This is a genomic window from Vibrio sp. R10-SG3-ISO10 (assembly GCF_059834185.1).
Genome location: NZ_JCBDHG010000025.1, coordinates 173015 through 229558, shown reverse-complemented (window position 1 = coordinate 229558; position 56544 = coordinate 173015). Strand labels below are relative to the sequence as shown.

General features: G+C 46.0%; 64 protein-coding genes (1 of these 64 running past the window's edge). 19 read left to right on the top strand and 45 right to left on the bottom strand.

The window, feature by feature from the left end; translation table 11 throughout:
* Window positions 1-47: 47 nt before the first annotated feature.
* From cpdB to AC6R16_RS22015, 4 genes are all read left to right on the top strand, one after another.
* Window positions 48-2009, top strand: a complete 1962-nt coding sequence (cpdB, locus tag AC6R16_RS22030; RefSeq protein WP_500675727.1) for a 2',3'-cyclic-nucleotide 2'-phosphodiesterase — start codon at window positions 48-50, stop codon at window positions 2007-2009.
* 106 nt (window positions 2010-2115) lie between these two features.
* Window positions 2116-2679: a Crp/Fnr family transcriptional regulator gene (locus AC6R16_RS22025; RefSeq protein WP_500675742.1), complete on the top strand. Its 564-nt coding sequence runs from the start codon at window positions 2116-2118 to the stop codon at window positions 2677-2679.
* Between the two features lie 70 nt (window positions 2680-2749).
* Window positions 2750-3202, top strand: coding sequence for a GNAT family N-acetyltransferase (locus tag AC6R16_RS22020; RefSeq protein ID WP_500675726.1), 453 nt, complete (start codon window positions 2750-2752; stop codon window positions 3200-3202).
* A 2-nt stretch (window positions 3203-3204) separates the two neighbouring features.
* Entirely contained in the window at window positions 3205-4113 is a 909-nt protein-coding gene (locus AC6R16_RS22015; protein WP_500675725.1) for a DMT family transporter, read from the top strand.
* Here the strand turns inward: AC6R16_RS22015 and AC6R16_RS22010 are convergent.
* Entirely contained in the window at window positions 4059-4631 is a 573-nt protein-coding gene (locus tag AC6R16_RS22010) for a LysM-like peptidoglycan-binding domain-containing protein (protein WP_500640660.1), read from the bottom strand. The two genes, AC6R16_RS22015 and AC6R16_RS22010, sit on opposite strands and share 55 nt — an antisense overlap.
* A gap of 228 nt (window positions 4632-4859) precedes the next feature.
* Between AC6R16_RS22010 and bamJ the strand changes: the two genes are divergently transcribed.
* Window positions 4860-5480 (top strand): BamJ family beta-barrel-assembly machinery protein, encoded by a 621-nt coding sequence (gene bamJ / locus AC6R16_RS22005; RefSeq protein ID WP_004748314.1) that lies wholly within the window; start codon window positions 4860-4862, stop codon window positions 5478-5480.
* A 108-nt stretch (window positions 5481-5588) separates the two neighbouring features.
* Window positions 5589-6086 carry a DUF2780 domain-containing protein gene (locus AC6R16_RS22000; RefSeq protein ID WP_500675724.1) on the top strand — a complete coding sequence of 166 codons (498 nt, stop codon included), beginning with the start codon at window positions 5589-5591 and terminating at the stop codon, window positions 6084-6086.
* Window positions 6087-6385: 299 nt separating this feature from the next.
* Here AC6R16_RS22000 and rplQ read toward each other — a convergent pair whose 3' ends face one another.
* From rplQ to rnr, 30 genes are all read right to left on the bottom strand, one after another.
* A complete protein-coding gene (gene rplQ / locus AC6R16_RS21995) occupies window positions 6386-6766 on the bottom strand; it encodes a 50S ribosomal protein L17 (protein WP_004410405.1) in 381 nt (126 codons plus the stop codon).
* Between the two features lie 25 nt (window positions 6767-6791).
* Window positions 6792-7784, bottom strand: a complete 993-nt coding sequence (locus AC6R16_RS21990; RefSeq protein WP_004410407.1) for a DNA-directed RNA polymerase subunit alpha — start codon at window positions 7782-7784, stop codon at window positions 6792-6794.
* Window positions 7785-7808: 24 nt separating this feature from the next.
* Window positions 7809-8429, bottom strand: coding sequence for a 30S ribosomal protein S4 (gene rpsD / locus AC6R16_RS21985; RefSeq protein WP_006878395.1), 621 nt, complete (start codon window positions 8427-8429; stop codon window positions 7809-7811).
* 27 nt (window positions 8430-8456) lie between these two features.
* On the bottom strand, window positions 8457-8846 hold the full coding sequence (gene rpsK, locus AC6R16_RS21980) for a 30S ribosomal protein S11 (protein ID WP_001118870.1): 390 nt from the start codon (window positions 8844-8846) through the stop codon (window positions 8457-8459).
* Between the two features lie 18 nt (window positions 8847-8864).
* Window positions 8865-9221, bottom strand: coding sequence for a 30S ribosomal protein S13 (gene rpsM, locus AC6R16_RS21975; protein WP_004410414.1), 357 nt, complete (start codon window positions 9219-9221; stop codon window positions 8865-8867).
* Between the two features lie 147 nt (window positions 9222-9368).
* The gene (gene rpmJ / locus AC6R16_RS21970) at window positions 9369-9482 is read right to left on the bottom strand and encodes a 50S ribosomal protein L36 (protein ID WP_000868186.1); all 114 of its coding nucleotides are present in this window, start codon (window positions 9480-9482) and stop codon (window positions 9369-9371) included.
* A 39-nt stretch (window positions 9483-9521) separates the two neighbouring features.
* A complete protein-coding gene (gene secY, locus AC6R16_RS21965) occupies window positions 9522-10856 on the bottom strand; it encodes a preprotein translocase subunit SecY (protein WP_171323656.1) in 1335 nt (444 codons plus the stop codon).
* Window positions 10857-10876: 20 nt separating this feature from the next.
* Window positions 10877-11311, bottom strand: coding sequence for a 50S ribosomal protein L15 (rplO, locus tag AC6R16_RS21960; RefSeq protein WP_004745896.1), 435 nt, complete (start codon window positions 11309-11311; stop codon window positions 10877-10879).
* 5 nt (window positions 11312-11316) lie between these two features.
* Window positions 11317-11493 carry a 50S ribosomal protein L30 gene (gene rpmD, locus AC6R16_RS21955; protein ID WP_004410429.1) on the bottom strand — a complete coding sequence of 59 codons (177 nt, stop codon included), beginning with the start codon at window positions 11491-11493 and terminating at the stop codon, window positions 11317-11319.
* Between the two features lie 7 nt (window positions 11494-11500).
* Window positions 11501-12004 carry a 30S ribosomal protein S5 gene (gene rpsE / locus AC6R16_RS21950; RefSeq protein ID WP_004745894.1) on the bottom strand — a complete coding sequence of 168 codons (504 nt, stop codon included), beginning with the start codon at window positions 12002-12004 and terminating at the stop codon, window positions 11501-11503.
* 14 nt (window positions 12005-12018) lie between these two features.
* Window positions 12019-12372, bottom strand: a complete 354-nt coding sequence (rplR, locus tag AC6R16_RS21945; protein ID WP_004745893.1) for a 50S ribosomal protein L18 — start codon at window positions 12370-12372, stop codon at window positions 12019-12021.
* A 9-nt stretch (window positions 12373-12381) separates the two neighbouring features.
* The gene (rplF, locus tag AC6R16_RS21940; protein ID WP_004745892.1) at window positions 12382-12915 is read right to left on the bottom strand and encodes a 50S ribosomal protein L6; all 534 of its coding nucleotides are present in this window, start codon (window positions 12913-12915) and stop codon (window positions 12382-12384) included.
* Window positions 12916-12927: 12 nt separating this feature from the next.
* On the bottom strand, window positions 12928-13320 hold the full coding sequence (rpsH, locus tag AC6R16_RS21935) for a 30S ribosomal protein S8 (RefSeq protein ID WP_004745890.1): 393 nt from the start codon (window positions 13318-13320) through the stop codon (window positions 12928-12930).
* Window positions 13321-13349: 29 nt separating this feature from the next.
* Window positions 13350-13655: a 30S ribosomal protein S14 gene (gene rpsN, locus AC6R16_RS21930; protein WP_004745888.1), complete on the bottom strand. Its 306-nt coding sequence runs from the start codon at window positions 13653-13655 to the stop codon at window positions 13350-13352.
* 17 nt (window positions 13656-13672) lie between these two features.
* Window positions 13673-14212: a 50S ribosomal protein L5 gene (rplE, locus tag AC6R16_RS21925; RefSeq protein WP_004745887.1), complete on the bottom strand. Its 540-nt coding sequence runs from the start codon at window positions 14210-14212 to the stop codon at window positions 13673-13675.
* A gap of 23 nt (window positions 14213-14235) precedes the next feature.
* Window positions 14236-14553 (bottom strand): 50S ribosomal protein L24, encoded by a 318-nt coding sequence (rplX, locus tag AC6R16_RS21920; RefSeq protein WP_004745885.1) that lies wholly within the window; start codon window positions 14551-14553, stop codon window positions 14236-14238.
* 13 nt (window positions 14554-14566) lie between these two features.
* Window positions 14567-14938, bottom strand: a complete 372-nt coding sequence (gene rplN, locus AC6R16_RS21915) for a 50S ribosomal protein L14 (protein ID WP_004745883.1) — start codon at window positions 14936-14938, stop codon at window positions 14567-14569.
* Window positions 14939-15103: 165 nt separating this feature from the next.
* The gene (gene rpsQ, locus AC6R16_RS21910; protein ID WP_004745881.1) at window positions 15104-15358 is read right to left on the bottom strand and encodes a 30S ribosomal protein S17; all 255 of its coding nucleotides are present in this window, start codon (window positions 15356-15358) and stop codon (window positions 15104-15106) included.
* Complete coding sequence (rpmC, locus tag AC6R16_RS21905; protein WP_004410456.1) at window positions 15358-15549, bottom strand: 50S ribosomal protein L29; 192 nt, start codon at window positions 15547-15549, stop codon at window positions 15358-15360. The genes rpsQ and rpmC overlap by 1 nt, the downstream gene beginning before the upstream one ends.
* Window positions 15549-15959, bottom strand: a complete 411-nt coding sequence (gene rplP, locus AC6R16_RS21900) for a 50S ribosomal protein L16 (protein WP_004410459.1) — start codon at window positions 15957-15959, stop codon at window positions 15549-15551. Before rplP ends, rpmC begins: the two co-directional genes overlap by 1 nt.
* An 11-nt stretch (window positions 15960-15970) precedes the next feature.
* Window positions 15971-16669 carry a 30S ribosomal protein S3 gene (gene rpsC / locus AC6R16_RS21895; protein ID WP_004745879.1) on the bottom strand — a complete coding sequence of 233 codons (699 nt, stop codon included), beginning with the start codon at window positions 16667-16669 and terminating at the stop codon, window positions 15971-15973.
* Window positions 16670-16688: 19 nt separating this feature from the next.
* Window positions 16689-17021, bottom strand: coding sequence for a 50S ribosomal protein L22 (gene rplV / locus AC6R16_RS21890; protein ID WP_004745877.1), 333 nt, complete (start codon window positions 17019-17021; stop codon window positions 16689-16691).
* A gap of 10 nt (window positions 17022-17031) precedes the next feature.
* On the bottom strand, window positions 17032-17310 hold the full coding sequence (gene rpsS, locus AC6R16_RS21885; protein ID WP_004745876.1) for a 30S ribosomal protein S19: 279 nt from the start codon (window positions 17308-17310) through the stop codon (window positions 17032-17034).
* Window positions 17311-17331: 21 nt separating this feature from the next.
* Entirely contained in the window at window positions 17332-18156 is an 825-nt protein-coding gene (gene rplB, locus AC6R16_RS21880) for a 50S ribosomal protein L2 (RefSeq protein ID WP_004410474.1), read from the bottom strand.
* 15 nt (window positions 18157-18171) lie between these two features.
* A complete protein-coding gene (gene rplW, locus AC6R16_RS21875) occupies window positions 18172-18474 on the bottom strand; it encodes a 50S ribosomal protein L23 (protein WP_053410099.1) in 303 nt (100 codons plus the stop codon).
* The gene (gene rplD / locus AC6R16_RS21870; RefSeq protein ID WP_004745875.1) at window positions 18471-19073 is read right to left on the bottom strand and encodes a 50S ribosomal protein L4; all 603 of its coding nucleotides are present in this window, start codon (window positions 19071-19073) and stop codon (window positions 18471-18473) included. The genes rplW and rplD overlap by 4 nt, the downstream gene beginning before the upstream one ends.
* 17 nt (window positions 19074-19090) lie before the next feature.
* A complete protein-coding gene (gene rplC / locus AC6R16_RS21865; RefSeq protein ID WP_004745874.1) occupies window positions 19091-19720 on the bottom strand; it encodes a 50S ribosomal protein L3 in 630 nt (209 codons plus the stop codon).
* Between the two features lie 14 nt (window positions 19721-19734).
* Window positions 19735-20046 carry a 30S ribosomal protein S10 gene (gene rpsJ, locus AC6R16_RS21860; RefSeq protein ID WP_004410492.1) on the bottom strand — a complete coding sequence of 104 codons (312 nt, stop codon included), beginning with the start codon at window positions 20044-20046 and terminating at the stop codon, window positions 19735-19737.
* Between the two features lie 542 nt (window positions 20047-20588).
* Entirely contained in the window at window positions 20589-21326 is a 738-nt protein-coding gene (gene rlmB / locus AC6R16_RS21855; protein ID WP_500675723.1) for a 23S rRNA (guanosine(2251)-2'-O)-methyltransferase RlmB, read from the bottom strand.
* 24 nt (window positions 21327-21350) lie between these two features.
* Window positions 21351-23813: a ribonuclease R gene (rnr, locus tag AC6R16_RS21850; RefSeq protein WP_425666271.1), complete on the bottom strand. Its 2463-nt coding sequence runs from the start codon at window positions 23811-23813 to the stop codon at window positions 21351-21353.
* A gap of 254 nt (window positions 23814-24067) precedes the next feature.
* On the opposite strand from rnr, the gene AC6R16_RS21845 reads away from it, so the two are divergent.
* Window positions 24068-25477, top strand: coding sequence for an amidohydrolase (locus AC6R16_RS21845; protein WP_500675722.1), 1410 nt, complete (start codon window positions 24068-24070; stop codon window positions 25475-25477).
* A gap of 101 nt (window positions 25478-25578) precedes the next feature.
* On the opposite strand, the gene motX is transcribed toward AC6R16_RS21845, so the two are convergent.
* The 7 genes from motX to kefG form a co-directional block, all read right to left on the bottom strand.
* Window positions 25579-26217, bottom strand: coding sequence for a flagellar protein MotX (gene motX / locus AC6R16_RS21840; RefSeq protein ID WP_004745868.1), 639 nt, complete (start codon window positions 26215-26217; stop codon window positions 25579-25581).
* Window positions 26218-26441: 224 nt separating this feature from the next.
* Complete coding sequence (locus AC6R16_RS21835; RefSeq protein ID WP_004745865.1) at window positions 26442-27758, bottom strand: adenylosuccinate synthase; 1317 nt, start codon at window positions 27756-27758, stop codon at window positions 26442-26444.
* Between the two features lie 172 nt (window positions 27759-27930).
* Complete coding sequence (locus tag AC6R16_RS21830; protein ID WP_500675721.1) at window positions 27931-28872, bottom strand: isoaspartyl peptidase/L-asparaginase family protein; 942 nt, start codon at window positions 28870-28872, stop codon at window positions 27931-27933.
* 103 nt (window positions 28873-28975) lie between these two features.
* Complete coding sequence (gene slyD, locus AC6R16_RS21825) at window positions 28976-29557, bottom strand: peptidylprolyl isomerase (protein ID WP_004745860.1); 582 nt, start codon at window positions 29555-29557, stop codon at window positions 28976-28978.
* A 92-nt stretch (window positions 29558-29649) separates the two neighbouring features.
* Complete coding sequence (locus AC6R16_RS21820) at window positions 29650-29844, bottom strand: YheV family putative zinc ribbon protein (RefSeq protein WP_004745859.1); 195 nt, start codon at window positions 29842-29844, stop codon at window positions 29650-29652.
* A gap of 35 nt (window positions 29845-29879) precedes the next feature.
* A complete protein-coding gene (kefB, locus tag AC6R16_RS21815) occupies window positions 29880-31676 on the bottom strand; it encodes a glutathione-regulated potassium-efflux system protein KefB (RefSeq protein ID WP_500675720.1) in 1797 nt (598 codons plus the stop codon).
* Complete coding sequence (gene kefG, locus AC6R16_RS21810) at window positions 31666-32253, bottom strand: glutathione-regulated potassium-efflux system ancillary protein KefG (protein ID WP_004745857.1); 588 nt, start codon at window positions 32251-32253, stop codon at window positions 31666-31668. Before kefG ends, kefB begins: the two co-directional genes overlap by 11 nt.
* A 171-nt stretch (window positions 32254-32424) precedes the next feature.
* Here kefG and AC6R16_RS21805 point away from each other — a divergent pair, with 171 nt between their 5' ends.
* The 6 genes from AC6R16_RS21805 (at window position 32425) to crp (ending at window position 37908) form a co-directional block, all read left to right on the top strand.
* Window positions 32425-34347: an ABC transporter ATP-binding protein gene (locus tag AC6R16_RS21805; RefSeq protein WP_500675719.1), complete on the top strand. Its 1923-nt coding sequence runs from the start codon at window positions 32425-32427 to the stop codon at window positions 34345-34347.
* Entirely contained in the window at window positions 34344-34823 is a 480-nt protein-coding gene (locus AC6R16_RS21800; protein ID WP_004745855.1) for a TIGR02444 family protein, read from the top strand. Before AC6R16_RS21805 ends, AC6R16_RS21800 begins: the two co-directional genes overlap by 4 nt.
* 21 nt (window positions 34824-34844) lie before the next feature.
* The gene (locus AC6R16_RS21795) at window positions 34845-35822 is read left to right on the top strand and encodes a hydrolase (RefSeq protein ID WP_500675718.1); all 978 of its coding nucleotides are present in this window, start codon (window positions 34845-34847) and stop codon (window positions 35820-35822) included.
* Window positions 35823-35862: 40 nt separating this feature from the next.
* Entirely contained in the window at window positions 35863-36075 is a 213-nt protein-coding gene (locus tag AC6R16_RS21790; RefSeq protein WP_239852084.1) for a YheU family protein, read from the top strand.
* 88 nt (window positions 36076-36163) lie between these two features.
* On the top strand, window positions 36164-37033 hold the full coding sequence (locus tag AC6R16_RS21785) for a phosphoribulokinase (protein WP_004745852.1): 870 nt from the start codon (window positions 36164-36166) through the stop codon (window positions 37031-37033).
* Between the two features lie 242 nt (window positions 37034-37275).
* Window positions 37276-37908: a cAMP-activated global transcriptional regulator CRP gene (gene crp, locus AC6R16_RS21780; protein WP_004410522.1), complete on the top strand. Its 633-nt coding sequence runs from the start codon at window positions 37276-37278 to the stop codon at window positions 37906-37908.
* A 297-nt stretch (window positions 37909-38205) separates the two neighbouring features.
* On the opposite strand, the gene AC6R16_RS21775 is transcribed toward crp, so the two are convergent.
* The 7 genes from AC6R16_RS21775 to AC6R16_RS21745 all read right to left on the bottom strand — a co-directional run bounded on the left by AC6R16_RS21775 (window position 38206) and on the right by AC6R16_RS21745 (window position 47724).
* A complete protein-coding gene (locus tag AC6R16_RS21775) occupies window positions 38206-38997 on the bottom strand; it encodes a DUF1338 domain-containing protein (RefSeq protein ID WP_500675717.1) in 792 nt (263 codons plus the stop codon).
* A gap of 183 nt (window positions 38998-39180) precedes the next feature.
* A complete protein-coding gene (astD, locus tag AC6R16_RS21770; protein WP_494505682.1) occupies window positions 39181-40638 on the bottom strand; it encodes a succinylglutamate-semialdehyde dehydrogenase in 1458 nt (485 codons plus the stop codon).
* Between the two features lie 35 nt (window positions 40639-40673).
* Window positions 40674-41693 carry an arginine N-succinyltransferase gene (gene astA / locus AC6R16_RS21765; RefSeq protein WP_500675741.1) on the bottom strand — a complete coding sequence of 340 codons (1020 nt, stop codon included), beginning with the start codon at window positions 41691-41693 and terminating at the stop codon, window positions 40674-40676.
* A gap of 224 nt (window positions 41694-41917) precedes the next feature.
* Window positions 41918-43132: an aspartate aminotransferase family protein gene (locus AC6R16_RS21760; RefSeq protein ID WP_004745848.1), complete on the bottom strand. Its 1215-nt coding sequence runs from the start codon at window positions 43130-43132 to the stop codon at window positions 41918-41920.
* 402 nt (window positions 43133-43534) lie between these two features.
* A complete protein-coding gene (locus AC6R16_RS21755; RefSeq protein WP_500675716.1) occupies window positions 43535-44122 on the bottom strand; it encodes an aminodeoxychorismate/anthranilate synthase component II in 588 nt (195 codons plus the stop codon).
* 138 nt (window positions 44123-44260) lie between these two features.
* Window positions 44261-46858 (bottom strand): ExeM/NucH family extracellular endonuclease, encoded by a 2598-nt coding sequence (locus tag AC6R16_RS21750; RefSeq protein ID WP_500675715.1) that lies wholly within the window; start codon window positions 46856-46858, stop codon window positions 44261-44263.
* Window positions 46859-47208: 350 nt separating this feature from the next.
* A complete protein-coding gene (locus tag AC6R16_RS21745) occupies window positions 47209-47724 on the bottom strand; it encodes an FxsA family protein (RefSeq protein WP_004749081.1) in 516 nt (171 codons plus the stop codon).
* Between the two features lie 317 nt (window positions 47725-48041).
* Between AC6R16_RS21745 and aspA the strand changes: the two genes are divergently transcribed.
* The 6 genes from aspA to AC6R16_RS21715 form a co-directional block, all read left to right on the top strand.
* On the top strand, window positions 48042-49493 hold the full coding sequence (gene aspA / locus AC6R16_RS21740; RefSeq protein WP_004742783.1) for an aspartate ammonia-lyase: 1452 nt from the start codon (window positions 48042-48044) through the stop codon (window positions 49491-49493).
* A 154-nt stretch (window positions 49494-49647) separates the two neighbouring features.
* Complete coding sequence (locus tag AC6R16_RS21735; RefSeq protein WP_004742782.1) at window positions 49648-50955, top strand: anaerobic C4-dicarboxylate transporter; 1308 nt, start codon at window positions 49648-49650, stop codon at window positions 50953-50955.
* Between the two features lie 480 nt (window positions 50956-51435).
* Window positions 51436-52884 (top strand): YfcC family protein, encoded by a 1449-nt coding sequence (locus AC6R16_RS21730; RefSeq protein WP_500640636.1) that lies wholly within the window; start codon window positions 51436-51438, stop codon window positions 52882-52884.
* An 815-nt stretch (window positions 52885-53699) separates the two neighbouring features.
* Entirely contained in the window at window positions 53700-54923 is a 1224-nt protein-coding gene (gene arcA / locus AC6R16_RS21725; RefSeq protein ID WP_171323699.1) for an arginine deiminase, read from the top strand.
* Window positions 54924-54981: 58 nt separating this feature from the next.
* Window positions 54982-55893 carry a carbamate kinase gene (gene arcC, locus AC6R16_RS21720; protein WP_004742779.1) on the top strand — a complete coding sequence of 304 codons (912 nt, stop codon included), beginning with the start codon at window positions 54982-54984 and terminating at the stop codon, window positions 55891-55893.
* Window positions 55894-56075: 182 nt separating this feature from the next.
* Window positions 56076-56544, top strand: partial view of an ornithine carbamoyltransferase gene (locus AC6R16_RS21715; protein ID WP_004742778.1) — the beginning only. 542 nt of this gene lie beyond the right edge of the window; the window shows 469 of its 1011 coding nt (coding positions 1-469); the start codon lies at window positions 56076-56078; its stop codon lies off the right edge, out of view.

Here is a 56544-nt window from a genome sequence, read left to right as displayed (position 1 = left end):
TGTTACATTATGCAGCGTCTTACTAAACGCTATCGGAGCATCAAAAAATGAAAGTAGCAGTGAAACCCCTATCTCTTGCTGTACTGGGTGGCATGTTAACCATGGCAGGCCCAGCAATGGCAAATACGATCAAACTTCGTATTGTCGAAACAACTGATATTCACACTAACGTCATGGATTATGACTACTACAAAGATAAGCCATCGCAAAAGATTGGTCTGACTCGTGCTGCTACTTTAGTAAAACAGGCTCGCGCTGAAGTTGAGAACAGTGTCTTGGTTGATAACGGTGACTTAATCCAAGGTAGCCCTATGGGTGACTACATGGCAGCTAAAGGCATCAAAGTTGGTGAAGTACACCCTGTGTACAAAGCGATGAATCAACTAGACTACGATGTGGGCAACATTGGTAACCATGAATTCAACTACGGCCTTGAGTTCCTAGCTGAAACCATCAACGATGCAGACTTCCCTTACATCAGCGCTAACGTATTTGATCAAAAAACCGGTGAGCACTACTTTAAGCCATACATCATTAAGTCTCACAAATTCAAAGACGTTGACGGTGTTGAGCATGAAATAAAAGTAGGTTACATCGGATTTGTTCCACCACAGATCATGGTTTGGGATAAGAAGAACCTAGAAGGTAAGGTGTTCGCTAAAGACATCAAAGAAACAGCAGAAGAGCTTGTTCCACAGATGAAAAAAGAGGGTGCCGACGTTATCGTTGCGATTCCTCACTCAGGTGTAGCAGCAGACCCATACAAACATGGCGCTGAAAACTCAACATACTACTTAGCTGAAGTTGAAGGTATTGACGCAATTGCATTTGGTCACTCGCATGCGGTATTCCCAGGTAAAGGCTTCGACAATATTCAAGGCGTTGATAACCAAAAAGGGACGATCAATGGCGTAGCCTCAGTAATGCCTGGCCGCTGGGGTAGCCATGTTGGTGTTATCGATCTAGAACTTAAAGAGAAAGATGGCAAGTGGGTTGTGGTTAATGGCCAATCAGAAGCACGCCCAATCTTCGACAAAGTAAACAAGAAGTCACTGGCTGAAGCAGATAAAGAGATGGTCAAAGTGCTTGAAGCTGACCACAAAGGTACTCGCGATTTCGTTAACCAACCGATTGGTAAAGCGAATGACGTCATGTACAGCTTCTTAGCTCTCGTTCAGGATGATCCAACGGTTCAAATCGTCAACCTAGCGCAAAAAGATTATGTTGAGCGCTTCATTCAGGGCGACCCAGATCTCTCTGATATTCCAGTACTTTCTGCAGCTGCGCCATTTAAAGCGGGTGGTCGTAAAAATGATCCTGCAAACTTTACAGAAGTGGAGTCTGGTCAGCTAACCTTCCGTAACGCAGCAGACCTATACCTGTACCCGAACACGCTAGTAGCGATGAAGGTCACCGGTAAAGAAGTCAAAGAGTGGCTAGAGTGTACTGCTGGACAGTTTAAGCAAATCGACGTCAACAGCACTGCACCACAGCAACTTATCGACTGGGACGGCTTCCGTACTTACAACTTCGATGTTATCGACGGTGTAAACTACCAAATCGACGTTACTCAACCAGCGAAATACGATGGTAACTGTAAAGTCGTTAACCAAGGTGCCGAGCGTATTGTTGGCCTAACTTACCAAGGTAAGCCAATCGATATGAAGCAAGACTTCATCATCGCAACCAACAACTACCGTGCATACAGCAACAAGTTCCCAGGAACAGGCGCAGAGTTTGTCGCATTTGATTCACCAGATGAAAACCGCTCAGTTATCGCAGCCTACATCACTCGTGTAAGCCAAGAGAAAGGTGAAGTAACACCAAGCGCTGACAACAACTGGTCATTCGCTCCAATCAAGTCAAACAACAAACTTGATATCCGCTTTGAAACGTCACCAAGTGAAAAAGCAGCGAAATTCATTGAAGCAAAAGGTCAGTACCCAATGAAACGTGTCGCAACGGATGATGTTGGCTTTGGTGTGTACCAAATCGACCTACAGAAGTAACACTTCATTAGACTAACTGAAAGCCGCAATAAAAATTGCGGCTTTTTTATTGGTTAACGTTTATCTTAAAATGACCGCTCTTCATCTACGTAAGATTTTTGCCACTATGTTTGACGCTTTCCATCAGCAACTGTCACAAAACGGATTCACGCAATCTGAAATAGAACAACTCACCCAATCAGCGCAATTGATTGAACTGCCTACACGCCATATTCTGTTGCATCAAGGGGAAGTCGCTGAAGAGATTTTCTTTTTGTTAGATGGAATGTGCCACTCGGCGTATCTAACCGATAAAGGCAAAGAGTTCAGTAAAGAGTTCTATTGGGAGAATGACTGGATCATCGGTTTTGAAAGCTTGGTTAACCAACAACCCTCCCCTTACTTGCTTGAGTCATTGACCCAGTGCACTTTGCTCTCTCTACCTATTGAGACCTTAAGGGTATGGCGCGAGCAAAAATACGGTATTTACCTCAAGCTGCTTGAAACTCAGCTGATGTATAAAGAAAACAAAGAACGCTTTATGTTGCTCTACAGCCCGGAAGAGCGCTATGAACTTTTCTGTCAGCATTACCCAAACTTACTTGAACGCCTCAATGATTATCAAATCGCAGCGTATCTTGGGATTACTCCAATTAGCCTAAGCCGAATCAAAAAGCGTAGCCAAAGTTAACAATTGTTAATGCCCATCGGAAACTGTCTTGCTACATTGGCGATATCAACAACAGCAAGACAGATAAACAATGATTACTTGGCAGCTTAAACCTTTTTCCGACCTCACCACAGAGCAACTGTATTCACTGCTTAAACTTCGAGTCGACGTCTTCGTCGTCGAGCAAACTTGTCCTTACCCAGAGCTGGATGATAAAGACCACCAATTGGGCGTTTTCCACCTACTCGGTTATCAAGATGATGAGCTAATAGCTTGCGCACGTTTGTTACCTAAAGGAATCAGTTATCCATCAGTGAGTATTGGTCGTGTTGCCACTAAGGAAAGTCATAGAGGTGGTGGTTTAGGTCATAAACTACTGCAACAAGCCTTGGCAGATTGTGAATCATTATGGCCCAGTGAGTCGATTGAAATTGGCGCACAAGAACACTTAGCCTCGTTTTATCAACAACACGGTTTTGTTCAAACATCCGCTATGTACTTAGAAGATGACATCCCACATATTGATATGAAATTGGAAAAGTAGCCTTGGCTCTCTCTGCAACCTACGTCGCTATCCTACTGCTAGTGATTGGCAACTTCGCAGCTTCTCTTTCCGATGTCGCTGTGAAGCTGCTTGATGGTGAGGTATCAACCTTTCAGTACATCTTCATTCGCCAATTGCTTTCCGCTGTGGTTATTTTCCCTTTATGGTGGAAACAATCCCAGCCACAAAGAAAGATGTACAGCCCCAAGTTAAATTTGCTCAGAGCGCATCTGATCTTAATTGGTAGTGGATGCATGGTTGTCGCTATCACCCACTTAACCTTGGCGACGGCCAATGCAGTCTTCTATGCCGCCCCCCTACTCATGTTGCCGCTAGCGATTGTGTTACTTGGAGAGAAACCAACACTTCAACGTAGTGCAGCAACCATTTTTGGCTTTGCTGGAGTAATGGTGGTGCTAAGACCATCAGAGTTTCACTGGGCAGCGCTATTTGCGCTCGGAACAACCTTCACCCTTGCCCTGTTTAACATAAGCGCACGAAAGTTACCCAGCCAACAAACCGTCGTCAGCACCCTATTTTGGACATCAGTCCTGTCACTGCCGGTATCCAGTATACTAGCGCTACTTTACTGGCAGCCGATATCGAATAACCACTTACTGCTAATCTTAGCCAGTGCCGCCTTGATTCTGATCTACAATGGTCTTGCGGTGATGGCCTACCAACGCTCACCAGCCAGCTCGATCGCAGTGGCAGAAAATTCTGGGTTAGTGTTTGTCGCGCTGTTTGGTGTGATGTGGTTTGATGAAGTGCCAGATTGGCTAACAGCATTAGGGATAGTGATGATTATCCTCCCCCTAATGCCATGGAAAGCGGTGTTGAAACTATTTAGAGTCAATTACTTACTGCGACCAAATCCGCCATCGGACAGTCGGAAGAACATCACTGACTGATTGCTTTTTTCAAGCTGTAAGATATCAAGCTGGCCGTTTTCGGCTAGTTTAAATCGCACTAGCTGACCTTTTTTAATTCTGCTCAAAGGCTTATCCGAACCCTCAACCTTTACCAAGGCGTTAAGGTCAGCCATAGCCAAACCGTTACTACGAAAGACTTGAGCTAAAGTATCACCACTTTTAACCTCATACTCATTCCAAGCTTTGGAGACCAGAGAATCCTGCTCTGCGCTTTTTTGCTCACTCAGGCTACGGGTATTGATATCCACTTCGACACGTTGAGTGTTAGGAGAAACTGCCGGCTCTGTTTCGGTTTGAGCTTCAGGGATTGGGATCACAAGTAACACCAATAACAAAGGAGTAATCACCATAAGTGCACGTTGATGCAGCCTAGGTAACAAGTTCCATTTATCTAGAATACTCTGTTTAATCTGCTGCCAATCAATCTGGTTGAGCTTGGCTTTCGCCAGTTCAACATAATCCACCTGCTGCTGTTTCTTTTTCTTTCTGCGATTCATCGCACTTTGTCTCCAAACGGCCTTCGCTACAAGTATAAAAACCAAGCGCTCATGAGTATAGGATTTTTAAGCTTTGAAGGTAATAGCCCAGTTAAATTTCGACAAAATGTCACTAAAAGTCGATCTTAATCGCACAACGTGGCGAAAGACTATCTAGGCTCGACCGTTTCATAACAAAGCTATAACTGGTATCCTTTACCCTTTATACACCATATAAAGAGAGACAACATGTCTGAAGTTAAATTTGAGACTGTAGAGCAAAAAGCTAGCTACGGTATCGGTCTACAAATGGGTCAGCAACTTGCTGGTTCTGGTCTTGAAGGTCTAAACGTTGACGCTATCGCTGCTGGTATCGCAACTGCACTAGTTGGTGAGCAACCAGCTATCGAAATCGACGAGATCAACAACGCACTACAAGAGCTACACACTCGCGTTGAAGCAGCACGTCAAGAAGCAGCTAAAGTAGCAGCTGCTGACGGTGAAGCGTTCCTAAAAGACAACGCTCTACGTCCAGAAGTAACTGTTCTTGAGTCTGGCCTACAGTACGAAATCATCACTGAAGGTACTGGCGAAATCCCAACTTCTGACAAGCAAGTTCGTGTTCACTACCACGGTGAGCTAACTGACGGCACTGTTTTCGACAGCTCTGTATCTCGCGGTCAACCTGCTGAGTTCCCAGTAACTGGCGTAATCAAAGGTTGGGTTGAAGCACTTCAACTAATGCCTGTTGGTTCTAAGTGGAAACTATACATCCCACAAGACCTAGCATACGGCGAGCGTGGCGCAGGTGCTGCTATCCCTCCATTTGCTGCTCTAGTATTTGAAGTAGAACTTCTAGACATCCTTTAATTTCTTAAGAAATTTAAGCATGTACAACGGCGACCATTGTGTCGCCGTTTTTTATGTATGATACTAATCAAACAACGCGTATAGGTACTATTGAAACAAGGAGAGACAATGTACAAGAATTTAGCGCTAGCAACTTTAGCAAGTCTTGCTTTAGTAGGATGCCAAAGTACTTCGAGTGATGGCCAGGCAAGTGCGACAGAAAGCAATTATGGCACAATCGCCAATGCAGCTTTAATGGGAGCGGTTCAGGCTTGGTCTTCGCAAGGTGCAGCAGATACAGATTTAGTTTCAGCCCTGCAAAACAATGCCAATGTTTCTTCTGAACAAGCGATAGGCGGACTCGGTTCGATGTTAGCCTTAGCGCAAAACTCGTTAAGTAGCAGCGAAACCAGTGAGATGGCGAGCCTTATTCCAGGGTTTGACTCGCTGCAATCAAGCGGTTTAAGCACCATGATTGCGAACAACGAATCCGTTAAGAGCGCTTTTTCTGCATTAGGAATGGACCCGTCTCTAATCTCAACCTTCACTCCTATCATCCTAAGTGCATTACAAAGCCAAGGTGCAAGCAGCGGTCTGTTGGGTAGCTTAGGTACAATCTGGCAGTAAAGCGAGAAGCGAGAAGCGAGAAGCGAGAAGCGAGAAGCGAGAAGCGAGAAGCGAGAAGCGAGAAAATCTTGCAAGGTTGGCGTTAAGGCGTCTACCTATTTTCTGTGTTTTAAACAGAAATATCTAACAAAAAACTCCGCACCGGATGCCTGCTCGGTAGCTATACACCTCTCGAAGGACGAAGTCCGTTCTCGAAGCGAAGCGTTCTAAATTCTCGCAGGGCGCAGCCCGTTCTTTCCCTACCTCCAGACGCAAAAAAGCCGAGCTAATGCTCGGCTTTTTCGTTCTTACGAACCTGATTACTCAGCAGCTTCTTCAGCAGCTGGGCGATCTACAAGCTCAATGTAAGCCATTGGAGCTTTATCACCAGTACGGAAACCAGCTTTTAGGATACGAGTGTAACCGCCCTGACGAGCAGCAAAACGTGGACCTAGTTCGTTAAATAGTTTTGCAACTACTTCGTTGTCACGAGTACGTGCAAATGCTAGACGACGGTTAGCAACGCTGTCAGTCTTAGCTAGTGTAATCAAAGGCTCAACTACGCGACGTAGCTCTTTTGCTTTTGGCAGTGTAGTCTTGATAACTTCATGACGTACTAGAGAGCTAGCCATGTTGCTAAACATCGCTTTACGATGTGAGCTGTTGCGGTTGAGTTGACGACCACTCTTACGATGGCGCATGACCTAATCCTTCTAACTTTATCGATTAATCTTCAGCGATAGACGCTGGTGGCCAGTTTTCTAGGCGCATGCCAAGAGAAAGACCACGTGATGCAAGTACGTCTTTGATCTCTGTAAGAGATTTTTTACCCAGGTTAGGCGTTTTAAGTAGCTCAACCTCAGTACGCTGTACAAGATCACCGATGTAGTGAATCGCTTCTGCTTTCAGACAGTTAGCAGAGCGAACTGTTAGTTCAAGATCGTCTACAGGACGCAGTAGGATCGGATCGAATTCTGGCTTCTCTTCCTTCTCCTCAGGTACACGTACATCACGAAGATCTACGAACGCATCCAATTGCTCAGCTAGGATAGTAGCTGCACGACGGATTGCTTCCTCAGGGTCTAGAGTACCGTTCGTTTCCATATCGATAACAAGCTTGTCTAAGTCTGTACGCTGCTCTACACGAGCTGCTTCAACAGAATAAGCAATCTTGTCTACTGGGCTGTACGTAGCGTCAACCAGTAGGCGACCAATTGGACGCTCATCTTCTTCAGTATGGATACGAGCCGAAGCTGGAACATAACCACGACCACGTTCAACTTTGATACGCATTGCGATCTCAGCGTTGTCATCTGTTAGGTGACAAATAACGTGTTCAGGGTTAGCGATCTCTACATCACCATCATGGGTGATGTCACCTGCAACCACAGGGCCCGAGCCTGATTTGTTCAAAGTAATGAACACTTCATCTTTGCCTTCGGCAACACGTACAGCTAGACCTTTAAGGTTAAGTAGGATTTCAAGAATATCTTCTTGAACGCCTTCTTTAGTGCTGTACTCATGAAGTACGCCTTCGATTTCTACTTCTGTTACAGCACAACCTGGCATAGAAGATAGAAGAATACGGCGAAGTGCATTACCAAGAGTATGGCCAAAACCACGCTCTAATGGCTCAAGAGTTACTTTTGCGTGAGTCGTGCTAACCTGTTCGATGTCAACAAGACGTGGCTTAAGAAATTCTGTTACAGAACCCTGCATTGTGTCCTCTCTTTAGTTTAAACCTTACTTAGAGTAAAGCTCGACGATCAATTGTTCGTTGATGTCAGCAGATAGATCTGAACGCTCAGGCAAACGCTTGAACGTACCTTCCATCTTACCACCATCTACTTCAATCCAAGTTGGTTTTTCACGTTGTTCAGCAACTTCTAGAGCAGCCTTGATACGAGATTGCTGTTTAGCTTTCTCGCGGATAGAAACAACGTCGTTAGCCGCAACTTTGAAAGAAGGAATGTTTACAACTTTACCGTTAACTAGGATAGCTTTGTGGCTAACTAGCTGACGTGCTTCTGCGCGAGTTGCGCCAAAGCCCATGCGGTAAACTACGTTATCAAGACGACCTTCAAGAAGCTGAAGTAGGTTTTCACCAGTGTTGCCTTTAAGGCGAGCAGCTTCTTTGTAGTAGTTACGGAATTGTTTTTCTAGAACGCCGTACATACGACGAACTTTTTGCTTCTCACGAAGCTGAACGCCATACTCAGATAGACGACCGCGACGAGCGCCGTGTACACCTGGTGCGTTATCAATTTTACACTTGGTATCGATCGCGCGTACACCAGACTTAAGGAATAAGTCAGTACCTTCGCGACGGCTAAGCTTCAGCTTAGGACCCAAATATCTTGCCATGATCTTTCTCCAGTAATCTAAAAAACGTTATACGCGACGTTTCTTAGGTGGACGACAACCGTTATGAGGGATTGGTGTAGCATCAACGATGTTTGTGATGCGGAAACCAGCAGCGTTCAGTGCGCGAACAGTAGATTCACGACCTGGACCTGGACCCTTAACCATAACTTCCAAGTTCTTTAGACCGTATTCTTTAGCCATTTCAGCACAACGCTCAGCAGCAACCTGTGCAGCGAACGGAGTAGACTTACGAGAACCACGGAAACCTGAACCACCTGCAGTAGCCCATGCAAGAGCATTACCTTGACGGTCAGTGATGGTTACGATTGTGTTGTTGAAAGAAGCATGGATGTGCGCAACACCGTCTGCAACTTGTTTGCGAACGCGTTTACGCGCGCGAGTTGGTTGTTTAGCCATTGTACTCTACCTTCCCGATTATTTCTTGATCGGCTTACGCGGACCCTTACGGGTGCGAGCATTGGTTTTAGTACGCTGTCCACGTAGTGGTAGACTGCGACGATGACGAAGACCACGGTAACAGCCAAGGTCCATAAGACGCTTGATGTTCATTGATACTTCACGACGTAGATCACCCTCTACAGTGTATTTAGCTACACCATCACGCAGTTGATCGATCTGCTCTTCAGATAGTTCACTGATCTTAACATCTTCAGCAATACCCACTTCAGCTAGGATAGCTTGAGAGCGAGTCTTACCGATGCCGTAGATTGACGTTAGTGCAATCACAGCATGTTTTTGATCAGGAATGTTAATGCCTGCTATACGGGCCATTATTCACTCCTAGTGTTTCATAAAAGAATTAGCCGCAGCAAAGCCCGTTATGGATACGCTGCGGAATACTACTTCTTTTGCACGCAAAAGGTAGGCCGAGGAATATACTCGACACTACCTTATATTACAAGTAAAAATTTCTGCTAATTAGCCTTGGCGCTGCTTGTGCTTTGGCTCACTGCAAATCACGCGAACGACACCGTTACGCTTGATAACTTTACAGTTACGGCAGATTTTTTTAACGGAAGCACGAACTTTCATTGCTAAACTCCGTAAATGAAATCTGAGTCTACCGCCGAATTAACGGCCATAGCCTTTCAGATTCGCTTTCTTCAACACAGAATCATACTGTTGAGACATCAGATGAGTCTGTACCTGTGCCATAAAGTCCATGATAACAACCACTACGATTAGTAGAGATGTACCGCCGAAGTAGAAACGTACGTTCCACGCGACCATCATGAACTCCGGAATCAGACAGATAAAGGTAATGTATAACGCACCTGCTAAGGTTAAACGCGTCATTACTTTATCAATATACTTAGCTGTCTGCTCACCTGGGCGGATGCCGGGTACGAATGCACCGGACTTCTTCAAGTTATCTGCTGTTTCACGCGGGTTGAAAACCAACGCCGTGTAGAAGAAACAGAAGAAAATAATCGCTGCTGCATATAGCATTACATACAGAGGCTGACCTGGGCTAAGAGCCAAAGACACGTCAGTTAACCAACCGAACGCGCTGCTCTCACCGTTCTGACCAAACCACTGAGCCAATGTTCCTGGGAACAGGATAATGCTCGATGCGAAGATTGCTGGAATAACACCTGCCATATTAATTTTAAGTGGCAAGTGAGTGCTTTGCGCAGCAAATACTTTACGACCTTGTTGACGCTTCGCGTAGTTAACAACGATTCGACGCTGACCACGCTCCATGAAAACAACGAAGTAAATAACTGCAAAAGCAAGTACACCAATCAACAGCAGAAGAAGTACATGCAATTCACCTTGACGCGCTTGCTCGATTGTTTGACCGATTGCAGAAGGCAATCCAGCAACAATACCTGCAAAGATTAGTAACGAAATACCGTTACCAATTCCACGCTCTGTAATTTGTTCACCTAACCACATTAGGAACATGGTGCCGGTTACTAAACTTACGGTAGCAATTAGCGTAAACATGGTTTGGTTGATAACAACCAGATTATCGACCATGTTTGGTAAGCCTGTTGCAATACCAATAGCCTGGAATGTTGCAAGTACAAGCGTGCCGTAGCGTGTATATTGGCTGATCTTACGACGGCCTGCTTCACCCTCTTTTTTGAGTTCAGCTAACGCTGGATGAACTACAGTTAGCAGTTGGACAACAATAGATGCCGAAATATACGGCATGATGCCCAACGCTAATATAGATGCACGCTCAAGAGCACCACCGGAGAACATGTTAAACATTTCTACGATGGTACCTTTTTGCTGTTCGAACAATTCGGCAAGTACAGCAGCGTCAATACCAGGAATCGGCACAAAAGAGCCGGCTCGGAATACTAAAAGTGCACCCACTACGAATAACAAGCGCGACTTTAGTTCACTTAAGCCGCTCTGAGCACTACGAAAATCTTGTCCTGGTTTCTTAGCCATCTGTACCTCGTTCCTCGAGATTATTCCTCGATTTTACCGCCTGCAGCTTCGATTGCAGCTTTAGCGCCTTTAGTCACACGTAGACCTTTTACAGTCACTGCTTTGTTAAGCTCACCAGATAGAACAACTTTTACAAATTCGATGTTCTTAGTGATAACGTTAGCAGCTTTAAGGCTGTTTAGATCTACTACGTCACCAGTTACTTTCGCTAGCTCAGCTAGACGAACTTCAGCAGACACTAGGCTCTTACGAGAAGTGAAACCGAATTTTGGTAGACGTTGTTTTAGAGGCATCTGACCGCCTTCAAAACCTGGACGAACTGAACCGCCAGAACGTGACTTTTGACCTTTGTGGCCACGGCCACCAGTCTTACCTAGGCCAGAACCGATACCACGACCAACGCGCTTTGCAGCAGTCTTAGCACCAGCAGCTGGTGATAGAGTATTCAAACGCATTCTGATTACTCCTCAACTTTAACCATGTAGTAAACCTTGTTGATCATACCGCGTACGCACGGAGTATCTTCAAGTTCTACTGTGTGGTTGATTTTACGAAGGCCTAGACCTTTAAGACACGCTTTGTGCTTAGGTAGACGACCAATTGAGCTTTTAGTTTGAGTTACTTTAATAGTTGCCATGGTGTTCTTACTCCGAAATAGATTCAACAGTTAGACCACGTTTAGCAGCAACCATTTCTGGCGACTTCATGCTACCTAGTGCATCGATCGTTGCACGAACGATGTTGATAGGGTTCGTAGAACCGTATGCTTTAGATAGTACGTTGTGTACACCAGCAACTTCTAGTACTGCACGCATCGCACCACCTGCGATAACACCAGTACCTTCAGCAGCAGGCTGCATGTAAACTTTAGAGCCCGAATGACGACCTTTCACCGGGTGGTGAAGAGTGCCTTCGTTTAGAGCGATCGTAGTCATGTTACGACGCGCTTTTTCCATTGCTTTTTGGATCGCTGCAGGTACTTCACGGGCTTTGCCGTAACCGAAACCTACACGACCGTTACCGTCACCAACTACTGTTAGTGCAGTAAAGCTCATGATTCGACCACCTTTAACCGTCTTAGATACACGGTTAACTGCGATTAGCTTTTCTTGCAAATCATTCGCTTGAACTTGTTGTTCTTTAGCCATCTTCCAACCCTACCTTAGAATTTCAGACCAGCTTCGCGAGCAGATTCTGCTAGCGCCGCCACTCGACCGTGGTATTGGAAACCAGAACGATCAAATGCAACTGACTCAACGCCTTTTTCAAGAGCGCGCTCAGCAACAGCTTTACCTACTGCTTTAGCTGCATCGATGTTACCAGTGTTCTTAACTTGCTCACGGATCGCTTTTTCTACAGTAGAAGCTGCTGCGATAACCTCAGAGCCGTTTGATGCGATAACCTGAGCGTACACGTGACGAGGAGTACGGTGTACTACTAGGCGAGTTGCACCCAGTTCTGCAATCTTACGACGTGCGCGTGTAGCACGACGGATGCGAGATGCTTTCTTATCCATAGTGTTACCTTACTTCTTCTTAGCTTCTTTAGTACGCACATTTTCATCTGCGTAACGAACACCTTTACCTTTATAAGGCTCAGGCTCTCGGTAAGAACGAATGTCAGCCGCAACCTGACCAACAAGTTGTTTGTCACAACCAGTGATCACGATTTCAGTTTGGCTTGGACACTCAGCTTTAATACCCGCTGGCAATTCATGCTCAACTGGGTGAGAGAAGCCAAGAGTTAGGCCTACAGCGTTGCCTTTGATAGCAGCACGGTAACCAACACCCTTAAGGGTTAGCTTCTTAGTAAAGCCTTCAGTAACGCCAACAACCATGTTGTTAACTAGAGCGCGAGCAGTACCTGCTTGTGCCCATGCGTTAGCAACACCTTCGCGTGGACCGAAAGTAAGATTGTTTTCTTCCTGAGCAACAACTACCGCAGCGTTAAGAACGCGAGATAGTTCGCCTTTAGCACCTTTTACAGTGATTTCTTGGCCGTTTAGTTTCACCTCTACGCCAGCTGGAATAGCGACAGGTGCTTTAGCAACACGAGACATAGTCTACTCCTATTAAGCTACGTAGCAGATGATTTCACCACCAAGACCTGCTTTACGTGCAGCGCGGTCTGACATAAGACCCTTGGAAGTTGAAACGATAGCAACACCAAGACCACCCATTACAGAAGGAAGTTGATCTTTCTTCTTGTAAACACGTAGACCTGGACGAGAAACACGTTTAAGTTGCTCGATTACTGGTTTAGCTTGGAAGTACTTAAGAGTTACTTCTAGCTCAGGTTTTGCTTCGCCTTCTACAGCGAAATCAGTGATGTAACCTTCAGCTTTTAGTAGTGCAGCAATTGCAACTTTAAGCTTTGAAGAAGGCATTTTAACAGCAACTTTGTTTGCTGCCTGACCGTTACGAACGCGGGTCAGCATATCCGAAATCGGATCTTGCATGCTCATATGATTTACTCCAAATGATTAAGTGGCAATTACCAGCTAGCCTTACGAAGTCCAGGAATCTCGCCTTTCATGCAAGCTTCACGAACTTTGATACGGCTTAGACCGAACTTACGTAGGTAACCGTGTGGACGACCAGTTTGGTTACAACGGTTGCGCTGACGTGATGCACTTGAATCACGTGGAAGAGATTGCAATTTAAGAACTGCGTTCCAACGATCTTCTTCAGATGCGTTTACATCGCTGATGATAGCTTTAAGCGCAGAACGCTTTTCAGCGAACTTAGCTACTAGCTTCGCACGTTTTGCTTCACGTGCTTTCATTGAATTTTTAGCCATAACAGTAACCCTTCACCTTACTTACGGAATGGGAAGTTAAAGGCAGCCAGCAGAGCACGGCCTTCCTCATCAGTACCAGCAGACGTCGTAATAGTGATGTCTAGACCGCGTACTCGATCAACTTTATCAAAGTCGATTTCCGGGAAGATGATTTGCTCGCGAACGCCCATGCTGTAGTTACCGCGTCCGTCAAAAGACTTAGCGCTAACGCCACGGAAGTCACGTACACGTGGAAGAGCGATGTTAATTAAACGCTCAAGAAAATCCCACATACGTTCGCCACGCAAGGTTACTTTACAACCGATAGGGTAGCCTTCGCGGATTTTGAAACCTGCAACAGATTTACGCGCTTTAGTGATAAGTGGCTTTTGACCAGAGATCGTTGCCATATCAGCAGCTGCGTTTTCTAGCAGTTTCTTATCGTTGATTGCTTCACCAACACCCATGTTTAGGGTGATTTTCTCGATTCTAGGGACTTGCATGACGCTTGTGTAGCTAAACTGTTTGGTCAGTTCAGCGACTACAGACGACTTGTAGTAATCATGCAGTTTCGCCATAGTAGAACTCCAAATTACTTCTATTAGTTAGAAACGATTTCGTTGTTAGATTTAAAGAAACGAACTTTCTTACCATCTTCAAAACGGAAACCGATACGGTCAGCTTTACCAGTAGCTGCGTTAAAGATTGCAACGTTAGAAGCATCAATAGCTGCTTCTTGTTCAACGATGCCACCTTGTTGACCTAGAGCCGGAACCGGCTTTTGGTGCTTCTTAACAAGGTTGATACCTTCAACGATAACTTTACCAGTTGCTAGAACCTTAGTTACTTTACCTTTCTTGCCTTTGTCTTTACCAGCAAGAACGATTACTTCGTCATTACGACGGATTTTAGCTGCCATTTCTACGTGCTCCTTACAGAACTTCTGGAGCCAGTGAAACGATCTTCATGAACTTATCGCCACGAAGTTCACGCGTCACAGGGCCAAAGATACGTGTACCGATTGGTTGCTCAGTATTGTCGTTCAACAACACACAAGCATTACGGTCGAAGCGAATGACAGAACCGTCTGGACGACGAACGCCTTTGCGAGTGCGCACAACAACCGCCTTCAGAACGTCACCTTTTTTAACTTTACCGCGAGGAATTGCTTCCTTCACAGTAACTTTGATAACGTCACCGATATGTGCATAACGGCGGTGTGAGCCACCCAGGACCTTAATACACATTACCTTGCGCGCGCCAGAGTTATCAGCTGCGTCAAGTGTACTTTGCATTTGGATCATTGTTAGTGCTCCGCTAAATATTAATAACTAGACCCATCACGGGTCGGGCTGCCTCTTTAAAAGGGACGCGAATTGTACCACCCTTTTTTGTGATTGGGTAGTCAAAAAATAAACGGCCCCAAAATAATTTTGGAGCCGTTTAATATCATAGAACTAGCTAAGGGATTAGCCTTTCGCTTTTTCTACAACTTTTACCAAAGTCCAAGACTTAGTCTTAGACAGTGGACGACACTCACGAATTTCAACAGTATCGCCTAGGCCACACTCGTTGTTCTCGTCATGTGCGTGAACTTTAGTCGTGCGCTTTACGAACTTGCCGTAAATTGGGTGTTTAACCATGCGCTCGATAGCAACAGTGATAGACTTATCGCCCTTGTTGCTAACTACACGACCAAATGAAGTACGAATTTTGTCGCTCATTATGCGCCTGCCTTCTCAGTCAATACGGTTTTCACACGTGCGATATCACGACGTACAGCTTTCAGAGTATGAGTTTGCTGTAGTTGACCAGTAGCAGCTTGCATGCGCAAGTTGAACTGTTCACGTAGCAAATTCAAAAGCTCAGCGTTAAGCTCTTCAACGCTTTTTTCGCGTAGATCTTGTGCTTTCATCACATCACCTGCTTAGTTACAAACGTAGTTTTGAATGGCAGTTTACGAGCCGCTAGGCGGAACGCTTCACGAGCCAATTCTTCAGGTACACCACCCATTTCGTACATAACCTTACCAGGTTGGATTTGGGCTACCCAGTACTCAACGTTACCTTTACCCTTACCTTGACGAACTTCAAGTGGTTTTTCTGTGATAGGTTTGTCTGGGAACACACGGATCCAGATTTTACCTTGACGCTTAACGTGACGTGTCATTGCACGACGTGCCGCTTCGATTTGACGAGCAGTTAGACGACCACGGCCAGTAGCTTTAAGACCGAATTCGCCGAAGCTTACATCAGTACCTTTAGCTAGACCACGGTTACGACCAGTCTGAACCTTACGGAACTTAGTACGTTTAGGTTGTAGCATCTGTCGACTCCTTACTTACGGCCTTTACGCTGCTTCTTAGGCTTGTCGCCTTTAGGCTCTACAGCGTTAGCTGCTGGCATACCGCCTAGAATCTCACCTTTGAAGATCCAAACTTTAATGCCGATCACACCGTATTGAGTGTGAGCCGAAGAAGTTGCGTAATCAATGTCAGCACGTAGAGTGTGTAGAGGCACACGGCCTTCACGATACCACTCAGAACGTGCAATTTCAGCGCCGCCTAGACGACCGCTTACTTCTACTTTGATACCTTTAGCGCCTAGACGCATTGCGTTTTGTACCGCGCGCTTCATAGCACGACGGAACATAACACGACGCTCTAGCTGAGACGCGATGCTATCACCTACAAGCTGTGCATCAAGTTCAGGCTTACGTACTTCAGCGATGTTGATTTGCGCTGGTACACCTGCAATTTTAGCTACAGCTGTGCGTAGTTTTTCTACGTCTTCACCTTTCTTACCGATTACAACGCCAGGACGAGCAGTGTGAATAGTCACACGGATGCTCTTAGCTGGACGCTCGATAACGATGCGTGAAAGAGATGCTTTTTTCAGTTCACTTGTAAGGAACTGACGTACCTTGAAGTCGCCGTCTAGGTTGTCAGCGAAATCTTTGGTGTTAGCAAACCATGTAGCATTCCAAGGCTTAACGATGCCTAGACGAATACCATTAGGATGTACTTTTTGACCCATTGCTTACTCTCCTAGTCTCTTAGCGATCTGCTACAACAACAGTGATGTGGCTTGAACGCTTCAAGATACGATCCGCACGACCTTTAGCACGAGGCATAATACGCTTCATGATAGGGCCTTCATCTACGAAGATTTTTGCGACATTTAGATCGTCAATATCTGCGCCTTCATTGTGCTCCGCGTTAGCGATAGCTGACTCAAGAACTTTCTTGATTAGATCAGCAGCTTTTTTGTTGCTGAACGTTAGAATTTCTAGAGCCTGGTCTACAGATTTTCCACGAATTTGATCCGCAACTAAGCGAGCTTTCTGAGGCGAAATGCGAGCAAAGTTATGTTTAGCTAATGCTTCCATCATCTACTCCTTAACGCTTCTTAGCTTTCTTATCCACGACATGGCCGCGGTAAGTACGTGTTGGTGCGAATTCGCCCAGTTTGTGACCGATCATTTCTTCGGTTACGAATACTGGTACGTGCTGACGACCATTATGGACAGCGATGGTCAAACCGATCATCGTAGGGATGATCATTGAACGACGGGACCAAGTCTTAATAGGCTTTTTGTCTCCGCTTTCCACCGCTTTCTCTACCTTCTTCAGCAAGTGTAGGTCAATAAATGGACCTTTCTTGAGAGAACGTGGCATGGCGATTCCTCTTTATATAGATTACTTGTTACGACGACGTACGATGTACTTGTCAGTGCGTTTGTTCTTACGAGTCTTGAAGCCTTTAGTTGGCTGACCCCATGGTGAAACTGGGTGACGGCCACCAGAAGTACGACCTTCACCACCACCGTGTGGGTGGTCTACTGGGTTCATTACCACACCGCGAACGGTAGGACGAACACCGCGCCAGCGGTTAGCACCAGCTTTACCAAGTTCACGTAGCATGTGCTCAGAGTTACCAACTTCACCGATTGTTGCACGGCCTTCAGAAAGTACTTTGCGCATTTCGCCAGAACGTAGACGGATAGTTACGTATGCACCGTCGCGAGCAACGATTTGAGCATATGCACCAGCCGAACGAGCTAGCTGACCACCTTTACCAGGTTTAAGTTCAACGTTGTGTACAGTTGAACCTACTGGGATGTTACGCATTGGTAGAGTGTTACCAGCTTTGATTGGTGCATCAACACCAGACTGGATAGCATCACCTGCGTTAACACCTTTAGGTGCTAGGATGTAACGACGCTCACCGTCTGCGTACAGAACTAGAGCGATGTTAGCGCTACGGTTTGGATCATATTCAAGACGCTCAACTTTCGCTGGGATACCGTCTTTAGTACGTTTGAAGTCAATTACACGGTAGTGGTGCTTGTGACCACCGCCGATGTGACGTACTGTGATACGACCGTTGTTGTTACGACCACCGTTCTTAGAGTTTTTCTCTAGAAGAGGTGCGTATGGCTTGCCCTTGTGTAGGTCAGCGTTAACAACTTTAACAACGTGACGACGACCAGGGGAAGTCGGCTTACATTTAACAATAGCCATTCTTAACTACTCCTGTTATTCCGCGCCGCCAACGAAGTCAAGATCTTGACCTTCTTTCAAAGTAACGTACGCTTTCTTAACGTCGCTGCGGCGACCTTGGCGTAGACCTTGACGTTTGGTCTTACCCTTAGTGATAAGAGTATTTACAGACTTAACTTCAACTTCAAATAGCTTTTCTACAGCTGCTTTGATCTCTTTTTTAGTAGCATCGATAGATACTTTGAAAACGATAGTGTTCGCTTTCTCAGCAGCCATAGTTGCTTTTTCAGAGATGTGCGGTGCACGTAGAACTTTTAGGATACGCTCTTCAGTGATCATGCTAGCATCTCCTCTACTTGTTTAACTGCGTCAGCAGTAATTACAACTTTGTCGAACGCGATTAGAGAAACTGGGTCAATACCAGCAACGTCACGAGCGTCAACTTTGTATAGGTTACGAGCAGCTAAGAATAGGTTCTCATCTACTTCGCTAGTCACGATTAAAGCGTCAGTTAGCTCAAGCTCTTTAAGCTTAGCAACTAGTTCTTTAGTCTTTGGTGCTTCTACTGAGAAGTTATCAACAACGATTAGACGCTCTTGACGAACAAGCTCAGAAAGAATGCTCTTCATAGCACCACGGTACATTTTCTTGTTTACTTTTTGGCTGTGATCTTGTGGTTTCGCAGCAAAAGTAACACCACCTGTACGCCAGATTGGGCTACGGATTGTACCAGCACGTGCACGGCCAGTACCTTTTTGACGCCATGGCTTAGCGCCACCGCCAGAAACTTCTGAACGTGTTTTCTGAGCACGAGTACCTTGACGAGCACCTGCTGCGTACGCAACAACTACTTGGTGTACAAGAGCTTCGTTAAACTCACGTCCGAAAGTAGTTTCGGAAACAGTTAGTGCATCAGCACCTTTAACCATTAGTTCCATTACTTACTCCTGAGACGTTATGCTTTAACAGCTGGTTTAACGATCACGTTACCGCCAGTTGCGCCTGGGACTGCACCTTTAATAAGAAGCAGATTGCGCTCAGCGTCAACACGTACGATCTCTAGGTTTTGAGTCGTTACACGCTCAGCACCCATGTGACCTGCCATTTTCTTGCCTTTAAATACGCGACCTGGAGTTTGACATTGGCCAATAGAACCAGGAGCACGGTGAGACAATGAGTTACCGTGAGTCATATCTTGAGTACGGAAGTTCCAACGCTTAACAGCGCCTTGGAAACCTTTACCCTTAGATGTACCAGTAACGTCTACTTTCTTTGTTTCGTTGAATAGTTCAACTGTTAGCTCAGCGCCAACTGCAAACTCTTCACCGTTTTCCAAACGGAATTCCCAAAGACCACGACCAGCTTCAACACCTGCTTTAGCAAAGTGACCTGCTTCTGGCTTAGTTACGCGGTTAGCTTTCTTAGCACCAGTAGTAACCTGGATTGCAGCGTAGCCATCTGTCTCAAGAGTTTTAACTTGAGAAACACGGTTAGCTTCAACCTCAACAACAGTTACTGGGATAGAAACGCCTTCTTCAGTAAATACGCGGGTCATGCCCACTTTACGACCGATTAGACCAATCATTCTTCTAATCTCCCTTAACCTAGGCTAATTTGAACGTCAACGCCCGCAGCAAGGTCTAGACGCATTAGAGCATCAACAGTTTTGTCTGTTGGCTCAACGATGTCGATTAGACGCTTGTGAGTACGGATTTCGTACTGGTCACGTGCTTTCTTGTTAACGTGTGGAGAGATAAGAACTGTGAAACGCTCTTTACGAGTAGGTAGTGGGATTGGACCACGAACCTGTGCGCCAGTGCGCTTAGCTGTTTCAACGATTTCCGCTGTAGAAGCATCGATTAGTTTGTAATCGAAAGCTTTTAGGCGGATACGGATACGTTGGTTCTGCATGAGACAGAGCTCCAATATTAAAAATTACACAAACAATATCGCCACTCAAACTCGTAAAGACGAGAGAATGCCGATTGATTTATGTGAAACCGTAACTTCCAAGATTAGGAAGTATTGTCAGTTAATTTTCGATTAACTACCCCTACATACCAGAATCACGTCTGGGGATAGTTATTCCGAAGAATAAGTAGCTAATTGTATTAACCGCGAACATAAGCTGAGTCTACATTACCTGAAATATCAAAGAGATAAATCAGCTCCTCTTCGCTCATTGGTTCACAACTGGCTTAACCAGTGCGACGCATTATACAGATCACAGTTTTACTTGCAAGCGCTGTTTGAAAAATAAACGCAGAAGAGGGAGTGGGGACTTGGATTCGGGATGCGGGAACGGACTTCGTCCTACTGAGAGCTGGAGAGCTGGAGAGCTGGAGAGCTGGAGAGCTGGAGAGCTAAAGTTGACCACTCAGGTTCAAGAGGTCAACTCCAGTTCTCCATTAGCGTAGCGCTCCCGTTATCTAGGAGCGCAGCGTTCCTACACGTTAAGCTAAGCGCTGGCGCACCGCTTCAAATAGGCATACACCTGATGCAACAGAGACGTTTAGGCTTGAGACACTGCCTGCCATCGGGATCTTTATTAGGTCATCGCAAGTTTCGCGAGTCAGGCGGCGCATGCCGTCACCTTCTGCGCCCATAACGATAGCTAGCGAACCTGTTAGCTTCGCTTGGTATATGTCGTGTGTCGCTTCACCTGCTGTACCAACAAACCATACCCCCTGCTCTTGCAACACACGCATGGTGCGAGCTAGGTTAGTCACGCGAACCAAAGGTACGGTCTCTGCCGCGCCACAGGCCACTTTACTGACTGTCGCCGTAATGTTTGCTGATTTGTCTTTCGGTACAATAACCGCCGCAACACCCGCTGCATCAGCGTTACGTAGACAAGCACCTAGGTTATGCGGGTCTGTGACACCATCAAGAACTAACAGTAATGGTGACTCATGCTTAGCAAGAATGTCATCTAAGTCATTTTCATTAAGCTGTTTAGCGGGCTTAACACGCGCCATAATACCTTGATGGTTAGCCCCACGAGCTTTGTCATCTAACGTTTTACGAGTCATCTGCTGAATTGAAACACCACACACTTGTAGCTCATTCAGAATCGGCATTAGACGGTCATCTTGACGACCTTTTAATACGAACGCTTCAATGAAACGCTCTGGTTCACGCTCTAGTACTGCTTTTACAGCGTGGATACCATAGATAAATTCGTTACTCATTTAAAAACCTGTTGGGTTAAATTCTTACTGCGCAGCTTTCTTAGTACGCTTGGCTTTCTTAGGTTTTGCGCCCGGCTTTTTTTTACGCGCCTTAGTCACTTTCGGCTTCTTGCCTGTTCCTGACTCTGATGGCTCCGGACGTTTGGTTGGTTCAACGTCAGGGCTGGCTTTACGGCCTGCTTTGCCACCTTTGGTTGCGGCGCGTTTTTTCTCTTTGGCTTTTCTTTTCGCCTCTGCCGCGCGCTTCTTAGCCGTCTTCCCTTCGCCGCGTAGCTTACGACTTGTTTCGACTAATTCAAAGTCAATTTGACGATCATCGAGATTAACGGAAAGCACTTTGACTTTCACTGCATCACCTAATCGATAGATAGCACCAAAGCTTTCACCAATAAGTCTCTGACCAATAGGGTCAAATTGATAGTAGTCATTCGCCAGCGCTGAAATATGCACCAAACCATCAATATGCAGATCGCTAAGACGAACGAAGAAACCAAAACCAGTCACATTGGCGATAACGCCTTCGAGTTCCTCACCAACATGGTCTTGCATGTATTCACATTTGAGCCAATCAGAAACTTCGCGAGTCGCATCATCGGCGCGACGCTCAGTCATCGAACATTGCTCACCGTAGAAGTCCATGTCATCAAATGAATAGTGGCAACCACCGGTTGGTGTCCAGCGATCTTTCAATGTGCCATTTTCTTTGGCAATTAGATATTTAATCGCGCGGTGCAATAGCAAGTCTGGGTAGCGACGGATAGGCGAGGTAAAGTGCGCGTAGCGTTTTAGTGCCAAGCCAAAGTGGCCGCAGTTATCTGCGTTGTAGACCGCTTGCTTCATCGAACGCAACAGCATGGTTTGAATCAGCTCTTTGTCTTGACGCTCGCCAATTTGCTTAACTAAGTCAGCATAATCGGTTGGCGATGGCTCTAAACCACCATTTAAGTGCAGACCTAACTCACCCAAGAAGTCACGAAAACCTTGCAGACGGAGTTCACCCGGAGATTCGTGAATTCGGTAGAGTGCCGGTTCTTTTGCTTTTTCGACCAAAGAAGCAGAAGCGATATTGGCTAAGATCATACACTCTTCAATAATCTTGTGCGCATCGTTGCGAATCACAGGTTCAATACTGTCAATCTTACGCTCCGCATTGAAGATGAACTTGGTTTCCACCGTTTCAAATTCAATCGCACCACGATTGTCACGAGCATGCTTAAGCACCTTGTACATCTTATGCAGCTCTTCTAAGTGAGGAACGAGTGGTTCGTATCTTTGGCGCAGCTCCTCATCCCCTTCAAGGATATGATGTACCTTGTTATAGGTTAGGCGAGCATGAGAGTTCATCACCGCTTCGTAATGCTTATAGCCAGATAATTTACCCGTCTCGGAGATGGTCATCTCACACACCATACACAGACGATCGACTTGTGGGTTAAGGGAACATAAGCCGTTAGATAATACTTCCGGGAGCATTGGAACCACTTGCGATGGGAAGTAAACCGAGTTACCACGGTTAATCGCTTCTTTATCCAGTGCACTGTCTGGGCGAACATAATAGCTGACATCAGCAATAGCGACCCAAAGTCTCCAACCACCGCTTTTCTTTTTCTCACAGAAAACAGCATCGTCAAAGTCGCGAGCATCTTCACCATCGATAGTCACGAGTGGCAGTTCGCGCAGGTCTACCCTGCCGACCTTTGCCTCTTCCGGTACTTCTTCACCAAGTCCTTCGATTTGCTTATCGACTGCTTCAGGCCACTCGTGGGGAATTTGGTGAGTACGGATCGCAATTTGTGTCTCCATCCCTGGTGCCATGTTTTCACCTAAGACTTCAACCACTTTACCCATCATACCGCGAGAACGAGAGCCACGATCCGTAATTTCAATCACCACGACATTCCCCATACGCGCCCCTGCACGTAGGTCATTCGGGATCAAGATGTCTTGGCTAATGCGCGAGTCATCTGGCACCACATATGAGTAACCATATTCCATAAAGAAGCGACCAACGATTTGCGTGACGCGCTCTTCAAGTACACGAACTAAGCGCCCTTCCTTTCGGCCTCGCTTTGAGTTCTCCGTTGGTTGAACTAAAACATAGTCACCGTGGATGATGTTTTTCATTTGGTGATGAGGAAGTACGATGTCGTTATCTTTGCCGACGCTTCCTTCGGGACGTACCCATCCATGACCATCTTTATGACCAATCACATAGCCTTTCACCATTTCCAGCTTCTCTGGTAAGGCATAGCATTGACGCCGAGTGAAGACCAGTTGCCCGTCACGCTCCATAGCGCGCAGTCGACGACGTAAGCCTTCATAATGATCTTCTCCTTTCAGCTTTAAAGCTTCAAAGAGATCATTGCGGTTCATCGGAACACCAGCTTGGCTGAGGAACTCAAGAATAAACTCACGGCTTGGGATCGGGTTTTCATAATTTTCCGATTCACGAGCTGCAAAAGGGTCATTATGGATATTGTCTGACATAGGCGCGCCTAACTAGCAAAGGAGGGGAATTAAAACTAGTATATCTGACTAGCGAGGTAAGCTACAGGTAAGTCGCTTTAATTTCGCAGTTTTTCCAACTGTTTTTCATAACTTATCTCGACTCTTCACAACTCATAACATCGTACGATAAAGATCACACTTTATTGCAACTGACCAAGCAAACGATTGCACCTAGTAAAGAAGGGGGTATGATTTAGGAAAAATTTACTGTTCCTTTTACTACAGGTGTTGCTATGAGTATCAAACGTACCTTAATCGCTTCGGCTATCGCTAGCCTTGGTCTGTTCTCGCTTCAGGCATCCGCTACTGAGAAAGCGGATTTAATGATCACAGATGCCATGGTTCTCACTATGAACCAAGATAAAACCGTGTATGAAAAAGGAACGGTAGTGGTTAAGGGCAATCAAATCATTGCAGTTGGCGATCAATCACTGGAGAAACAATACCAAGCGAAGAAAGTACTGAATGTGGATGGCGATATTGTTATGCCTGGCCTTATCAATACCCATACTCACGTCTCTATGACGGTATTTCGCTCTCTTGCTGACGATGTCCCAGATCGACTCCACCGCTATATTTTCCCACTAGAAGCTAAGCTTGTTTCACGTGATATGGTACGTATCGGGGCAAACCTTGGTAACGTCGAAATGGTTAAAGGTGGCGTAACCACTTATGCGGACATGTACTATTTTGAAGATGAAGTGGCAAAGACCGTCGATAAGATCGGTATGCGTGCCATTTTGGGTGAAACAGTGATTAAGTTCCCGGTTGCCGATGCCGCCAACGCAGATGAAGGCATTCAGTACGCCCTTAACTTTATCGAAGAGTACAAAGACCACCCGCGAATCACACCTGCTTTCGCGCCACACGCCCCATATACGAACACCACTGAAACACTGCAAAAAGTGGCTAAGCTATCGCTTGAACACGATGTGCCAGTGATGATTCACTTAGCGGAATCACACCGTGAAGAAGAGAAAATCGCACAACGCTCTGATGGCCTATCGCCTGTTCAATACATGCATAGCATTGGCGCACTGAACAAAAATCTGGTTGGCGCTCACATGATCTTAGTTGATGACGAAGACATCAAACTGGTGAAAGAAGCAGATATGGGCGTCGCACACAACATGAGTGCCAACATTAAATCTGCAAAAGGCGTTTCTCCTGCTCTTAAGATGTACGATGAAGAGGTTCGTATTGGCTTAGGCACTGATGGGCCGATGTCAGGCAACACTTTGAGTACTATTGATGAATTCAACCAAGTGGCTAAAGTACATAAACTGGTTAACAAAGATCGCGCGGCAATGCCGCCAATCAAAGTAATTGATATGGCGACCATGGGTGCAGCTAAAGCGCTGCATATGGAAGACAAAATCGGTTCTCTTGAAGCTGGCAAACTGGCAGATATCATTGTCATCGACACTAAAGCACCAAATATGGTGCCAGTCTATAATCCGTACTCGGCTTTGGTTTACTCAGCAAACTCAGGCAATGTGCGTCACTCAATTGTTGATGGAAACGTACTGATGCAGGATCGTAAAATGCTCACTGTCGATGAAGAAGCGATTCGCAAAGAAGCACTTGAATTCACTAAAGTGGTTCGTGAGACAGTGATTGAATCTGGTGAAGTGGTCCAATAACCGCAGGCTAGTAATAACAATGCCCAGCAAGTGCTGGGCATTTTTGTATTTTCGCAACCGACCGAGTGCAGTAAGTCAGGTGCATTTAAACCATTTAGCAGTTACCAGAAGGTATCGCGCTTTTTCGCTCTTGCGATAATGTTCTGAGGCATGCGCCTCTCTAAGCCTTGCCTTAACACACTAATGCGTTTGTGTACCCGCTGATCAGCAGTGACTGAATTATAAAGCCAGCGATAGGCATCTTCATAGTCAAGCGGACTACCATAATCACGTAGCAGCAGTTCTGCTAAGTGAATACGCGCATTTAGATTGCCCATAGCCGCCGCTTCACGCAAGTAAGGAATCGCGCGCTCCTTATCTTGCTGAACTAAGGTGCCACGTGAGTAGTAACGACCAATCTGCTCTAGAGCAGCTGGCAAACCTTGGTGGGCAGCATTTTCCATGTAGTAGAGACCTAGCTCTACATCTTGATTGACACACACGCCCCATGCCAACATATCTCCGTATAAAAATTCATACGCAGGTAAGCTGATTCGAGTCGCACGAGCCACAATATCTTCAACAAGCTGACAGTTATCGGCTTTTACACGCTCTAAATGTTGGTTGTTGTTGATGAGTTTAATTAGTTCGGCTTCGGTATATATAGGTATTGGCTCACCGATATCAGGCAATTCATTTGCCTGTACCCATGAGGCACTTAACGCCAACACCATCGAAGCAGCTAATTTTCTTAGCTTCATTTTCTGCACTCTTAACTTCGACCATTGATGCTTTTTCGTCAACATCAGATTTGCCGCAAACACGGCAAGCTTGATACTAGTATCGGCAATCAATGCTAACTCTTTAATCAAAATTGCCGTTCTATGGCAAATTGTTGCCGTAAGTTAAGGGGATCGCAAGAAAAATTGGTTATAAAAAAACCGGCGATAGACGCCGGTTTTTAAAATTGCTGAACAATCAGAGATTAAGCCTGGTAAGGGTGAACCTTAATGATTGTTTCGTTACGGTCTGGGCCTGTAGAAATGATGTCTACTGGTACACCCGTTAGCTCTTCGATACGCTTGATGTAATCTAGAGCTGCTTGTGGAAGCGCGTCTAGCGACTTAGCACCAAATGTTGTCTCAGACCAACCTGGCATAGTTTCGTAGATTGGCGTCGCTTCTTCGAATGACTCTGCAGCCATTGGAGAAACTTCTAGGATAGAGCCATCTTTCATCTTGTAACCAGTACAGATCTTGATCTCTTTTAGACCATCAAGAACGTCTAGTTTAGTCAGACACATACCAGTTAGAGAGTTGATTTGGATTGCACGGCGCATTGCCACTGCATCGAACCAACCTGTACGACGTAGACGACCTGTTGTTGCGCCAAACTCGTGGCCAACATCACCTAGGTGCTTACCTACTGGGTCTTGCTTGTCTAGACCATCGTAAAGCTCAGTTGGGAATGGACCTGAACCAACGCGAGTACAGTAAGCCTTAGTAATACCAAGGATGTAACCGATGTGACGAGGACCAAAACCAGAACCTGCAGCAACACCACCAGCAGTCGTGTTAGATGAAGTTACGTATGGGTATGTACCGTGGTCGATGTCTAGTAGAGTACCTTGAGCACCTTCGAACATTACCTTATCGCCGCGCTTACGTGCTGCGTCTAGTTCGTCAGTTACGTCCATAACCATAGAGGTTAGTAGATCAGCGTAACCCATGCACTGCTCAAGAACTTCATCGTAGCTTACTGTTTCAGCTTTGTAGAAGTGCTCTAGTTGGAAGTTATGGAATTCCATCACTTCTTTTAGTTTCTCAGCGAACATTTCTTTGTCGAAAAGGTCACCAACGCGAAGACCGCGACGAGCAACTTTATCTTCGTAAGCTGGACCGATACCACGACCAGTTGTACCAATCGCTTTAGCACCACGAGCGATTTCACGCGCGTTGTCGATAGCGATGTGGTAAGGAAGAATTAGAGGACAAGCTTCAGAAACGAAAAGACGCTCACGAACCGGGATACCACGCGCTTCAAGAGGCTTCATTTCTTTAAGAAGTGCTTCAGGCGATAGTACAACGCCGTTACCGATAACACATTTTACGTTATCGCGTAGGATGCCTGATGGAATTAAGTGAAGAACGGTTTTTTCACCGTCAATTACAAGAGTGTGACCTGCGTTGTGACCGCCTTGGTAGCGAACCACATACTTTGCATCTTCAGTTAAAAGGTCAACAATTTTACCTTTACCTTCGTCACCCCATTGGGTGCCCAGAACGACTACGTTATTTCCCATCTTTCCAGTATCTGTTGCTAGTTAAAAATGGATTCTAGCACTGAATCACATTTCTTGCAGTCATTTTTTAATCATCTAAGCGTAATACCGCTTAAATAAAGGGGTGACTCAGCTAACGTCGAATTATATCAGCGACTTATAGCACTCTTGGTGGGCTCAAGTCGCTTACTAGCTACTCATCTGCGTAGATTTTCACGCTAAAGCGACCATTTGCGTCGATGCCTGCTCGGTACATGCCACTGCTGTTCATCGCAAAATGGAGCTGTCCTTGGGCATCAACGGCAATCAGACCACCTTCTCCGCCCATCTCTTTGAGCTCACCTTGAATAATCGTCTCACATGCGGTGGCTAAATCTTCTTTCAGGTAACGCATTCTTGCCGCAACATCGCCCGCGACAGTTTGACGAATGAAGAACTCACCCATTCCTGTGGTGGAAACAGCAACATTGCCATTCTCTGCAAATGTCCCAGCGCCGATGATCGAAGAGTCACCTACCCTGCCATATTTCTTGTTAGTCACGCCCCCAGTGCTGGTTGCCGCCGCAAGGTTGCCTTGCTGATCCAGTGCTACCGCCCCTACTGTGCCGTATTTCTTATCATCAGGATATTTAGACTCAGACAAAGCAAACAAGCCTTTCTCTTTCATCGATAACAGCTGCTCATAGCGGCGGTCGGTGAAAAAATAGTCCTGCTCGGTGAACTCGTAACCATGCTCGAATGCAAACTCCTCGGCCCCTTCACCAATCAGTAATACATGGTTGCTCTTGTTCATCACCTCGCGTGCAAGCTCGATAGGATTTTTGATATGACGCACACCTGCTATAGCACCGGCATTTTTATCTTTGCCGTGCATGACAGACGCGTCCATTTCAACCATCTCTTTATGGGTTAAGACAGAGCCCTTGCCTGCATTAAAGTTCGGTGAGTCTTCGAGCACTTTAACCGCGGCAACGACCGCATCAAGCGCATCACCCGAATGAGCTAGAATGCTATGCCCAGCGCGAACCGAAGCTTCAAGGTCAGCTAGGATGGAAGCCTTTAACTCTTCGCTCATTTGATCACGTAATATAGTTCCGGCTCCGCCATGAATGGCAATTGAGAATGGTTGAGTCATCGACGGCTCTCCTAACAACGAGTTGACTGATAAGTTAATAACAAAAAAGGCGTTTCCCGTACAGCGGGAAACGCCTTTTACAATCTAGTTCTAAGCTAACGGATTAGTGAGAACCGCAGCTACCGCCACCGCAGCAGCCATCTTTCTTCTCTTCACCGTGATCATGGCCTTCGCCACCACAACAACCACCTTCGTGATCGTGGTCGTGACCACAGCCACCAGCTTGGTGAACATGACCGTGCTCAACTTCTTCTGCTGTCGCTTCACGTACCGCTACAACTTCAACGTCGAAAGTCAGTGTTTGACCCGCAAGCATGTGGTTACCATCAACAACCACTTCGTCGCCATCCACTTCTGTCACTTCTACAGGGATTGGACCTTGGTCAGTATCCGCTAAGAAACGCATACCTACTTCGATTTGCTCAACACCTTGGAATACATTTGCAGGAACACGTTGTACAAGTGCGTCGTTGTGCTCACCGTATGCTTCTTCTGGAGAAACGGTTACAGAGAACTTAGCGCCTGCTTCCTTACCTTCCAGTGCTGTTTCAAGACCAGTGATTAGGTTGTTGTTGCCGTGTAGGTAATCTAGTGGCGCATCAGCCGTAGACTGATCAACAACAACACCGTCTTCCAATTTCACTTGGTAAGCAAGGCTTACAACTACGTTCTTTTCAATTTTCATATTTACTCCAAGGAGAATAAAGGACCTTAGCCCAAACTAAGGTCTATAAACTTTCTACGGGGGTATTATGGGGATGATTTATAGAAACACAATCAATCGGGCTTAAAAATGCCGATCATTTCTTGACCGCCATGCTCTGTTTTCTCAACGGACTGAGGCTGACGTTGGTCTTGGTGACCACATTCAACACATTCTACTAACTCAATATTGTTCTCTATCCACCAGCGCAAAGTGTCTTGTGCTGAACACTTTGGGCAACTGGCGCCTGCGATAAATCTTTTCTTCATTGTACAACTCAGTTATTGGGGTCTAGTGACCTAAATTAATCCCAGAAGTTTTTGGCTTGTTGATCGCTCTCGATTTCTCGACCAAATATCTCTTCCAGTTCTTTGCGGGCTTCTTTGGCTCTTTGGGCCAATTGTTTGTCATCATTGTGCTGAGGAAGCAATTCTTTGAGCATAGCATTATCGAGCTTTCTAAAATGCGCTTCCGCTCGCTTTGCTTGATACGGATGCATGCCTAAATTGATTAAGGTTTGACGACCAAGATCTAAGGCACCCAAGAAGGTTTCACGCGAGTAGTTGTCTACCCCATGGCTCAGAAGTTGATAAGCTTCGACGCGGCTTCGAGCACGTGCGAGCAGTTTCAAATCAGGGAAATGGGTTTGGCACAGCTCAATAATCTTCATGATTTCATCTGGCGAGTCAGTACAGATAACCATGGCCTCTGCTTTATCTGCCCCAGCCGCGCGCAGCAAATCGAGCTGAGTTGCATCACCATAAAAAACTTTATAGCCATATTTGCGCAGCAACTGGATCTGGCTGGCATCACTTTCCAACACGGTCACTTTGATCTTATTGGCATACATCAAACGGCCAATAATCTGACCAAAACGACCGAAGCCTGCAATGATGACTCTTGGCTGCTTATTAATGACATCGCTGCGCAGCGCTTCGACCGATTCTGCGTTTAGGCCACGGGCATACCATTTGTTTTGTGCCATCAGCAGCAGCGGCGTCGTCACCATAGACAAACTGACGACCACTAACAAAAAGGCGGTTTGTTCTTGGTTGATTAAGCCTTCGCTGCTCGCGGCAGTGAATATAACGAAAGCAAACTCACCACCTTGGCTTAGTATTGCTGCCATCTTGCTGCGAGCTTTAGCGCTGCTGCCCGCGAGTCGTGCTAGAAGGTAAAGAATCAGCCCCTTAACGATAACTAACCCGACAACAGCGGCTAATATTGTGAAAGGCTCTAAAGCAAGTAAGCCAAGATTGACCGCCATGCCAACAGCAATGAAGAACAGTCCAAGCAACAAGCCTTTAAAAGGTTCAATCGCTATCTCAAGTTCATGGCGATATTCGCTCTCTGCGAGTAACACGCCCGCCAAGAAGGTGCCAAGTGCCATGGATAGACCAAGGTGTTTCATTAACAAGGCGATGCCAATGACCAACAGCAGTGCCGCAACTGTGAACAACTCTCTGACACCGCTGAGCACCACATAGCGAAACAGAGGCCTTAGTAGGAAGTGACCACCTACCAGCAGCCCGCCGACACCGCCTAGCATCCACAACGCATCGAGCCAGTTACCTGCTGTATTCCCGGCTAAGACCGGAAGAATCGCAAGCATAGGAATGACAGCAATATCTTGGAACAGCAGAACCGCAAAACCAGACTGTCCGGTCTCGCCACCGGCTAACCCTTGCTCTTCGATGACTCGCAAGGCGATAGCGGTAGAAGAAAGCGCTAAGCCCATGCCAATCACAAGACTGGTTTGCCAAGACGTTCCTGCCAGATAAGCAACACAAGACAATACCAAAGTAGTGACAACAACTTGCGCCCCGCCAAGCCCTAATATCGGGCCTTTCATTTGTAGCAGCTTTTTCGGGTTCAGTTCCAAACCGATCAGAAACAGCAGCAGAACAACACCAAACTCAGCAAAATGGAGGATGGCTTCTACATCGCGGATCAACCCTAGTCCCCAAGGACCAATAGCGACGCCCGCAAGCAAATAGCCCAGCACTGAGCCAAGACCCAATCGCTGAGCAAGCGGCACGGCAATAACCGCAGCCGTCAGAAAGATCACACTACTCTGGAGAAAATCACTTTCAAGCGCCATTCCCACCCCCTACTACTTGTTCAGTATAGGTTAGCAATGGATTATTCAGCCATTGACGATAGGTCTCTGCATGTTGATAGCGTTCCATTTCACTGACATTGCGTGCCCAATAAAGCACCAGTGGCTCAATCCACTCCATCTGACACAGCGCGGCAGTAAGCTCAAACGGCTGCAGAATTTCATCGAGCGGATAGCGGTTGTAACCGGAGCGCCCAAAAGCTTCTTCTTTGCCTCCGGTGGTAATTACGCTGCGCCAGTATTTTCCTTTCAGCGCTTCTCCCTTGCCGTAGGCGAACCCCTTACCGAGAACGCGATCGAACCACTCTTTAAGCAAAGCGGGGCAAGAGTACATATAAAGAGGATGGTGGAACACAATCACATCGTGTTCTTCAAGCAATTGCTGCTCAGCCGGTACATCAATAAAAAAATCTGGGTAGTGTGCATAAAGATCGTGCACGTGGACGTGATCAAGCGATTCAATCTTCTTGATCATCATTTGATTAGCCACAGAAGTTTGTGACTCTGGATGGGCGTAAAGCACCAACACTTTAGGCTTGTCGGATGATAAACTCTGCATTCCTTCGACAGCAATCCTTAATGTTATGAATAGCCAGTTATGACTGTTTTTATTGCTATTTATCGTTATCAGTTTGTTATACGTTGTTAGTGGCAATAACGCAACGATCGACATAACTCGTTAACTGCCCTACTATTCGTCGCAATACGAGCAAAGACAAAGCAAAAGATTATGATTACCTTCTCTGGCATCCAGCTTCTTCGAGGTGGCAAACCACTTCTAGATCAAGCTTCGGCGACCATTCATCCAGGCGATAAAGTCGGTCTAGTCGGCAAAAACGGTTGTGGTAAGTCAACCCTATTCGCCCTAATCAAAGACGAACTCTCTATTGACGCAGGTAACTTCAGTAAGCCGGCGCACTGGGAAATGGCTTGGGTGGCACAGGAAACCCCTGCACTAGAGCGCAGTGCTATTGAGTATGTCATTGATGGTGACCGTGAATACCGCCGCTTAGAATCAGAACTGGAGACAGCAGAGCAACAGGATAAAGGTACTTTGGTCGCCGAAATCCATGGCAAGATTGAAACCATTGGTGGCTACAGTATTCGCGCACGCGCCGCAGAACTGCTCGATGGTTTAGGTTTTAGCCAAGATCAGATGAGCTGGAATCTCACTCAGTTTTCTGGTGGTTGGCGTATGCGCCTTAACCTTGCACAAGCACTGCTTTGTCGCTCGGATCTTTTGCTACTCGATGAACCAACCAACCACTTAGATCTTGATGCTGTTATGTGGCTCGAACGCTGGCTACAGAACTACCCTGGCACGCTTGTGCTTATCTCTCACGACCGTGATTTCCTAGATCCTATCGTGGGTCGTGTTATTCATGTCGAAAACCAGCAACTCAATGAGTACACAGGCAACTACTCTTCGTTTGAAGATCAACGCGCGCAAAAACTCATCTTGCAGCAAGCTCAATTTGAAAAGCAGCAAAAGCAAATGTCGCATATGCAGAGTTATATCGACCGCTTCCGCTATAAAGCCTCAAAAGCTCGCCAAGCACAAAGCCGTATCAAAGCCCTTGAGCGCATGGAAAAAGTGCTACCTGCTCAGCTTGATAACCCGTTCAGTTTCCAGTTCCGCGAACCTGACGCATTGCCAAACCCAATCATCATGATGGATGAAGTGTCAGCGGGCTACGGTGACAATCTGATTTTAGAAAAGATTCGCCTTAACCTAGTCCCTGGTAGTCGCATTGGCCTGCTAGGTCGCAATGGTGCGGGTAAATCAACGCTCATCAAATTACTCTCGCGTGAGCTCATTCCTCAAGGCGGCGATCTAACCTACTCGCAAGGCGTCAAAATTGGCTATTTTGCCCAGCACCAGTTGGAAACGCTGCACCCTGAAGAAACGCCACTGCAGCATATGATGCAAATCGCCCCAGATAAGAACGAGCTTGAACTGCGTAACTACCTAGGCAGCTTTGGCTTCCAAGGCGAAAAAGCGCTAGAAAAAGTCGCACCATTTTCTGGTGGTGAGAAAGCACGCTTAGTACTGGCTTTAATCGTATGGCAAAAGCCTAATCTGTTGCTTCTCGATGAACCAACTAACCACCTTGACCTGGATATGCGTCAAGCGCTCACGATGGCTCTGCAAACCTTTGAAGGTGCCATGGTGATTGTTTCGCACGACCGCTACTTGTTACGTGCAACCACAGATGACTTGTATCTTGTACATGACCGCCAAGTTGCACCATTTGATGGCGACCTAGCTGATTACTACAAGTGGTTGACGGAACAACAAAAAGCCGATCGTCGAGAGGCTCAAGCTCAGCAACCTGAAAAGAGCTCTGTGAATAGCGCGGCGGCAAAGAAAGATCAAAAACGTCGTGAAGCCGAGTTCCGTAAGCAAACGGCACCAATTCGCAAAAACCTGACAAAACTTGAAGAAAAAATGGATAAGTTGGGCGTTAAACTTGCGGAAGCAGAAACGCAATTATCAGATAACTCACTTTATGATGCCGAAAATAAAGCTAAACTTAACGAAGTGTTAGCTATTCAGGCCAATAGCAAAAGTGAGCTAGAAGATGTCGAAATGGAATGGATGGCTCTACAAGAAGAGCTAGAGAATATGGAGCAGGAGTTCAATAGCCAATGAGTTCAAAGCACGTCGCTATTTCTTTAACACTGGAACGGTTGTGGCAATTTAGCTTGCAGTACTACAGTGTGCGAGAAGTAAAAGAGGCGTGCCTCCATCTACAAAATCATTTCAAAGGTAACGTTAACCTACTCCTGTTGCTTAAATGGCTTGATGAGCAGCAGGTCTGCTTTCAAGAGCAGGACTGGCACAAGGTTGAAGAATGCCTTGGGCGCTCAGAAGCCTTACTGCACAGTTACCGCGAGCTAAGACGAAAACTCAAGCTCCACCTCCCAGATACCTTGTATCGTGAATCACTGCAATTTGAGCTGCAATTAGAAAAGCAGCAGCAATCTGATCTGGTCGATTGTATCAACAGTATTGAACTTACAGTGAATCACGCTGAGCCCCTTACTTTACGTTACTGCCGCCAATTAGGCGGTGAGCAGCTGTATGAGGCTTTTGCTGAACCTATCGATGATATCGCCAATCTATAAGCCCTAAGCTTTGGAACCGTTATGACTCATTTTGTTGCCGCTAAAGGATTAGCCAACCCACACCTACAAACGCTTGCTCCGCGCTTTATTCGCAAAAAAGCCCTGTTTGAACCAATCTGGCAAACTTTAGATACTCCGGATGGAGACTTCCTCGATATCGCTTGGAGTGAAGATATCAATGGCAAGTCAGCCAAAAGCAAGCCGATTTTTGTTTTGTTCCACGGTTTGGAAGGATGTTTCTACAGCCCGTATGCTAATGGTTTAATGGACGCTTTTGCAAAGCAAGGCTGGCTGTCAGTGATGATGCATTTTCGTGGCTGTAGCGGTAAACCCAACAAACTTGCTCGCGCCTATCACTCAGGTGAAGTGGAAGATGCCCGCTTCTTCCTTGAACATCTTGATTCGCTGTTTCCGCACCAAACTAAAGTCGCGGTAGGAATTTCTCTTGGCGGCAATATGCTGGCCAACTACCTCGCCAAGTACAATCAAGATCCATTGCTTGATGCCGCCACTATAGTGTCTGCGCCACTCGACCTGTCTGCCTGCTCTGAGCGCATCGAACAAGGCTTTTCCAAGCTGTATAAAAACTATCTCCTGTCATCATTGAAGAAAAGCGCACTGCAAAAGCATCAACTGCTGAAAGGAGAGCTTGGATTGAGCTATCAAAACATCAAACGCGTGACTAAACTGTACGAGTTTGATGACCTAATCACCGCCCCACTGCATGGCTTCAAGGACGCGGAAGACTATTATCAGCGCTGCTCGGGCATTCATCGCTTGAAAGAGATCACCCTACCCACACAGATCATCCATGCGAAAGATGATCCGTTCATGACTGACGCTGTGATTCCGAAATATGTCTTGCCAGATAACATTGACTACCGACTGTTTGAACAAGGTGGGCATGTTGGTTTTGTGACCGGCAGTGCGTTAAAGCCGAGGTTTTGGCTCGAAGAGGCACTACCCGCATACTATGAAAGTTTGGCTCTCTCCGCGTAGCCAATCACCTTGGCCTAAATCATAAAATAAAGAGGTATTTATGATCGTTCCATGGCAACAAATCGAACCTACGACACTAGAAAATCTCATTCGTGAGTTTGTCCTGCGTGAAGGGACAGACTACGGGGATATCGAGGTCTCGCTGCAAGACAAAATCGACCAGATACGTACCCAGTTGGAGTCAGGGGAAGCCGTTGTTGTCTTCTCTGAACTGCACGAGACCGTCGATATTCAACTCAAACGAAAGTTTTAGTACTTTAACGCATCGCATACAGTGACTGACCACTAAAGCGTGCTATAGTGGTTTTCGTTTAAAGGATTAGATTACGACAAGGTTTGTCATGTCAGCAAAACACCCGATTATTGCGGTCACTGGTTCCTCTGGAGCTGGTACCACAACGACTTCTGAAGCTTTCCGCAAGATGTTCAATATGATGGACGTCAAACCCGCCTGGGTTGAAGGCGATAGCTTCCACCGCTTTACGCGCCCTGAAATGGATGTCGAAATCCGAAAGGCACGTGAGCAGGGTCGCCATATCAGTTACTTTGGCCCTCAGGCGAACGACTTCAATGGACTTGAAGAGTTCTTCCGCAAGTACGGTCAAGAGGGCGTCGGTCAAATCCGTCGTTACCTGCATACGTTCGATGAAGCGGTTCCATACAACCAAATGCCAGGCACCTTTACACCTTGGCAAGATCTGCCAGAAAACTCCGACGTCCTGTTTTATGAAGGTCTGCATGGCGGTGTTGTCGATGGCGAGGTTAACGTATCACAGCATGTTGATTTTCTAATTGGCATGGTGCCTATCGTTAACCTAGAGTGGATTCAGAAATTCGTTCGCGATACTCGCGATCGTGGTCACTCGCGTGAAGCGGTGATGGACTCTATCGTCCGCTCCATGGATGACTATTTGAACTACATTACCCCGCAGTTTTCTCGTACTCATATTAACTTTCAACGTGTCCCTACCGTCGACACATCTAACCCGCTTAACGCCAAAGGCATTCCGAGTTTAGATGAGAGTTTTGTTGTTATCCGATTACGAGGCATTAAAAACGTAGATTACCCATATCTACTGGCAATGATAGATGGGGCATTTATGTCGCGTCATAACACGATTGTTGTCCCTGGCGGTAAGATGAGTTTTGCCATGGAGCTAATCGTTAAACCGATACTTCAACAGCTCATCGAAACGGGCAAAATTGGTTAATACCCACAGCTAGAACACGATTACTTTTCATACCGTGATCATGTGCACAGTTTTGCGTACTAAAACCCCAGTTGTACCCGATTAAAATCAAGAAATCGTTTTCGAAAAAGGATACTATTTCTTACCGAAACACAAGTTGGCTTGCAGCATTTGTAAAGTGCTCTTATCCTAGTAGGTCTTGATTAAGGCTTAGCTAAAATATGGAAAGCGGCAAGCGTACCCTGCAGAGGAAGTGAGATATTATGGTTCTAGGTAAACCTCAAACCGACCCAACATTAGAGTGGTTTCTTTCACATTGTCATATTCATAAGTACCCTTCAAAAAGCACGCTAATTCACGCGGGCGAGAAAGCTGAAACTTTGTACTACATCGTAAAAGGCTCAGTAGCGGTTCTTATTAAAGACGAAGAAGGTAAGGAAATGATCCTTTCTTACCTAAACCAAGGTGACTTTATCGGTGAACTTGGTCTATTCGAAGAAGACCAAGAGCGTACAGCATGGGTTCGTGCTAAATCTCCTTGTGAAGTTGCGGAAATCTCATTTAAGAAATTCCGTCAGCTTATCCAAGTGAACCCAGACATCCTAATGCGCTTATCTGCGCAAATGGCAAGCCGCCTACAAGTGACTAGCCAAAAAGTAGGTGACCTAGCATTCCTAGACGTAACTGGCCGTATTGCTCAAACGCTACTAAACCTAGCGAAGCAACCAGATGCGATGACTCACCCAGATGGCATGCAGATTAAGATCACTCGTCAAGAAATCGGTCAAATCGTTGGCTGTTCTCGTGAGACAGTAGGTCGTATCTTGAAGATGCTAGAAGAGCAGAACCTAATTTCTGCACACGGTAAAACTATCGTGGTTTACGGTACTCGTTAATTTCGATTAACCGCTAAAATTTTAAAAGCCACCAATGGAGACATTGGTGGCTTTTTTATCGAGAATCGAGAATCGAGAATCGAGAATCGAGAATCGAGAATCGAGAATCGAGAATCGAGAATCGAGAATCGAGAATCGAGAATCGAGAATCGAGAAAATTATGACTGATTAAGGACTCGTTCTGTCAACACCTTGTAGACATAAGGCCCTATCGCCTCACTACTAGCTCCCACCTCTCGAAGGACGAAGTCCGATCTCGACTCTCGCAGGGCGAAGCCCGAATCTCGCATCTACTCTCTACCCGTTAGTACTCTCGAAGATCTTATCAGCAGAAGCTGCAACAAACCCTGGATAAAGTTCACCGTTGCTCATTGGGTAGCGCTTAGCAAACTCGTAGAAACCGCCAGGGATAATCTCTGTGCCTTCAGTGAAGGTTACCGCTACTTTATCCGCCATCGTTGAAGATTGCTCTAGCAGCACATCAGGAGACCCCTTCACTTCGCCACCAAACTCATTGATGGTAAAGCCGGAATCGCGTAGGTGATCATTGACACCTTTCACTTCTTCAAAAGCGTTAAGCTGATTGACGCTAACCGTAAAGTGGTTGGCGCCATAACCATGTGCTGCCAGCCAAGAAGCGTACTCACTTTCTTTCGCTAACGTCTGGAAGTCAGCAAAGCTAATGTCCCACAAACGACCGCCACACAAGAACTCATGACCTTTTAGCTTACTGGTGTCCAATTGCTCGACAAGCTTAGCGACAATAGCTTGTAGCTCGGCAGAACACTCTTCAACCTTCAATTCACTGATGAACACTTTTGGCTGTTTTGGGTCTGGGTGCTCATAATGCTTGGCAACAAGCTTTTTGCTTTCAAACACATAGTCACCGCATGGCTTGTAGCCTACGTCTAAGAATGGTTGTGCAAGGGTCGCAATGCCCAGAGGTTCTACATTGAAAGTGCGCAGAGCAATGTGGTCATTGATCAGCGCTTCGTCTTCTTGCAGAAGTTGGTGGACTTGTTCAGCAGAGGGACATAAGCGTTGAATATAGTCATTCCATAACTGTTGGAATAAAACATCTGGCGTCATAACGCCTCCTTGTAGGGGTGGTTTACGTAAATGGAGTATGAGTAGTTATCTGTTTAATTATAAAAAAGGCCATCTAACCAAATGTGTCCAGAAAGTTTGATCAGATAGCCTTCAGCCTGTGACGTTTCAAATGCCTCCCGGCTCGGGGAGGCGAGAAGGGAATTCCCTAAAATTTATCGTTTTTTATAGTTCAACACCTGGGCTTAGCGTTGCAGGAAGAAGTGTTTCTCCTCCTTCCATCGAAGCCATAGGGTAAGCACAGTAATCTGCTGCGTAGTAAGCACTTGGGCGTAAGTTACCTGACGCGCCCGGGCCACCAAATGGCGCATCACCGCTTGCACCAGTTAACTGGCGGTTGCGGTTTACGATACCAGCACGAATATGGTCGACAAAGTATTCCCACTCACCATCGTCAGTAGAAACTAAGCCTGCGGATAGACCAAAGCGAGTGTCGTTGGCTAACTCAACCGCTTTCTCTAGACCTTGATAACGCACCACTTGCAGTAGTGGGCCGAAGTACTCTTCATCTGGCAGCTCAGCAATTGCTGTGACATCAATAATGCCCGGTGTTACAAATGCAGCTTCTCCGGCTTTAGCTTCAATTAAGCTCTCGCCACCTAGCTTTTGTAGATTTGCTTGAGCAGCAAGAATAAAGTCAGCAGCCGCTTTAGAGATCTGCGGGCCCATAAATGGTGCTGGCTCAGCAAATGGCTGATCGACACGAATCTTATTGGTTGCTTCCACTAGCTTGTTGACCAGTAAGTCACCTTTATCACCAACTGGAACATACAAACGGCGTGCACAAGTACAACGTTGACCCGCACTGATAAACGCAGATTGAATGATTGTGTAGACGGTCGCGTCCAACTCTCCGTAATTTTCAGAGATCACCATTGGGTTGTTGCCACCCATTTCTAGCGCGAGCATCTTACCCGGTTGACCAGCAAACTGCTTATGCAGGATATGACCTGTATTCGCGCTACCTGTGAATAGCACGCCATCTAAGCCTTTAGAATCAGCCAACGCAATACCGGTTTCTTTAGCACCTTGCACTAGGTTGATCACCCCTTTCGGCAGACCAACTTGATCCCACAGTTTCATGGCAAACTCACCGGTTAGCGGCGTTTGCTCTGACGGCTTAAATACCACGGTATTACCTGCCAGTAGCGCAGGTACGATGTGACCGTTTGGTAGGTGTCCTGGGAAGTTATATGGGCCAAACACCGCCATGACGCCTAATGGGCGATGACGAAGGACGATTTGGTTACCTGCGGCTTCACGCTGAGCTTCACCAGTACGGTCATGGTAAGCTCGAATTGAAATCGCAATCTTACCTGCCATTGCCGCTGCTTCAGTACGAGTTTCCCAAATTGGCTTACCGGTTTCTTTGGCGATGATTTCTGCGATTTGTTCGCTGTTCTCTTTTACCTTTTCAGCAAAAGCGAGAACGATCGCTTCACGCTCAGCAAAGCTTAATTTTTTCCAGCCAACGAATGCACTGCGTGCCGCTGATACCGCTTGCTCAACTTGCTGCGGTGTTGCGCTGTCGCCTTGCCAGATAACTTCGTTGTTGTATGGGCTTTGTGAGTTCATCGACTCACCTTGACCTGCAACCCATTCGCCAGCAATCCAATGTGTCATAGCTTGTTCCTTCACATTTTCCTTAATACAAAGCTCTATTGAGCCAACATGCGAACGAATTCGCCTTCGTTAACTTTGAGGGCATTCGCCACTTCAGGAGACAAAATCACTGACTCTGAAGCCTGATCGTAAGCCGCTTTCGCCGCAGTTGCGCGGAAGTCTTCAAACGACGTGTTTGAGATCAAGTAGTCTTGAGAACTGGTGTGTTCCGCGATAGTGACTTTCGCTCTGAATGAGTGACGAACTGACTCGATATTGCGTACATCACACTCAACCGTTGGGCCGCCATCAAAGATGTCGACGTAGTTACGACAAGTGAAACCTTCTTTTTCCAACAGGCGTAAAGCAGGTTTGGTGTTTTCATGCACTTGACCAATCACCTCTTGGGCCTCTTTGCTCAATAGGTTGATGTAGATTGGTAGCTTAGGCATCAGGTCAGCAATAAAGCCTTTCTTGCCGATACCAGTGAGGTAATCTGCCATAGTGAAATCAATCGAGAAGAAGTGCTCTTGTAGCCATTGCCAGAATGGTGAGTTACCTTCTTCATCCGATACACCGCGCATCTCAGCAAAAACCGTTTTCGAGAATCTTTCAGGATGCTCTGCCATCATTAGAAAACGACACTTCGACATCAAGCGGCCATTCAAGCCCTGACGGAAAGAAGGTCTTAAGAACAGAGTACAAATTTCACTACAACCGGTGTAGTTGTTACCGAAAGTCAGTAGCTTAACCACGTTATTCACACCCAGTTTTGGCGATGAGTGAACGACGGTACTGATATGGTAAGAGTAAAAAGGTACATCCCAACCAATGGAAGCTTCAATCCCCGTACAACCAGCGACTTCGCCAGTCTCATTATCAAAGCCAACCATGAGATAGCCTTCATCACCCGGCTCGTTTACGTCCGGCTTGGTAAAGCTATATTCTGAATGGGTAATACGATTGGTTAACAGTTCTTCGTTAACCGGTAGAGATGTAAATCCGTGACCCGATTCCACTGCGCATGTGTGCAGCGCATCGTAATCCGACATTGCGATAGGGCGAACAACCAGCATCAAAACTCCCTCCTGATACAAGATACCAATGCTACCGATCATCTGTCTGTTCTTGCTGGTTAAAATCGCTGATAACTACGTTGTAGCTCTTGAAGTTAGGCCCGCTAGCTCGCTGTAAGCTACGCCTTGTTCTAAGCGATTTTTCCTACGCAACTACCTGAACAGATGACCGATAGCACTGGTATTGGGGACCTATTAGTGAATAGGTTCCCGATTTGTTTTTGTTATTTAACTAGCGTCGCTAGAGCTTTATCTAGTCGCGCAAGTCCTTCGTTAATTTCTTCCGTGCTGATTACTAGTGATGGTGTGAAACGAACTACGTTTGCACCTGCCACTAGAACCATCAGACCTTCTTTACCTGCAGCGACTAACACATCGCGTGCGCGGCCTTGCCACTCATCGTTAAGAGCAGCACCTAAAAGAAGACCTTTGCCGCGAACTTCCGCGAACATGTTGTACTTATCATTAAGTTTGGCTAAGCCTTCACGGAATAGAGCTTCACGCTCTGCAACGCCAGCTAATGTTTCTGGAGCACTGACAACATCAACCACAGCTTCAGCAACCGCACACGCTAGTGGGTTACCACCGTAAGTCGAACCATGAGTACCGACTTTCAGGTGCTTAGATAGCTCAGTAGTAGTTAGCATTGCGCCAATAGGGAAACCGCCACCTAGAGACTTAGCTGTGCTTAGAATATCTGGAGTCACACCCAGACCTTGATATGCGTAGAATTGACCAGTACGACCGTTACCTGTCTGCACTTCATCAAAAATCAGTAGGGCATTATGCTTGTCACATAGCTCACGAACTGTCTGAACAAATTCATCAGTTGGAGAAATGATGCCGCCTTCACCTTGAAGTGGTTCCATCATGATGGCACAAGTGCGATCTGAGATATGCTCACGAAGTGCTTCAACATCATTGTATGGCAAGTGAGTGACATCACCTGGCTTAGGACCAAAACCATCAGAGTAAGCCGCTTGGCCGCCAACAGTTACAGTGAAGAAAGTACGGCCATGGAAGCCTTGTTTAAAAGCGATGATTTCAGATTTTTCTGGACCAAACTTATCTGCTGCATAACGACGCGCCAATTTCAGAGCCGCTTCGTTTGCCTCTGCACCTGAGTTAGCAAAGAAAACTTTCTCCGCAAAGCTCACTTCAGTAAGCTTTTTAGCGAGACGAAGCGCAGGCTCGTTAGTCATTACGTTACTTAAATGCCACAGCTTTTGACCTTGTTCAGTTAACGCATTCACCATTGCAGGGTGACAATGACCTAAACAGCTCACGGCGATACCACCAGCAAAGTCGATGTATTCCTTACCTTGCTGATCCCAAACGCGAGCACCCTCGCCTTTTACTGGAATCATTTCCATTGGGTTATAACAAGGTACCATTACCTCATCAAACAAACCGCGTTCTACGTTATTTTCTACAGTCATTGCACATTCCCTCTTGATACCGCATGCATAGCGAATATGGTGTCCTTACTTCTATTCAATGAAATAAGATATTGTTTTGCTATTAAGCAATCACGGCATTGTATTTACATTTAATTAACCATTTCAATAGTGATTTATTCTTTTTAGTGCCCACTGCGGAGTCTGATAGTCACTACCTATGCGTATTTATGCATCACGCCTCTACTTTTATGAAGCAATATATTCTTATAGCTACGATAAGCTATGGTTAATCATAGTCCGGATAAGGGCTCTAGCGTAGACGCGACAAACTCTGCGCATACTTTTTCACAAAATATCCGCAAGGTGAATTATGAAGGAAATGTTAAAAATAGTGATCTGAGTCAGGCTTTAACCAGACAAAAGACGGTCAAAGAGAGCGTTTTAAAGTGGCTGGCGAGCCAAAAAGTTAGCGAGGATCTGGTGGCCTTGCTCTGTTTTAATCGACTCAGGATGGAACTGTACCGCATCAATCGGCAAGGTTTTGTGCTGATAGCCCATGATCTCATCCATCGAGCCATCTTCAAGCTCTGTCCAAGCAGTAAGCTCAAAACAATCTGGCAAAGAGTCTTTCTTAACCACAAGTGAGTGGTAACGCGTTACCGTCAGCGGATTATTGAGCGTGGCAAACACACTGCGATCATTGTGACGAATTGGGGATGTTTTGCCATGCATTACCTGCCGAGCACGTACCACTTCTCCGCCAAACACCTGCGCAATCGCCTGATGGCCTAAACAAACACCAAGAATCGGCAGCTTTCCCGCAAAATGCTCAATCGCACTTAACGAAATACCCGCTTCATTGGGCGTACAGGGCCCCGGAGAGATAACCAAATGGGTGGGATTCAACGCCTCTATCTCTTCAAGCGTGATTTCATCATTACGCACTACCTTAACCTCTGCGCCCAGCTCACAAAAATACTGGTACAGGTTATAGGTAAAAGAGTCGTAATTATCGATGATTAACAGCATTACTCGGAGACTAGCGTTGATAAATTTCTTGGTTAGGGGCGGTATTGTGCAATACAGGGCAAGAAAGGCAAGAGCAAACGATAAAAATAAGGTCGGCTTTCACCGACCTTATTAGTTTACAGTACTTTTTGAGGATTATTATTTACGACGACGCCATAGCGCTAGGCCGAACAGAGACATCATTGCGCCGAAGCCGAATGAACCTGCCATGTTTAGCTCTAGAACCGCTGGATCGTGGTCAGAAGAACGGAAGTGATCTTGGTACTTAGGTAGGTCACCTTTGTACTCATCGTTGTAATCGAACAACGTCGATTCACCACCATTGATATGCCAGTCTGTTGCGTCAACAAAGTGCTTCTCTAGACTTGGACTGATCAATAGGTGGTCAAGTGCGCCCACTTCATCATTGAACGAGTAGCTCCAGCTGTTTGGATGCGCTTTCGCTACGGCATTGATGTAACCGTAGTTGTGATTAATCACTGCACCATCATCACCGTACTGCACTTCACCGCCGATGTATGTGTTACGTGCCGCTTTGATTGTCTTACCGTATTTCTCTTGGCTGTAATCCGTCAGAACAAGCATTGGGTCTTCCATGCCGTACGAGTTCATATCACCCAAGATAACTTTGTGGCCTTTAATCTCTTTCAGCGCATCACCCAATGCCACTGCCGCTGCAACGCGGAAGTTTTCACATGAGCCCTGCTTGTCTAGGTCTTGACCACCCTGACCACCTTGCTCAACCGGTGCTGCATCTTCCCAACACTTAGAGCCTTTTGATTTGAAGTGGTTAATCGCCACTGTGATCTTCTCTTTGGTCCCTTTCACCTTAAAGGTTGGCGCTAGAGAGTCACGCTGGTAGTTCTTACCGTCTTCAATCACTTTGCCGTTTTCATCAACCACTTCAGGCGCTTGCTGACTTGGCATTGCGATAACGCGAGACTCTTTTAGCTTAACCACTTTAGGACGGTAGATAACGCCTGTTGTGATTACGTCAGTACCGATGTAGTCATTTTCGTCTGTCACTTTATCGCCATTGCTGTCGATAGCGACGATATCGTAACGATCTTTCTTGTTTTCAATTCGTGCGTTTAGCTGGTCAACAAGCTGACGAATCGCACCGCTTTCACCAAAGCCATTGTTCTCGATTTCCATCAGGCCGATGATGTCAGCGTCTAGGCGTAGAATCGCATTGACGATCTTCGCTTGCTGTACTTCAAACTCTTCAAAATTGTTCGCACCACGGTTATTACCATGTGGGTTCGTGTCACCACCAAACGGCGAGTTGAAGTAGTTCAAGACGTTGAAAGTCGCGATACGTAGGTCGCCTTCTGTCATATCGATATCTTGAGTACGTGGATCGTTACGTACGAAGCTTTCACTAGTTAGCGTGTTGGTCGGGATTAGGCGGTAATCGCCGTAGCTGTATGTGATCACACCTTCTAGACCAACAATCGTATCGTCAACACGGATGTAATCTTCTGTTGAACCATCTTGGTCTGCGTCAGTACGGCCAAAATCTGGGTAGTAAGGGATAGAACCGTTTGGTGCTTTGGCATCAGATTCTACGTATAGACGACGCTCAGCGTTTTCGATGCTCTGCTGTTTCGCTTGCTCTGAACCTGCGGCAAAGTTTTGGTTTGGCTGCATGCTGATACGACCTTGCGCCAGTACCATATTGTTACGACGCGCAGCGTAATCGTAGCCGAAAGTACGCGTTACACGCATATCGAGCGCTTCAGTTGTTCTGACTAGCATGCCTTCGTAACGCTCTAATGTGCGATCGAAATTTTTATCTGTTGGCAGGATCTCGATATCCGTCGCCGTTGGCGCTGCTTGCTCGCCTTGCTTAACCCAGTTGTTGTTTTCTGTCTTTAGCTGAGTGTGGTTGTAGTATTCTTGAACCTTACCTTTCACACACACGACATCGCCTGGTTTTAGCTCTGAGCTAGACTGGTTAGTGTGAACGAACAAGCCTTCTGATGTTTGTGGGTTGTAGTCATCCGTCAGTGCCTGTAGGTAGAAACCTTTGGTTAGGCCCGTCGTCACGGCGCTAACCACACCTTTAACAAAGAAGTCTTCGTCTGTGATGTAAGGGTAGCCATTAATAAATGGAGAGGTATCACCTTCACCCTGAATTTCTTGAATAGAAGTAAAGGTTGGCGCTGCGCCATCTTGAGTACAAGCGAATGGCTCTGGAGCGGTACCACCATCCAACGTACCTAACCCTTCAATGCTATCTTTCGGCAGTGAAGACCACTGTGCAGCATTGTGCGCTGTAGAAGGTGTCATCGCATCTGAGTTGCGAACTAAAGTGGTATCTTTAGCAAAGTCAGAGCCACCCATGTCACCCAGAAGATCATGCACACTGCCATCTTTCAGTAGTGCCATTGGATCATTACCGTTGAAACCCGTTACTGAGCCATTAAGGATGTCCGCAACCGCTTTAATGTCATCGCTAGCACTAGTATGTGCAACAACCAGTACGCTTTTCGCTGCCAGCACTTGGCCGTTGAGTGACAGCTTGCTGCCCCACTCGCCATTGCCATTAGTTGACTTGGCTAGTTCATAACCATCAAGAGAGACAGAAGCATCACCTGTGTTAGCAATCTCGATTGCTTTGTTGTTGCTACCACCTTCTACATACTGAGAAATAATAATGTCTGCCATTGCTGGAGAAGACAGAGCACCTGCTACCACTGCTGCAAGTAGCGTTGGGGTTAGTTTTTGTTTCATGTTATCCACCATGCATCGCTTCCAATGTTGAACCACAACGAGAAAGCGTGTTCCAAATCACTTTTTTCGTGACTACTTATAAATAAATCATGTCCAGTGTTGATGTTTTTTATGAAACTAAAAATTACATTCAGTGACAGTGAGATTTCGATCTCATAGACATGATGAATAATTGAAGCGTCGTCAAATTTTCAACATATGGTGGTAACAGAAGTTTCAACTTTGAGACGAGGAGGTTGAATTATTTAAGTTTTTGCTAATAAATAGAGTAACTACTTTAGAGGTATTCAGCGTTAGACAGAAACAAAAAAGGCGCTGTGAGAGCGCCTTTGGAAAGAGAGTTAAACGGATTAGTTTAGTCGGTTTTGGTCATCATCATCTTTACGCTCAAACTCGCCTTCGAAAGTCGAGCCTTGCTTAGAGTCCCCTTTGTGGAAAGGACCTTGCTCAAATGGGTTCTGACCAAACTGCTCGCCATGAAATCCACCTTGGAATCCACCACCCACTGATTTCACCACCATTTTGCTCATCAAGTACTTAGCGATAACCGCCCTAGGAGCAGGAAGTAAAACCAGCATACCGAATGCATCAGTCATAAAACCTGGGGTCAGAAGCAGCACGCCGGCAACCGCCAGCATCACGCCTTCAAAGATCTGCTGAGCAGGTAACTCCCCCTGCTGAAGGCGGTTTTGCACTGACATCAGTGTTTGCAGCCCTTGGCTACGTACTAACGAGGCACCAACAAATGCGGTGATCAGTACCAAGCCGATGGTTGGCCACAAACCCAGAAAACCACCGACTTGAATAAATAGGCCTATTTCAATAATAGGAACGAAGATAAACAGCAATAATAAGATAGGAAACACACGCCCTCCTTTGTTGGGTTCAGTGTACGTGTTCCACGGTTTTAGCTCAAATTGAAGCTGTAAAAAATCGTGATAAAACACTCAATAAACCCCTACCACTAAAGGGTTATTAATAACCTATTCATATCTTACAAAACTTTAACTCAACAAAAGCAAAAAAGGTGATCCACTTACTATTTTTATACCGCAGGTACAGTATCATGTGCCACATAAGTCAGGACGGATTATACAGCCAAAAATTCTGTCGAATGGATTCTTAGACTACAGATTGGCTATAAAGCAACTTTATTATCAGAATAAATATCTAAGGATCCTGTATGGCTACCCTAACTGAAACCTCTCAAGTGGCTAACCAAGCAACCCGTATCGAAGAAGACTTACTCGGCGAGCGCCACGTACCAGCTGACGCTTACTACGGCATTCATACTCTTCGCGCGATTGAAAACTTCAATATTTCTAACATGACCATCTCTGACGTACCTGAATTTGTACGCGGTATGGTGATGACAAAGAAAGCCGCTGCACTCGCAAACAAAGAGCTAGGTGTTATCCCTAAAGATGTTGCTAACTACATCATCGAAGCGTGTGATTTGATCCTTGAAACAGGTAAGTGCATGGATCAGTTCCCTTCAGACGTATTCCAAGGTGGTGCAGGCACTTCAGTCAACATGAACACCAACGAAGTGATTGCTAACGTTGCTCTTGAACTAATGGGCAAAGAGAAAGGTCAGTACGACATCGTTAACCCGAACGATCACGTAAACAAGAGCCAATCAACAAACTGTGCATACCCAACGGGTTTCCGTATCGCGGTATACAACAGCGTAGCGAAGCTGATTGAAGCGATTGAATACCTAAAAGGTGCCTTTGAGCTTAAGAGCCAAGAGTTTAAAGATGTATTGAAGATGGGCCGTACTCAGCTTCAAGACGCAGTGCCAATGACAGTCGGTCAAGAGTTCCACGCTTGGGCAGTCACCCTAAACGAAGAAATTCGTGCGCTTGAGTACACATCAAAACTGCTACTAGAAATCAACCTAGGTGCAACCGCAATTGGTACAGGTCTAAACGCCGCACAAGGTTACCAAGCATCAGCTGTGAAACACCTAGCGGAAGTAACAGGCCTAGAAGTGGTTCCTGCAGAAGACTTGATCGAAGCAACGTCTGACTGTGGTGCATACGTAATGACGCACGGCGCACTAAAACGCCTAGCGGTTAAACTGTCTAAGATCTGTAATGACCTGCGTCTGCTTTCATCTGGTCCTCGTTCAGGTTTGAACGAACTGAACCTGCCAGAACTTCAAGCAGGCTCGTCAATCATGCCAGCGAAAGTAAACCCAGTAGTTCCAGAAGTAGTTAACCAAGTTTGTTTCAAAGTGCTTGGTAACGACAACACTATCTCGTTTGCAGCAGAAGGTGGTCAGCTTCAGCTTAACGTGATGGAACCTGTGATTGCACAAAGCATGTTTGAGTCTATCTCAATCCTATCCAACGCATGTGTCAACCTGCGTGACAAGTGTATCGATGGCATCACAGTCAACAAAGAGACGTGTGAAAGCTATGTCTACAACTCTATCGGTATCGTGACTTACCTAAACCCATACATTGGCCACCACGAAGGTGACATCGTTGGTAAGATCTGTGCAGAAACAGGTAAGAGTGTTCGTGAAGTCGTGCTTGAGCGCGGTCTGCTAACCGAAGAAGAGCTTGATGAAATTCTTTGTGTTGAAAACTTTATGCACCCAACGTATAAAGCGAAACGCTACGAATAATCGCAGTAAGAAAGGGCTCTTCGGAGCCCTTTTTTGGCACTCAATACGGTTAACCACAATTTTATCAAGGTCTCTCTTCATTCCTATTATCTAACTATTTAGACGCTGAGTCGTTAGATAATCAGAATCAAAATAAACTTTATGAGGTATCAATATGGTGGCAGTCGAACTCTTTGTCGTTCTGCTCTTTATCTATTTAGGAGCAAGAATTGGTGGTATTGGCATTGGTTTAGCAGGTGGTGCAGGTGTTATCGCACTTTCTTTGGTACTTGGTGTACCCACTAGCCAAGCTTTTATTCCAGTAGACGTTATTCTTATCATTATGTCGGTCATTACCGCGATCGCAGCCATGCAGGTTGCTGGTGGCATGGACTGGTTAGTACAAGTGGCTGAAAACTTTTTGCGTAAACACCCTGAGCGCATCACCTTTTATGCGCCGATTGTAACTTTCTTAATGACGCTAATGGCAGGAACAGGACACACTGCGTTCTCGACTCTGCCTGTTATCGCTGAAGTAGCAAAAGGCCAAGGAGTACGTCCATCGCGCCCACTGTCTATTGCAGTTGTTGCTTCACAAATTGCTATTACCGCTTCACCGATTTCAGCGGCTGTTGTTGCGTTTGCAGCAATGCTAGCGCCTATGGGTGTGGATTACCTAACTCTGTTAGCGGTATGTATTCCAACCACTTTCATCGCATGTATGATTGGTGCATTCGTTGCCAACTTTATGGGCAGCGAGCTTAAAGATGACCCTATCTATCAAGAACGTCTGGAAAAAGGCTTAATCAAGCTAGCAACTGAAAAGCAGCGTGAAATTCTACCTACAGCAAAAACTGCAACTTACATCTTCCTTGCCGCGATCGGTTTTGTTGTTTGCTACGCAGCAGCAATTTCCGGCTCGATTGGCCTTATCAAGGATCCGGCGCTAGGCCGAAATGAAGCGATCATGACAGTGATGCTGGCAGCAGCGGCAGCCATCGTTCTCGTGACTAAGATTGATGCATCTAAGATCCCTTCAGCGGCAACCTTCCGCTCGGGTATGACAGCATGTGTTTGTGTACTTGGTGTTGCTTGGCTTGGTTCAACCTTTGTTAACGCACACGTAGACGGCATTAAAGAAGTGGCGGGTGCACTGCTTTCAGATTACCCATGGATGCTAGCTATGGTGCTGTTCTTTGCTTCAATGCTACTTTACTCACAAGGGGCAACAACCGTAGCACTAATGCCAGCAGCATTGGCTATTGGTGTCGCGCCTCTCACAGCCGTTGCATCTTTCGCCGCAGTAAGTGCGCTGTTCGTACTACCTACCTACCCAACACTGCTTGCAGCAGTTGAAATGGACGACACTGGCTCAACACGTATCGGCAAGTACGTCTTCAACCATCCGTTCTTTATTCCTGGTGTGGTGACTATCTCGTCTGCGGTAGCGCTAGGCTTTACATTCGGCGGTTTATTCATCTAAAAACCATATTAAAACTAAGGGAGCTTCGGCTCCCTTTTTTATTTTATCTCGTGTAAAAAATCTAGCTCACATTTTATTTTTGACTTTAGTCAATAAAGTGTTCAAAAACTCTTTGTGCATTTAAATCCCAACGTTTGAATAAAATTCCGGTCAAATTTTTACTTTCCAACCACAGCCTACTTACCCACCTTCTATAACTGTTTTTCTAGAATATTAATCCGCCTATTTCAAACAATTAGTCGCTCCAATTTATCACTAGATTTATAGCGTTTTTTTTGTCGATTTATTTTGTGAAGATCACCAAAGTTAGCATCAAGAACTGCTTTTAAAATAGCATCAAAGGGCAGATTTGACAGTGAAGCCCAGTTTATAAATCAAATACCAATAACTTACCCTACATAAGTTATTTAATTATTAATAACTATTAGTCGCTGATTCACTTTTATTTATTGGTATATAAATAAAAGTAAGGAGATAGCCATGACAACCCAAACTGTACCGACCGAAGAAAAAAAAGGCGGCTTCTTTGCCAACTTTAAGTTCCCTTCCGCATATACGATTCTTTTTGTTTTAATCGCGCTGGTTGCGCTGCTGACCTGGATTGTTCCAGCAGGCCAGTACGACCGCGTAATGAACGAAGACCTAGGGCGTGAAGTTCCTGTTACAGGCACCTATCAAGCCGTAGATGGCAACCCTCAAGGCGTTATTGATGTTCTACTTGCACCTATTGATGGCTTCTATGATCACAACAGCTACGAAGCTGCAGCGATCGACGTTTCTCTTTTCATCCTCATCATTGGTGGCTTCCTAGGGCTAGTAACGAAAACAGGGGCAATTGACGCGGGTATCGAGCGCGTGACTCATCGTCTGGAAGGACGAGAAGAGATGATGATACCTATACTGATGGCGCTGTTTGCCGCGGGTGGTACTGTTTACGGCATGGCTGAAGAATCTCTACCTTTCTACACCCTACTCGTCCCTGTCATGATGGCTGCGCGTTTTGACCCTGTTGTTGCAGCAGCAACCGTCTTGCTTGGTGCTGGTATTGGCTGTTTGGGTTCAACTATTAACCCATTTGCCACTGTCATCGCTGCAAACGCATCAGGTATCCCATTTACAGATGGTATTGCACTACGCCTTATCATGCTAGTCGCTGGTTGGGCTATCTGTGTTGCCTACGTGATGCGTTATGCTCGCATGGTTCGCGAAGACCAATCTAAATCGATTGTGTACGACAAATACGAAGAAAATAAAGCACACTTCCTTGGTAACCAGTCTGATGAAGGCTTAGAGTTCACGACCACTCGTAAAGCTATCCTTACTATTTTTGGTGGCTCATTTGGTGTGATGATCTACGGTGTATCAGTTGCAGGTTGGTGGATGGCCGAGATCTCTGCCATGTTCCTAGCCGCTACCATCATTGTCGGTATCGTGGCACGCATGAGTGAAGAAGAGTTTACTAGCAGCTTTATCGACGGTGCTCGCGACCTACTAGGCGTTGCGCTAATCATTGGTATTGCTCGTGGTATCGTCGTGGTTATGGACCGCGGTATGATCACTGACACCATCTTGTTCTCTGCTGAGCAAATGGTGACGGGGCTATCGTCTGTTGTGTTCATCAACGTGATGTTCTTCCTAGAGATTCTACTGTCGTTCCTTGTACCTTCAACGTCTGGTCTAGCGGTTCTTACTATGCCTATCATGGCGCCATTAGCAGACTTTGCGGGTGTCGGTCGTGACCTAGTTATCACTGCATATCAATCTGCATCTGGCTTAGTGAACCTAATTACGCCAACCTCTGCAGTTGTAATGGGCGGCTTGGCAATTGCTAAAGTCCCATACGTACGCTGGGTGAAATGGGTAGCGCCATTGCTAGCAATTCTGACTCTGTTCTGCGTTGTTGTACTAAGTATTGGTGCCCTAATCTAATCCACAGACTTCTTTTCCTTACCCTGGCTCACAGGAAGTGAGCCGCCCTCAAAGCCGCCATAGTGCGGCTTTTCTTTTGAGAGACCAGAAACGAGATACGAGATACGAGATACGAGATACGAGATACGAGATACGAGATACGAGAATATTTTACTTCTGCTCCTATTGCCTGCCAACACTATCAAAACTAAAGACTCCATCCCAAGCCACTCACATTCCTCTCGCAGGGCGAAGCCCGCTCCCGCAGCGAAGCGTTCTAGAAGACGAAGTCTGATCTCAATTCTATTTTTTTAATTAGAAAAAGTATCCCAACCAATAAACTTTATTAATTAAATAAACCCCTCTAATTAAAGCGGTGCAAATATTAATATGTGATCAGCACAACAATTATTACCAAATATTTTGTTATAAAACGATTAATTCACACCCCAAAAGCACTTATCTAGAAAGATTCATTGCATATTTCCGCTTTATTCAACTTATTGTCACTAAATTTTTTGTGCATATTCTTTCTTCTAATTATTGTTTATCTAGCATCTTGGATAATTACCTGCATAAAGTTCCACGCCGAGTGGCTAATTAGGGGTGTTACAGCTCAATAACAACTGCATAGATATTGTTAAAACCCTTGTAAATCAAGGCCTGGAGCATAAAAATCGAACTGTGATTGACCTCTAAGATTCCCCCGCCAACAGGCGTAATATGAGTTCCAGAAACAAAATAAGTGAATAAATAAATTCACGCTTCTATTCCCTACAAATTAAATATTAGTTTTTAAATATTAAGACTAATTAGAATATAAGAGAGATACGATCATGAGTAAGTTATACGTAGGTTCTGAAATCGGTCAATTACGTCGCGTTCTTGTTCACCGCCCTAGACGAGCTCTGACTCACCTAACACCTTCTAACTGTCACGATCTGCTATTTGATGACGTATTGGCAGTTGAGCGTGCAGGTAAAGAGCACGACGTATTCACTCAAACATTGCGTGATCAAGGTGTGGAAGTGCTACTTCTTACAGACCTACTAGCAGACACGCTTGCTGTTCCAGAAGCCAAAGACTGGCTACTTAGCCGCCAAGTATCAGATTACCGCTTAGGCAAGACTTTCGCTAACGATGTACGCTGCTACTTAGGTGACCTACCTAATCTAGAGCTCGCGAAAATTCTGACAGGTGGCCTTTCTTACGCTGAAATGCCAATGAAATCTTCTTCAATGATGCAAGGTCTGCATGCTCCAACTGACTTCATCATTGAGCCTCTACCAAACCACCTATTTACTCGTGACACTTCTTGCTGGGTATACGGTGGCGTATCAATCAACCCAATGGCAAAACCTGCTCGTCAACGTGAAACAAACCATGTTCGTGCTATTTACCGCTGGCATCCAACCTTCGCAGGTCAAGACTTCATTAAGTACTTCGGCGACGAAGAGACAATCAACTACGACAACTCAACTATCGAAGGCGGCGACGTATTGGTTCTTGGTCGTGGCACGGTACTTATCGGTATGTCTGAGCGTACAACCGCACAAGGTGTTGAGCACCTAGCTTCTGGTCTATTCAAGCACGGCCAAGCGAAACAAATCATTGCAATGGAGCTACCTAAACACCGCTCTTGCATGCACCTAGACACCGTTATGACTCACATGAACGAAGATACCTTCTCTGTTTACCCAGAAGTGGTTCGTAAAGACGTGAAATGTTGGAGCCTAACTGGCGATGAGTCTGGTGCGGTTAATGTGAAAGAAGAGGGCTACTTTGTAACGGCTATCGAGAAAGCACTTGGTGTCGACAAGCTAAACCTTATCACAACGGGTGGTGACAACTTCCACGCAGAACGTGAGCAGTGGAACGACGCAAACAACGTACTAACTGTGAAACCTGGCGTGGTTGTTGGCTACGAAGGCAACACTTACACCAACGAGAAATACGACAAAGCGGGCATCACTGTTCTACCTATCCCAGGTGACGAGCTAGGCCGTGGTCGTGGTGGCGCTCGCTGCATGAGCTGCCCAATCGAGCGTGACGGTATTTAAGTAAGTGATTAGTTGGCGGGAGCCCTTTGCTCCTGCCCCCTGCAGAGAGATTAAAGCAATGACTAAACAAACAGTAGTTGTAGCACTTGGTGGTAACGCCCTACTTCGCCGCGGCGAGCCATTAGAAGCTGAAGTTCAGCGCCAAAACATTGAGATTGCGGTTAAGACAATTTCTGAAATCGCGCAAGAGTACAACGTAGTGCTTGTGCACGGTAACGGCCCACAAGTTGGCCTACTTGCTCTACAAGGTCTGGAATACAAGAAAGTCGCTCCGTACCCACTCGATGTATTGGGCAGTGAAACTCAAGGCATGATCGGCTACATGCTGATGCAAGAGTTTAAAAACCAAATGCCTAATGTCAACGCGACTTGCATGTTGACTCAAATGACGGTTGACCCAAGCGATCCTGCATTCGCTGATCCAACCAAGCCTATCGGCCCAATTTACGAAGAAGCAGAAGCGCGTGAACTAGCAGAGAAGTACCGTTGGACAATCAAGCCAGACGGCCAACACTTCCGCCGCGTAGTCCCAAGCCCACAACCTACAGGCATCATTGAACATGAAGCGATTACCGCACTGATCGAGCAAGGCCACTTGGTTATCTGTACTGGCGGTGGCGGTATTCCAGTCAAACGCGAAAACGGCAAATTAGTTGGTGTTGAAGCGGTTATCGACAAAGACATGTCTGCTGCGTTCCTAGCAAAACAACTAGACGCAGATGCGCTACTTATCCTGACTGACGCTGATGCGGTTTACCTAGATTGGGGCAAACCAACTCAACATGCTCTACGCAGCACTAACCCATCTGAACTGGCTCAGTACCAATTTGATGCTGGCTCTATGGGACCGAAGATCGAAGCGTCATGCGAGTTCATTAAACAAGGTGGCAAAGTGGTCGGCATTGGTTCTCTAGAAGATGGTTTACGCATTCTTCAAGGCACCGCGGGTACCAATATCACCAAAGGCTAACCGACTCGTAACTCCACAACTGGAGCGAGATTGAATAACCAGACCCTCGTTGAATTTAAGGTGCCTCTATCTCGCTCCCCACTGTGGAAGCAAAAGTTATACAAACATTACTTATTTATGCGCTTTCTTACCTCTTTCCCTGCAACCAAGAGAGCGCAATCAAAACAAAGAAGGAAAACATCATGGCTTTTAACCTACGCAACCGTAACTTCCTAAAACTATTAGACTTTACTCCACGTGAAATTCAACACATGTTGGATCTATCTGCGGAACTTAAAAAAGCGAAATACAACGGCTATGAACAACCTCGTCTAAAAGGCAAAAACATTGCGCTAATTTTCGAGAAAACGTCTACTCGTACTCGTTGTGCATTTGAAGTTGCAGCATTTGACCAAGGCGCTCAAGTTTCTTACTTAGGCCCATCGGGTTCTCAAATCGGTCACAAAGAGTCAATGAAAGATACTGCTCGCGTCCTTGGTCGCATGTACGACGGCATCGAGTACCGCGGCTTTGGTCAAGAAATCGTTGAAGAGCTAGGTGCGTACGCTGGTGTTCCTGTATGGAATGGCCTAACAGACGAGTTCCACCCAACGCAAATCCTAGCTGACTTCCTAACTATGATGGAACACGGCCGTGGTAAACAGCTACATG

Excerpts from the sequence above, each read along its gene's own strand:
- rpsN (WP_004745888.1), bottom strand. The coding sequence starts at position 13,655 with ATGGCTAAAAATTCAATGAAAGCACGTGAAGCAAAACGTGCGAAGCTA.
- AC6R16_RS21830 (WP_500675721.1), bottom strand. The coding sequence starts at position 28,872 with ATGACTCAACCATTCTCAATTGCCATTCATGGCGGAGCCGGAACTATA.
- rpsD (WP_006878395.1), bottom strand. The coding sequence starts at position 8,429 with ATGGCAAGATATTTGGGTCCTAAGCTGAAGCTTAGCCGTCGCGAAGGT.
- rpsK (WP_001118870.1), bottom strand. The coding sequence starts at position 8,846 with ATGGCTAAACAACCAACTCGCGCGCGTAAACGCGTTCGCAAACAAGTT.
- arcC (WP_004742779.1), top strand. The coding sequence starts at position 54,982 with ATGACTAAACAAACAGTAGTTGTAGCACTTGGTGGTAACGCCCTACTT.
- rpmJ (WP_000868186.1), bottom strand. The coding sequence starts at position 9,482 with ATGAAAGTTCGTGCTTCCGTTAAAAAAATCTGCCGTAACTGTAAAGTT.
- rpsM (WP_004410414.1), bottom strand. The coding sequence starts at position 9,221 with ATGGCCCGTATAGCAGGCATTAACATTCCTGATCAAAAACATGCTGTG.
- AC6R16_RS21750 (WP_500675715.1), bottom strand. The coding sequence starts at position 46,858 with ATGAAACAAAAACTAACCCCAACGCTACTTGCAGCAGTGGTAGCAGGT.
- AC6R16_RS21990 (WP_004410407.1), bottom strand. The coding sequence starts at position 7,784 with ATGCAGGGTTCTGTAACAGAATTTCTTAAGCCACGTCTTGTTGACATC.
- rplC (WP_004745874.1), bottom strand. The coding sequence starts at position 19,720 with ATGATTGGTCTAATCGGTCGTAAAGTGGGCATGACCCGCGTATTTACT.
- rplX (WP_004745885.1), bottom strand. The coding sequence starts at position 14,553 with ATGGCAGCTAAAATCCGTCGTAATGACGAAGTAATCGTTCTTGCTGGT.
- AC6R16_RS21800 (WP_004745855.1), top strand. The coding sequence starts at position 34,344 with ATGAGTTCAAAGCACGTCGCTATTTCTTTAACACTGGAACGGTTGTGG.
- AC6R16_RS21775 (WP_500675717.1), bottom strand. The coding sequence starts at position 38,997 with ATGACGCCAGATGTTTTATTCCAACAGTTATGGAATGACTATATTCAA.
- rpsQ (WP_004745881.1), bottom strand. The coding sequence starts at position 15,358 with ATGAGCGACAAAATTCGTACTTCATTTGGTCGTGTAGTTAGCAACAAG.
- AC6R16_RS21785 (WP_004745852.1), top strand. The coding sequence starts at position 36,164 with ATGTCAGCAAAACACCCGATTATTGCGGTCACTGGTTCCTCTGGAGCT.
- AC6R16_RS21730 (WP_500640636.1), top strand. The coding sequence starts at position 51,436 with ATGACAACCCAAACTGTACCGACCGAAGAAAAAAAAGGCGGCTTCTTT.
- aspA (WP_004742783.1), top strand. The coding sequence starts at position 48,042 with ATGGCTACCCTAACTGAAACCTCTCAAGTGGCTAACCAAGCAACCCGT.
- AC6R16_RS22020 (WP_500675726.1), top strand. The coding sequence starts at position 2,750 with ATGATTACTTGGCAGCTTAAACCTTTTTCCGACCTCACCACAGAGCAA.
- rpmC (WP_004410456.1), bottom strand. The coding sequence starts at position 15,549 with ATGAAAGCACAAGATCTACGCGAAAAAAGCGTTGAAGAGCTTAACGCT.
- motX (WP_004745868.1), bottom strand. The coding sequence starts at position 26,217 with ATGAAGCTAAGAAAATTAGCTGCTTCGATGGTGTTGGCGTTAAGTGCC.
- kefB (WP_500675720.1), bottom strand. The coding sequence starts at position 31,676 with ATGGCGCTTGAAAGTGATTTTCTCCAGAGTAGTGTGATCTTTCTGACG.
- rplB (WP_004410474.1), bottom strand. The coding sequence starts at position 18,156 with ATGGCTATTGTTAAATGTAAGCCGACTTCCCCTGGTCGTCGTCACGTT.
- astD (WP_494505682.1), bottom strand. The coding sequence starts at position 40,638 with ATGACACATTGGATTGCTGGCGAATGGGTTGCAGGTCAAGGTGAGTCG.
- AC6R16_RS22000 (WP_500675724.1), top strand. The coding sequence starts at position 5,589 with ATGTACAAGAATTTAGCGCTAGCAACTTTAGCAAGTCTTGCTTTAGTA.
- rpmD (WP_004410429.1), bottom strand. The coding sequence starts at position 11,493 with ATGGCAACTATTAAAGTAACTCAAACTAAAAGCTCAATTGGTCGTCTA.
- AC6R16_RS21760 (WP_004745848.1), bottom strand. The coding sequence starts at position 43,132 with ATGACTGTAGAAAATAACGTAGAACGCGGTTTGTTTGATGAGGTAATG.
- AC6R16_RS21755 (WP_500675716.1), bottom strand. The coding sequence starts at position 44,122 with ATGCTGTTAATCATCGATAATTACGACTCTTTTACCTATAACCTGTAC.
- AC6R16_RS21820 (WP_004745859.1), bottom strand. The coding sequence starts at position 29,844 with ATGAAGAAAAGATTTATCGCAGGCGCCAGTTGCCCAAAGTGTTCAGCA.
- rplW (WP_053410099.1), bottom strand. The coding sequence starts at position 18,474 with ATGATCACTGAAGAGCGTATCCTAAAAGTTCTACGTGCACCGCACATC.
- astA (WP_500675741.1), bottom strand. The coding sequence starts at position 41,693 with ATGCTGGTTGTTCGCCCTATCGCAATGTCGGATTACGATGCGCTGCAC.
- AC6R16_RS22025 (WP_500675742.1), top strand. The coding sequence starts at position 2,116 with ATGTTTGACGCTTTCCATCAGCAACTGTCACAAAACGGATTCACGCAA.
- AC6R16_RS21805 (WP_500675719.1), top strand. The coding sequence starts at position 32,425 with ATGATTACCTTCTCTGGCATCCAGCTTCTTCGAGGTGGCAAACCACTT.
- rplE (WP_004745887.1), bottom strand. The coding sequence starts at position 14,212 with ATGGCGAAACTGCATGATTACTACAAGTCGTCTGTAGTCGCTGAACTG.
- rplP (WP_004410459.1), bottom strand. The coding sequence starts at position 15,959 with ATGCTACAACCTAAACGTACTAAGTTCCGTAAGGTTCAGACTGGTCGT.
- AC6R16_RS21735 (WP_004742782.1), top strand. The coding sequence starts at position 49,648 with ATGGTGGCAGTCGAACTCTTTGTCGTTCTGCTCTTTATCTATTTAGGA.
- cpdB (WP_500675727.1), top strand. The coding sequence starts at position 48 with ATGAAAGTAGCAGTGAAACCCCTATCTCTTGCTGTACTGGGTGGCATG.
- rplN (WP_004745883.1), bottom strand. The coding sequence starts at position 14,938 with ATGATCCAAATGCAAAGTACACTTGACGCAGCTGATAACTCTGGCGCG.
- rpsC (WP_004745879.1), bottom strand. The coding sequence starts at position 16,669 with ATGGGTCAAAAAGTACATCCTAATGGTATTCGTCTAGGCATCGTTAAG.
- rplF (WP_004745892.1), bottom strand. The coding sequence starts at position 12,915 with ATGTCTCGTGTTGCTAAAGCACCTGTCGCTATTCCAGCTGGCGTAGAG.
- rpsS (WP_004745876.1), bottom strand. The coding sequence starts at position 17,310 with ATGCCACGTTCTCTCAAGAAAGGTCCATTTATTGACCTACACTTGCTG.
- AC6R16_RS21845 (WP_500675722.1), top strand. The coding sequence starts at position 24,068 with ATGAGTATCAAACGTACCTTAATCGCTTCGGCTATCGCTAGCCTTGGT.
- kefG (WP_004745857.1), bottom strand. The coding sequence starts at position 32,253 with ATGCAGAGTTTATCATCCGACAAGCCTAAAGTGTTGGTGCTTTACGCC.
- crp (WP_004410522.1), top strand. The coding sequence starts at position 37,276 with ATGGTTCTAGGTAAACCTCAAACCGACCCAACATTAGAGTGGTTTCTT.
- rpsE (WP_004745894.1), bottom strand. The coding sequence starts at position 12,004 with ATGGCTAAAGAACAACAAGTTCAAGCGAATGATTTGCAAGAAAAGCTA.
- arcA (WP_171323699.1), top strand. The coding sequence starts at position 53,700 with ATGAGTAAGTTATACGTAGGTTCTGAAATCGGTCAATTACGTCGCGTT.
- secY (WP_171323656.1), bottom strand. The coding sequence starts at position 10,856 with ATGGCTAAGAAACCAGGACAAGATTTTCGTAGTGCTCAGAGCGGCTTA.
- rpsJ (WP_004410492.1), bottom strand. The coding sequence starts at position 20,046 with ATGCAGAACCAACGTATCCGTATCCGCCTAAAAGCTTTCGATTACAAA.
- rpsH (WP_004745890.1), bottom strand. The coding sequence starts at position 13,320 with ATGAGCATGCAAGATCCGATTTCGGATATGCTGACCCGCGTTCGTAAC.
- AC6R16_RS21790 (WP_239852084.1), top strand. The coding sequence starts at position 35,863 with ATGATCGTTCCATGGCAACAAATCGAACCTACGACACTAGAAAATCTC.
- rlmB (WP_500675723.1), bottom strand. The coding sequence starts at position 21,326 with ATGAGTAACGAATTTATCTATGGTATCCACGCTGTAAAAGCAGTACTA.
- rplD (WP_004745875.1), bottom strand. The coding sequence starts at position 19,073 with ATGGAACTAATGGTTAAAGGTGCTGATGCACTAACTGTTTCCGAAACT.
- AC6R16_RS22010 (WP_500640660.1), bottom strand. The coding sequence starts at position 4,631 with ATGAATCGCAGAAAGAAAAAGAAACAGCAGCAGGTGGATTATGTTGAA.
- rnr (WP_425666271.1), bottom strand. The coding sequence starts at position 23,813 with ATGTCAGACAATATCCATAATGACCCTTTTGCAGCTCGTGAATCGGAA.
- rplO (WP_004745896.1), bottom strand. The coding sequence starts at position 11,311 with ATGCGTTTGAATACTCTATCACCAGCTGCTGGTGCTAAGACTGCTGCA.
- bamJ (WP_004748314.1), top strand. The coding sequence starts at position 4,860 with ATGTCTGAAGTTAAATTTGAGACTGTAGAGCAAAAAGCTAGCTACGGT.
- slyD (WP_004745860.1), bottom strand. The coding sequence starts at position 29,557 with ATGAAAATTGAAAAGAACGTAGTTGTAAGCCTTGCTTACCAAGTGAAA.
- rplR (WP_004745893.1), bottom strand. The coding sequence starts at position 12,372 with ATGGATAAGAAAGCATCTCGCATCCGTCGTGCTACACGCGCACGTCGT.
- AC6R16_RS21835 (WP_004745865.1), bottom strand. The coding sequence starts at position 27,758 with ATGGGAAATAACGTAGTCGTTCTGGGCACCCAATGGGGTGACGAAGGT.
- AC6R16_RS21795 (WP_500675718.1), top strand. The coding sequence starts at position 34,845 with ATGACTCATTTTGTTGCCGCTAAAGGATTAGCCAACCCACACCTACAA.
- rplQ (WP_004410405.1), bottom strand. The coding sequence starts at position 6,766 with ATGCGCCATCGTAAGAGTGGTCGTCAACTCAACCGCAACAGCTCACAT.
- rplV (WP_004745877.1), bottom strand. The coding sequence starts at position 17,021 with ATGGAAGCATTAGCTAAACATAACTTTGCTCGCATTTCGCCTCAGAAA.